Source organism: Novosphingobium endophyticum, assembly GCF_014640675.1.
Taxonomy (GTDB): Bacteria; Pseudomonadota; Alphaproteobacteria; order Sphingomonadales; family Sphingomonadaceae; genus Novosphingobium; species Novosphingobium endophyticum.
Genome location: NZ_BMHK01000015.1, coordinates 1 through 55052 on the forward strand (window position 1 = coordinate 1; position 55052 = coordinate 55052).

The following is a 55052-nucleotide window of genomic DNA, read 5'->3' on the forward strand; positions in this document are numbered from 1 at the left end:
GTGCTGAGGAGAAAGCCTAAACTATGCCGAGCCAATTACCGGTAATACATTGGCGCACCGAGGAATCCTAAACCCACTCGGCATAGTCCGCCGCTCGGCATAAGTTCCACGCTCGCACAACCTGAAATTCCTGCGTTCGCTGGCCGAGGACAAGGAACCGCGCCTCGTCGCCAGTTGGCCGCGCGCGACCAGGCTGGACCGGCGCCGCTTCGAGCTCGCCAAACGCGCGTACGTCGAGGCCAGGTACTCGGCCAGCTACGAGATCGGCAGCGACGATCTCGTAGCCATCACAAACGCAGTTCGATCGCTGCGCGACAAGGTCGAGGCAGTGTCGCGCGAGTGGCTCGATGGGCTGCGCCAGAAGGCCGAATTATAGCGCATCGAGGAAGGCGAGCAGCCGGTCCCCAGGCTTATAGCGCACACCCTTCTGTCCCTTGAACGTTGACCCGGGCCAGCGCCGCCTCCTTCAGCGCGAGGTGAGCGTGCAGACGAGCCTGGGTCATCGTGACGGATTCATGGCCGAGCCAACGCGAGCCCGACCCTGCGCTTGACCTCGTCGATCCGGATCAATCGGTCGCGCTCCTGCTCGGTCATGTCGCCCCCTCCTTCTCCAGCTCGGCACGCGCCCGGGCAAAACCGCGGTCGCTTTCCAGAAACGCCGACAGGATTGCCGGGATCAGTTCTGCGACGGGTTCTTCTCGCCCATAGGTCCGGGCATAGATCCGCGCGTAGTCCTGCAGCGCCGCATGAAGGTCGGGCATCATGGAAATCGAAACCTTCACAGGCGTGCGGTCGGGAATGCGGGCAAGCTTAAGGTCGGACATGATCGGGCTCCTTGTGCACCCTTGGAGGGAAGACGAGATCGCGCCGAACGATCAGGCGCACCGGCGTTCCGGGCCGGATCGTGACCGTCGGCGGGATATTCAGGTTGTGCTGGGCAAGCTGATCGCCTGCTCGCGCGATATTCGTCTGCGCCGCCTCGCGGATGGCCTCAACGAGGTCGCTTTCACCCGACACCGAGAGCTGGGCACCGACGCCAAGCAATGTGGAAATCGCGGCGCCTTTCAATAGCCGCCAGGTGTAAAAATCCACCTTGTCGGCGAGCCCCGCATAGCCCGACGGATCGGCCGCCGGCATGTTGTCGAGGCGCATCGACCTTCCGTCCGGCAGGATCAGCCTTTGCCACACCACCAGCGCGCGCCGCTGCCCGAATGCGACGGCGCTGTCGTACTTGCCGACAAGCCGCGCGCCCTGGGGAACGAGCAGGACCTGACCAGTCGCGGTGTCGTAAGCGTTCTGCGTGACCTGCGCGATGACCATCCCGGGAAGATCGGAATTGAGACCGGTCAGGAGGCTGGCGGCAATGACGCTGCCGGCCACGAGCGAATTCGGCGATGCAGGCCCGGAAAGACGATGCGGATTGATGTCCCCACCGTCATCGAGCGAGGCGACGAACTTTGCCTTGTGATCCTGCCCATGGGAACCGCTCCCGGCATCGGCAGGCGCAAGTTCCGGCACACGAGGCGCGGGCAGCGCCACCGCGTCACGCGCTGCCGGACCTGCCGCGGGCGGCCGCCCGGATTGAACAAGCAATGCCGATTCTCGCGCCGCCCGGAGTTCGGCCGCCTTGCGCTGGCGCTCGGGCATTGCAGCCTCGACTGCACTGCCGGGATAGCCTTCCTGCGCGGCCATCTCGCGCTGCCGGGCCCGCAGGATGGGACGCCCCAGATCGCCTGGAAGCGGCGGCCCGAGCCTGGGCACGCCCGCATAATTGTCGGGGAGGCCCTGGGCCACTTCGTTCGCAGGCCTGGCACCAGGCTGCGACAGCTCGCTTTGCTGCGCCGCCTGCCGCACGATCCGCGGCTCGAGCGCGATCCATGCCACGGCCACCAGCGCCGCCGCGCCTGCTGCTGCCCCTGCGATGATCACCTCACGGCGAAAGCGGATCGCGCGCGGCGGCCGTGCGCGAATGGCCAGCGTCTCCGGATCGACCTTCGGCGGCGGGGAAGGCGCCTTGGCCTCCTCGCTGGCGGCAGCTTGCTCTTCGCTCACGATTGCCCCCGCTTGCCTAGCCCGCGGGTAATGCGAACGACCTGCTGCTTCTTTCGTCCGAGACGCAGTTCGGCAACGTCGAAGATGCGGTCGATGACGTAGAAGCGCCCGCGCATGCGGTAGTTGACGAGCTCGGCCTTGCCTTCGGAGCCGATCAGGAAGAGCGGAGGCGCTTCGCTCGCCCCGATCGAGACCGGAAATTCGATGAAGGTCTGCCGCCCGTCGTCGAAGGCGCGCACCGGCCGCCATGTTGGCCTGTCGCCGGAAATGGAATATCCGAAGTAGAACTGCTCGATGCTGAGGCCAGAGGAGACGGGCCTTGCCGCTTCGGCCGCCGCCCGCGCCCGCTGGTAGGCCAGAAGTTCATCGCGGGGATAAGTCCAGGACAGGGCCGCCATGGCCCCTTTGACAGCGCTGGTAAGGTGCAGGTGATAGGCGCGCCGATCGGTCGTGATGACGAGATTGGTCGACAGGCCGGCGCTGAACGGCTTGACCAGAACATGCGTTCGCTTGCTTTCTCCATTGCCGCTCGTGGTATCGCCGATCACCCAGCGCGCCGTATCGCCGGCAGCGACCGCGATGAGCGCCTCGCCCGGCTGCAGGGCGATGTCGGTGACCATGCCGGGCGCGGTGTAGGCGTGATAGAGAGCGCCGTCGGACCAGAGATAGACCTGACGTGCATTGATGAAGGCTTGCCCTTCCGGCTCGATCGTCGCCTTGCGTATCGCCTCGGCAATGGTCTGGACCGGCGAGACCTGCGCAATCCTGGCGTATGCGGAGCCTGGATGGGCAGCACTGGCAATCGCCGATGCGAGGAGAAATGTCTTCATGGCTGGACCTCCATCAATGTGGTGAAAGCGGCAGGATCAGGAGCATGCGGTGAGCGGGCATCGATGGCGCGTCGGACTGGGCGCGCCGGGGCCGCCGTGTGCGTTTGCGGCTCAAGTTCGCGGCTCCAGTCGATGGCATCGACATAGATCCCGAGCGGGTTCTTCCTGAGCGTTTCCGCGTCCCTGGGCGGTTTCTCGGCCACGGTAAGGATCGCGGTCCACTTGCTGGTGCCGGCCGGACTGCCGCGTTCGAAGACGCTCTCGGCCCATTTGACCTGGAAGCTCTTGTCCGAGGCGCGCACGACGCTGGTAACCTCGACCGAAACGGTGCGCTCGCCGATCCGCGTGAGCGCGCCCGACGAGCGCGCATAGGCGCTCAGAAACCCGGCCCCGCGCGTGGTCGCAAAGTCATAGGCCTCGAGCCAGTGCCGGCGCATGACGACCGGATCGAGCGACACGCCGCGCACGTGCCTGATGAACCTGGAAAGGGCCCAGGCGATCTGCGGGTCGGTCGGCCTGTAGCCCGCTTCGGCTTCGCTGATCGCGCGCGGCTCGCCAAGCCGGTCGACCGCGACGACGTAAGGTACCACGCGGCTGTGCATCGATTGCCAGACGAGCGCTGTGGACATGAGGCACGAGAGCGCGAGCGCGCCAAATGCCATCAGCCGCCAGTTCCTCGCCTGTACTCGCGCACAGCCGATCCGCTCGTCCCAGAGCTGCCCTGCCCGCTGCCAGGGCGTCTCGGGCTGAGGAGTCCGCCCGTAGGTCTGGACGCTGCGCTTGAATCGCATGGCTCTATTCGCTCCTTTCCTTGATGTCCGGGGTCATCGCGCCGCCGCCGCGGTCGCCCTGCTGCAGGGCATGGACGGCAAGCTGCCGGTGGTGCCGGGCGGTCTGCCGGTTTTGCAGCGCCCTCGCCCAGGCGGGCGCCGTCTCTCCTCCCCCGGAAGCCGGAGGAGGAGAGTTCGCGTCATTGAGAGCATTCCACGCAGCCTTGCGCCCGCGCTGCGCCGCCTCACCGAGGCCAAACGCGTCCGATGCAGCGCCGCGCGCCGTCCTTCCGGCTGCCCGCACAGCGCCGCCGAGCCCGGCGGCCACGCTGGGCGTGGAGGCGGTTTCCCTGCCCAGCGCATAGGCGCTCGATGCAGCCGAACCCATGGCCGTACCGGCGCGAAGGGCGCCAAGGGCGCCGCCGCCGAGAAGCCGCGCGCCGCCGATCGCGCCGCCGCCTGCCAGCATGGCGGTCCCGCCGGCTCCAAGCATCGTACCGAGCGCAGCGCCCGCGCCGAGTTGCGGCGCACCCGAAGCGAGGCCGCTCGCGACCGAGGGGGCGAAAATGCCGAGTCCGAAGAGCGCAAGACTGGCGAGCACGAGGCTCATGGCCTGGCCGATGTCGGGCTCCTGGCCCTGCAGCGCCGAGGTGAACTGGGCGAAGAAGTTCGATCCGATGCCGACGATAACGGCGAGCACCATGACCTTGATGCCCGAGCTGACGACATGGCCCAGTACCCGCTCGGCCAGGAAGCTGGTGCGATTCCAGAGCGCGAAGGGAACGAGGATGAAGCCGGCAAGGCTCACCAGCTTGAACTCGATGATGGTCACGAACATCTGCACCGCGAGGATGAAAAAGGCGATGATGACGAGCGCCCAGGCAAACAGCAGCACCGCGATCGTCAGGAAATTGTCGAAGAAGCTGGTAAAACCGAGCATCTGCGAAGCCTGGTCGAGCAGCGGCCAGGCGGCGGAAAAGCCGGTGCCGGCAAGCCGGCCGGGTTTCAGAAGATCGCCCGCCGACAGCACGCCGCCACCTGCGGTAAGCCCGGCTTGCGCAAAGGAGCGGAAGATCACGTCCGCCAGTATGGAAAAGCTGTTCAGGATGAACGCGAAGGCGCCCACGTAAAGGATCTTGCGGATGAAGCGCCCAAGGACGTTGTCCTCGCCGCCCAGCGCCCAGAACAGCCCGGCGAGCGTTATGTCGATGCCGATGAGCGTGGCCGTGAGGAAGCGCACATCGCCGCCCAGCAGCCCGAACCCGCTGTCGATGTAGCGGATGAAGGCGATCATGAACGCATCGATGACATTGAGGTCGTTCATGTGCGTCAGGTCCTAATCAAAGAAAGGAGTGCTTTGATTTTATTGCTGTTTTTGATCTCGCAGGGTGCAAGACCCTGCGCGCCGTGTGACGCAACATGCGGTGACGAGCGGTGGGTGAGTCGAGCCGGGTGCTTCCGGTGAGGCATAAATCAGCAGAACCCATAAAAGTCGGACAGACGGGGACTTCCGATCCCGTGGCTGGTCCGGCGAGCGAGCTTGCCATGGCAAGGGAAACCGAACCGATGGTGGAAGCCCCGGTAGACTTGAACATCCGCCAACTCGGAAGTGGGCGGATCGATCTGTGGTGCGAACCGCAGATCGGCGGAGCGTTGGTCCGTGGTGTGGATGCACGGACTGGGGGTGCGCGGCGTGCCGCGCGCCAGCCTCGACACGAGCTTGCGGTGTGTCGTGGCCAGAATCCGCACGGGGTAAAGTCGGTGCCTAAAACAGGCGAGAGATCAATTACGGAACCTGAGAACCCTGCCATCGCTCCCGGCGTCTCCAAACGTCGGGCGGCTGAAGCGACCAGCGATCGCGGTGATGGGGGGCGGAGCCTTCGTAGTAGTCCGAGGACGGGAAAGCCGTTCACATGGCGAAGGGAGGCAGTGGGTACAGAGAGCAGGCAGGAGGTGGACTTATGTCCGATGAGGTGAATACCTCGTTCGTCCTCGACATGCAGCGCAAACTGTATCGGTGGAGTCACGAAGACCCTGACAAGGTCTTTGCTGATCTGTTCAATATCGTATGCGACCGCAGAATACTGACCGCAGCTTGGGAAAGGCTTGTCCGCAATAGCGGCAGCAAGACTCCGGGCACGGATGGTATGACGCGGCGCGTGGTCGAAGAGCGCCCCGGTGGTGCGGAAGGGCTGATCGAAGAAGTTCGCGAGGCCCTTCGCAACGGAACCTATCAACCGCAACCCGTCAGGCAACGGCTCATCCCGAAGCCCGGCAAGCCGGGGAAGTTCCGCCCGCTCGGCATTCCAACGCTCATCGACCGACTGGTACAAATGGCTTTGAAGCTGGTCTTGGAGCCCATCTTCGAGACGGATTTTTATCCGACCTCGTACGGGTTCCGCATAGGCCGGAGCACCCACGACGCACTCGAGAGGATCGTGAAGGTCCTTCACCCGACAAAGCGCGGACCCTCGGTCTATCGCTACGTCATCGAGGGCGACATCAAGGGATGCTTCGACGCCATCGATCATCACGTCATGATGGAGCGTGTGCGCAAACGCATCAGCGACCGCAAGGTGCTGAAGCTGATCCTCGCGTTCCTGAAAGCCGGCGTGATGGTTGAAGGGACCGTTCGTCACCCCGTAACGGGCTCGCCCCAAGGCGGGATCATATCGCCGATGCTGTCGAATATCTACCTGACAGCTCTCGACGAGCGATATGGACGATGGTCCCAGCGACCTCGCGAACCATATATAAATGCTGCTGCCCGCAGGGTCAGAGACCATAAGCGGCGCAGAACGGTGTTCTATATGGTCAGATACGCGGACGACTTCGTCGTTCTCGTGGACGGCACGAGGGAGCAGGCGGAAGCGGAAAAGCTCGCGCTGGCGGAGTTCCTGAAAACGGAGCTTCGTATGGAGCTGTCGGTTGAAAAGACCAAGATCACCGACGTCAGGGAAGGCTTCGGCTTCCTTGGCTACCGGGTGGCGCAGACAAAAGCCCGCAATACGGGTCGCCGTGTCGGCAACCTCTTCATCCCGAAGGGCAAGCTGAACGACCTGCGCTACAAGATCAAGGCCTTGGTGAAGCGAACTTCCACCGGAAGCATGCTCACCACTCTGATCAACAAGCTCAACCCGGTCCTGTTGGGTTGGAGGAATTACTACCGGTATGCCACAGGTGCTTATCGGGCGTTCCACCAGCTCGACTTCTGGATCTGGGAGCGCGTTGGGCGCTGGCTGAGAAAGAAGCACGGAGACGCGTCGTGGCCGGTGGTGCGACGTGGCTTCCATCACAGCGCACCGGGAAAACGGCGGCAGTGGACCGAAGGGACCACTCGGTTGCGGTTCCTCACTGAGGGACGGACCTGTCGCTACCCGACCCAGCTTATTACGAAACCGAATGGATGGGATGCGCCCCGAGAGGCCAGACACCGCGCCAGCGTGCGCGGCTTCTGGGATGCGTTCCACAGCCTCAGACATGTCTGAGGCCCACCCCTGCGCGGCCCCCCGTGCAGGCATGGAGAGCCGGATGCGAGGAAACCCGCACGTCCGGTTCGGAGGAGAGTATGGAGAAACTTGTCTCCGAGAGGGGATGTAGCGCTTCATACTTATCCTACGGGCGCTTGGACTTTCCTTCGATTGTGGCGGCTCGGTGCGGGACGCGGCCGGGGACTTGACCGCGCCCCGCGGAGTGCGGCGGCGGGAGAGGCATGCCGCCGCCGCTGACCGGATCAGGCCTCAGGCCCGGTGGGGGGCTAGTCGGACGAATAGGCCGATCCGGATCCCAGAAACTTCCGGGTAGCGGCGCGGGCGTCGATACGCGCCTGTTCGCGGTTGGCCTCGCGAACCGCATCGGCTCGGTACTGCGCGGCCATGAGCTGCTGGATCTGGAACTGCTGCTTGGCGGTAAGCGCGAGCAGCTGGTTGGTGGCCTGACCGACCTGAAGCGCGCCGCGGGCATTCTGGCTGCGCGCGGCGATCGCATCGAGGATCCGCGCATCGGCCGCGACGTTTTCGACGATCTGCGCCTGCACGCCCATCGTGCGGCGATAGGCTGCCATGGCCGTCTCGAGCCGCTCGCGCGCGGCAAGGACGTGGCCCTCGAGGCTGAGAGCCTTGTCGAAGCCTTCCGGATAGAGCCGGCGATACTGTTCATCGAGACTGGCGATCCGGAAGCGGATGCCCTGCGCCTGGCCCATCAGTACATCGACCTGCTGCAAGGTCTGGGTGATCGCCTCCAGTTCGGGAAAGCCGATCGTCTCAAGGTTCTTCGCCTGGTTGATCAGGCTCTGTGCCTCGTTCTGAAGCGAGCGGATCTGGTTGTTGATCTGTTGCAGCGTGCGCGCGGCGGTGAGCAGGTTCTGCCCGTAGTTCGATGGATCGAACACGACGAAGGCATGAGCAGGCCGGCTCGGCACCGACATCTCGATGGCAAGCACACCCGCCGCGGCCATGGCGAGCGCGGCAGCGCCAGTAATCGTGCGGGGACGAAACGTGATTCTCATAGGACTTCTCCTGCAGGCTGGGGATTTGAACGGGGATTTTTGCAAGGAAACGCGCGCACCAGGTCGGCCGCCCAGGCGGTGCCGGCCGCGGCGAGGAAGCGGGCGAGAAAGTCTTTGCTACCGTGCGCGGCAAGCTGGGCACCGATGCGGGCCTGCGCGTCCGGATCCGAAGCGCCGCAAAGCGCGAGCGCAACCGGACCAAGGCCAAGTTCGAACAGCCGATTGCCGCGTGCCGATTGCAGGTAGTAGTGGCGCTTGGGAGCCGCCCGGCTGATCAGTTCGATCTGGCGCGCATTGAGCCCGAAACGCTCGTAGACGTCCCGGCTTTGCGGTTCGATCGCGCGGTCGTTGGGCAGCAGTATCCGCTGCGGACAGCTTTCGAGGATGGCCGGGGCAATCGCCGAGCCGGCGATATCGGCCAGGCTTTGCGTCGCGAAGATGACCGCGACGTTCCTCTTGCGCAGCACTTTGAGCCATTCGCGGATCCGCGCAGCGAACAGGGGATGATCGAGGAATATCCAGGCTTCATCGAGGATGAGCAGCGTCGGGCGGCCGTCGAAGCGCTCCTCGAGACGGTGGAACAGATAAGTCAGCACCGGCGCCACTGCGCTCGCCTGCCCCATCAGCGTCTCAGTCTCGAAGCACTGCACATTCGTCAGACGAAGCGATTGCTCCGCAGCGTCGAGGAGCCGCCCGTAAGGCCCGTCGATCGTATAGGGAGACAGCGCCGTGCGCAGCGCATTGGATTGCAGCAGCAGTGCGAGCCCCGTGATTGTCCGTTCCTCCGCCGGCGCCGAGGCGAGGCTGCCCAGGGCCGACCAGAGCTGATCCTTGATCTCGGGGGTGACCGTGACGTTTTCCTGCGCAAGCAAGGCGGCAAGCCATTCGGCCGCCCATGCCCGCTCGGCGGGTTCGTCGATCCCGCGCAAGGGCTGGAAGGCCAAGGCGTCGGCACCATCGCCGCCGAGACCCAACGCATGGTGCGCCCCGCCCATCGCGAGCACCGCCGCGCGCGCCGAAAGGCCCTTGTCGAAGATGTAGATCTGGGCCTCCGCGTAGCGCCGGAACTGGAGGGCGATCAGGGCCAGCAGCACCGATTTGCCCGCCCCGGTCGGTCCCGCCACCAGCATGTGACCAACATCACCGATGTGGGTCGCCAGGCGAAACGGTGTCGATCCGGATGTCTGCGCGTAAAGCAGCGGAGGACCGCCGAAATGCGCATTGCGCGCCGGGCCTGCCCAGACCGCCGGGAGCGGCATGAGATGCGCAAGGTTCAGCGTGTGAACGAGCGGTTGGCGGACATTGGCGTAGACATGGCCGGGAAGCGAGGAGAGCCAGGCCTCGACCGCATTGACGCGCTCGCGGATCGTCGTGAAGCCGAGACCGCCCAGGATCCGTTCGATCTTGCGAACCTTGCGTTCTGCTGCCTCGCGCTCGGCATCCATGACGGTGATCGTGGTGGTGAGATAGCCGAAAGACACATGATCGCCGCCAAGCGCCTGGAGCGCGAGATCGGCATCGGCGACCTTGTTGTCTGCATCGCTGTCGAGAAGCTGCGCGGGGCTGTTGTACATCACCTCGCGCAGCAGCGCCGTCAGCGACTTGCGCTTGTTGAACCATTGCCGGCGCACCCTCGTGAGCGCCTTTGTCGCCTCGGCCTTGTCGAGCGCGATGAAGCGCGTGACCCAGCGGTAGCCGAAATCCTGGTGGTTGAGCGCATCGAGAAGCCCGGGCCGGCTGACATTGGGAAAACCCAGGACACTGAGCGTGCGGATATGCTTGTCGCCGAGCCGTGGTTCCAGGCCGCCCAGCAGCGGCGTATCGACGAGGAGGCCGTCGAGGTACATCGGCGTTTCGGGGACGGCGACGTCATGGGGGCGCTGAGAAATCGTGCCATGAAGGTACGTGAGCGTTTCGGCGCTGGAAAGCGCGCGCACTTCCGGCATGAAGCCCTCGAAGAGGTCGAGCACGCGGTTCGTCTCGGCAACGAAACCGGCAAGCGCGCCGCGCCAGTCCCTTCCCTTTGTTTCGTCCGAGCGCTCGACCAGCGAGCGACCCGCCGCGTCCTGGCTGTCGGCCGGCGGCAGCCAGGTGAGCGTCAGAAAGTAGCGGCTTTCAAAGTGCGCGGCCTCTGAGAGAAAGGCCGCGCGCCGTTCCTGATCGACGAGCCAGCTCGCTGCGTCGGGAAACACGCTATCCGGATAGGCGGCCGCCTCGCGCCGCTCGGCTTCGAAGAACAGCGCCCAGCCCGATCCGAAGCGCCGCAACGCGTTATTGGCGCGCGCCGCGATTGAGACGAGTTCGGCCTCGGTCGCCGATTCCATATCGGGGCCGCGGAATTCGAGAACCCGCAGGAAACTGCCGTCCTTGTTGAGGATCACGCCCGGCGCGACCAGCGCCGCCCAGGGAAGGCGATCGGCAAGGCGCGCGGCGCGGCTGCGGTATTCGGCAAGGTTCAGCATGCCAGATATCCCTTCTGGCGCAGATGGCGAAGCAGGACCGGCGCAAAGTCGGGATCGCGCCGGGCGGCAAGAACGGCAAGGCTGTGCCCGGCCGCCCAGATGATGAGGCCCGCCAGCCATTGCTGGAGACCGAGGCCGACGGCGGCAGCCAGCGTGCCATTGAAGATGGCGATACCGCGCGGCGCGCCCCCAAGGAGAATCGGCGCGCCCAGGCTCGCATGGACTGGCACTTCGAAGCCTTCGATATGCTGGTCGGCCCAGGTCATGCGATCAGCGCTCCGCCGCCGAAGCTGAAGAAGGAGAGAAAGAAGCTCGAAGCGGCAAACGCGATCGACAGGCCGAAGACGATCTGGATCAGCCGCCGAAAACCGCCGGCCGTTTCGCCGACGGCCAGGGTCAGGCCGGTCACAATGATGATGATCACGGCAACGATCTTGGCCACCGGCCCCTGCACCGACTCCAGCACCTGCTGGAGCGGCTCTTCCCAGGGCATGCCCGAACCGGCGGCATGGGCCTGGCCAGTCACCGCGAGCGAGAGGACCAGCACGCAGCCTGCGCCGAGCGCTCTGCGGCCTGCGGAAAAAGCGGCGTGACACGTCTCCATGGGATCAATCTCCTGTGCTTTGGGCGGAAGGAAGCAGATCGAGCAGCCGATAGTCGCTGCTGTCCGGATCGAGCCCGGCCACGCGCGCGATGGTCTCTATCCGGCGCTCCAGGCCGCGTCCGGAAATGAAGACGATCATGTCGATGGCATCGGCTATGAGCGGCCGGGGCACGCGCACCACCGCCTCCTGCACCAGGCTCTCGATCCGGTAGAGCGCGGATCTCGCGCTGTTGGCATGGACAGTGGCGATGCCGCCCGGATGCCCCGTGTTCCAGGCCTTGAGCATGTCGAGGGCCTCGGGCCCGCGCACTTCGCCCACGATGATGCGGTCGGGCCGAAGACGCAGCGTCGAGCGCACGAGATCGGCGATGGTGACGGCCCCGAACCGGGTGCGCAGCGCCACGGTGTCCGGTGCGGGGCTTTGCAGCTCGCGGGTATCCTCGATGAGGATCACCCGCTCGTCGAGCTCGGCCATTTCCGCCAGAAGCGCATTGGCAAGCGTCGTCTTGCCCGAACTCGTGCCGCCGGCCACCAGAATGTTCTTCCGGTCGCGCACGGCCCGCCCGAGCAGCCGCGCGGCTTCGGTCGGCACGATGCCGGCCGATGCATAGTCGGCCAGGGTATAGATGCGCGCGGCCGGCTTGCGGATCGCAAAGCACGGCGCCGGCGAGACCGGCGGCAACAGGCCTTCGAACCGCTCGCCCGCGCCGTGGCCATGAGCAGGCAGTTCTGCGGAAACAATCGGCCGCTCGGCGTGGACTTCGCCGCGCCCATGCGAGGCAACCAGGCGGATGATCCGCTCGACTTGCGCAGCGCCGAGCCGAAGGCCGGTGTCCACCCTGCCCTGCCCGAGGATGTCGAGACGCAGTGCGCCGTCGGGATTGACCATGATTTCGATGACGCCGGGATCGCCAAGCGCCGCCGCGATCGCCGGTCCCATCGCGGTGCGCAGCATGGCGCGCGAGCGGGCCGCAGAGAGAGCGGCGCTCATTGGTCGCGCCCCTGTTCGAGCGTGCGCTGACCGGCTGCGATCTTGCGCGCGACCTGCGAAAGGAAAGCCTCGAACCGCTTCGCGCCGGCTGCGCGTCCCGCTTGGTCGCCTGCTGCCAATGGGGGATTGATCGTCAGCTCATAGCGGATGAAGAGGGCAAGCGTTTCAAGTTCGATGTGGCTGTCCCGCACGAGCCGGTCGAGCAGGCCGGCAATGCGGTCGAGCCGCTGACCGAACCGGTCATCGAGAGCCGAGCGGCCCTTGCGGTCGAGCCAGGCCGTTACGGCCTCCGCCAGGATGGCAGATTTAGTCACGCCGGGCTTCTTGGCCAGGACTTCCAGCCTCTTGCTCACGTCGCCGGGCAGGAACAGCTGATGGCGGATCTTGCCTGCCATCGTCACAGCCCCAGCTCGACTTCGTCAGGATGACGTTCGGCCGCCGCGATTCCGTAGGCAGTCCGGACCACGGCGTGCTGGCGGCTCTGGTCCATGGCCTTCTGCTCGGCCGCAATGTCGTCGTCCTCGGCGCCCATGCCGAGCGGATCCGTGGTCACCTCGGCTTCGGCGGGCGGTGTTTCGATCTCATGGCCGGGCTCACGCGCCTGTTCGGGGCCGCCGGTTTCGGCGCTCTCGGGCTCGCCTTCCTGCGCCTGCAGCCGTTCGTCGGCATGAGCGACCTGCTTGGCCCAATCGTCGGGCCGTGCCGGCGGCAGGTCGCGGCAGCCTTCAGGATCGAGGCCGGGCGGCGGGAGCACGCGGCCGGAAAAGGCCTCATCCTCGAAGTAGCGCAGTTTCTTCGCGCGAATGGGAGCCATGCCCGAGACCAGCACCAGTTCCTCGCTGGCGGGAAGCTGCATGACTTCACCGGGCGTCAGGAGCGCGCGCGCCGTCTCCTGCCGGCTGACCATGACATGCGAGAGCCACGGCGCGAGGCGGTGCCCGGCATAGTTGCGCATCGCGCGCTGCTCGGTCGCTGTACCCAGGGCATCGGAAACGCGCCTGGCGGTGCGCTCGTCGTTCGTGGCGAAGGCGACGCGCACATGGCAGTTGTCGAGAATCGAATTGTGCTCGCCGTAAGCCTTTTCGATCTGGTTCAGGCTCTGCGCGATGAGGAACGCACGCACGCCATAACCTGCAAGGAAGGCAAGACTGGTTTCAAAGAAGTCCAGCCGGCCCAGCGCAGGGAACTCGTCGAGCATCAGCAGCAGCCTGTGACGCGAACTGGCCATCTCTTGCACACCGTGCTCTGCATGGAGCTGCTCGGTCAGGCGCCGGCCGATCTGGTTGAGGATGAGGCGCACCAGCGGCTTGGTGCGGCTGATGTCCGAGGGTGGCACCACCAGGTACAGCGATACCGGGTGCTTGCCTTCGATCAGGTCCGCTATGCGCCAGTCGGAGGCGGCCGTCACCGCCGCGATCATGGGGTCGCGGTAGAGGCCAAGGAACGACATGGCCGTCGACAGAACACCCGAGCGTTCGTTTTCCGACTTGTTCAGCACCTCACGCGCGGCCGAGGCAACGACCGGATGCACCCGAGGAGCCTTGTCGGTCCCGAGATGATTGGTGACCATCATCGCGCGCAGGGTGGCCGCGAACGGGCGCTGCGGATCGGAGAGGAAAGATGCAACGCGCCCCAGGGTCTTTTCTTCCTCGGCATAGAGCACATGGAGAATCGCGCCGACGAGCAGCGAGTGGCTGGTCTTTTCCCAATGGCCGCGCCTCTCGATCGCGCCTTCGGGATCGACGAGAATATCCGCGATGTTCTGGACGTCGCGCACCTCGCATGCGCCGCGCCGGACCTCGAGCAGCGGGTTGTAGCGCGCAGAGGCGGCGTCGGTCGGATTGAAGAGGAGGCAATGCGAAAAGCGCGCGCGCCAGCCGGCCGTCAGCTGCCAGTTTTCTCCCTTGATGTCGTGGACGACCGTGGATCCGGACCAGCCGAGAAGGGTCGGGATGACCAGGCCCACGCCCTTGCCCGAGCGCGTCGGCGCAAAGGCCATGACATGTTCCGGACCGTCGTGGCGCAGATAGGCCGCGCCCATTCGCCCGAGGAAAACACCGCGTTCGGCAAACAGGCGGGCTTTTCGGATTTCCTGGATTTGTGCCCAGCGTGCCGAACCGTACGTGGTGACATGCCGCCGCTGACGCGCCCGCCAGAGCGAGCCGAAAATGGCCGCTCCGCAGCCGGCCAACCCGCTGGCGGCTGCGATCGCGCCGGCCTTGTCAAAGACGCTCGGCGCATAGGCATCGTAGTGAAACCACCAGCCGAACAGGGCCCATGGGGCATAGACCGGGACATTGAAGAGCCTGAACCACGCTGCTCCAAGTTCGGGCTGATAGGCCAGCGATGCTGCGGCCCACTGCGTCGCGAACCACACGCCGGAAACAGTGATGGCCATCACCACCAGCATCTGGCCGATCAGGAGTTTGGTAGGCGTCATGCGGGGCCTCCGCCCGCATCGGGAATCGATTCCGCGGGCTCGGTGCCGAGATTCGCAAATTCAGGGCCGGAAGAGCAGATACCCGCTGGTGCCGCAGGCTCCCTCTTCAGGGAATCTCAGCTCGTCATGACGGCGCACCGGCATGCTGCCAGGAATTTCGCACGGTCGCGACAGTGGGCGAATCGAGACCCATCCGGGCCAACCAAGGCGGCGCACCTGGGCTGAACGCTATCGCCGTTCAGCAGATCGGGCGCAGCATCTGCGGATTTCAGGTGACCGCTTATGCGGCCGATATTTCATGTCGAGCCCGGCACGACCTTGACGGAAAGGTCGTGCCGGGAAGTTGGGTCTATTACTCGACAGTCAAACTCGATTTCAGTGCGATAGGGTTGGCGATGTTGTAGTAGTTGGGCGACGTTGCCATGACGGCTGCGTGGATTTCCTCGAACTGCTCGGGAGTTCCGTCACCCTTGATGCGAACCGTGTAGGCGAGGGTTTCGTATCCGCGCGCCACGGCATCGTCGAGGCCGAGGAAGCCGCGCAGGTCGATGTCGCCAGCCGTCTCGATCTCGAGGCTTTCGAGCGTGATACCCCGCAAGGCGCATTGCGCTACATAGCCCACCGTCATGCATGCATTGAGCGCGGCGATCAGGTGCTCCTGCGGATTGGGGTAGCGGTTCGAGCCGCCGAGTTCGCAAGGCTCGTCGATGTCGATCGTGAACGGACGCTCCACGTGCTCGCCTGCCATGTCGAAACCGTCCACCCGGCTGCGGCTGTGCGTCTGTCCCTGCCATTGGGTCGAAACGCGCCAGCGGGTCGCTCCATTGGCGGGATCGGCGGCAACGCCCGACACCAGTTGCTTGAGGTCGTCGACATTGATGCCGTTGACGATTTCGGGACGGGTCGTTTCGGTCATGGTATTCATGTTTCTTCTCCTTCTCCTGCAAATTGACACGGGCAGTTTCACTTCAGACCGGCGAGGGCCTGCCCGATGCGGTTCATCTGCTCTTCGGTGACCATTTCGCTCAGCACCTTGCCGAAGTGCGGGTGGTGAGCGCCGGAATGGATGTACTGCCAGCGGTAGGCCTTGAGGAACGCGGCCTCGATTGCTTGCCTTTCGGCGGCATTGACCGGACGGCCGCACGTCTCGGCGAAGTAGGCCGCATCGGCCGCCGCCTGCACCTGCAGAATGCCGTCGACCGCCGCGACGAGCGCGATGAAGTCGTCGACGCCCTGGTCCCGCTCCGCCTCGCTGACGCTGGCGTCGTGCCGCTTCAGCTCCAACTCGTCGAGGATCGCGTGCTGGCTCTCTTCCTTCCAGTGATAGAGGAAGACGTCCTTCCAGAGCGGCGAGAGATGCCTGTCGGAATCGATGCTCTGCCGGTAGTGAGCCTGGGTGAACAGTTCGATGTCGAGCGTGAGCATCAGGACGGCCCAGGTGCTCTTGCTGAGAACCGCGCCGGCAACGCCGTCCGGATCGATGTCGAAACGGTAGCCTGCGGGCATCACTGTGCCGATCATCCCGTCGATGCGGCGGAACAGGGCCTGGTGCTTGAGTTCCTCGTCACTGAAGCGCACCAGCGCTTCGAGAGCGACCTGGTCGCCGAACCAGTAATCCCGGCTCAGTTCGAGGATCTTGGCGTTGATGTAGCGTTCGACGAGCCCGAAGATGTTGGCGTAGGTCCAGCCTTGAATCTGGCTGACGAAACGCTTCTCTTCTTCGGACAGGCCCGGAAATTCATCGACGAGCGAGAGGCCGTCGGGAAGGAACTTCTCGCTTCGGTCGAAGCTGCGGCCGCGAATGACATCGTCTTCGATGTCCCAGCGGACTCTTTTCGAAGCGCTGATGCACCGTTCATAGCGGTTGGCTTCCTTGATTTCGCACATCGCGTTCATTGTCTTTCTCCTTTGGGGACTGGCGGCGCATCAATGCCGCCCTGGCCCCAATTCTAGGTTGCTCGTCCGGTCTGATCAGGGCCGTTTGCGACAGAACCGATCCATTCGTGCCAGAATTGATCTGGGGTCGGGGCACAGCTCACTGCACCGGGCTGATGCTTTGTTTTGGTCTCGCGGCGCGGTTCGATCTATGATCACCCTGCCGGCAGGTCTGACTGAAACACCTGATCGCGAGGGAGAGGCGGGCGATGGACGCGCTTTCGGACGTATTGCGCATCGCAAGACTGAAGGGAGGCGTATTCCTCCATGCCGAATTCACCGAGCCGTGGTGCATCGCGGCCCAGATGGTGCCGGAGCTGTGCGCACCCTTCATGGGACCGGTCGAGCACCTCATCCCCTATCACTACGTCGTCGAAGGCGAACTCCTGGTGCGGATCGCGGACGGTGACGTCGAACCCGTGCGGCTAGGGGCCGGCGAAGTCGTGCTCGTTCCGCACAACGACGTGCATCTCATGGGGAGCGCGATCCGCGGCACGCCTGTTCCTGCAGGGGACATCATCTGCCCTCCCCAGGGTTGCGGCCTGTTCTCGGTGCGACATGGCGGGGGCGGGAAGGCAGCCCGCGTCGTATGCGGTTTCCTCGGCTGCGACGGAGCCAGGAACAACCCTGTCCTCTCCACCCTGCCGCCGTTGCTCGTCCTCAATGTCGATGAAGGCGGCGGAGCGGAGTGGATCCGCTCAACCTTCCAGTTCGCGGCCGATGAGGTGGCAAGCGGGCGTCCGGGATCGGAGGCAGTGCTGTCGAAGCTGTCCGAACTGCTCTTCGTCGAGGCGATCCGGCGCTATTCGCTGGCGATGCCCGAAGGACAGACGGGCTGGCTCGCGGGCCTGCGCGATCCGTACGTGTCACGCGCAGTTGCGCTTTTTCATGGCGATCTCGCGCGTCCGTGGACGATCGATGATCTGGCACGTGAGGTGGGATTGTCCCGCTCGGCACTCGCGGAGCGTTTCGTCAGACTGCTGGGCGTGCCGCCAATCCAGTACCTTGCCAACTGGCGCATGCAGGTCGCCTCGCAGGAACTGCGCAATACGGCAGCTTCGCTGGCGCAGATCGCCAACGTCGTAGGCTACGATTCCGAGGCGGCCTTTTCGCGGGCGTTCAAGCGGGCGTTCGGCAGCGCACCGGCAAGCTGGCGCAAGAGCGCCGTGTCTGCGCAAGCAGCATGAGCGGGCCACCGCCACTCGAGGCCCTGATCCTTGCCCTGCCGGAAACCGCCGGCTCGGCGCTTTACGGCATGATCGACGTGCTCTCCGCCACGGGCACGCTGTGGGAACAACTCGTCGCAGAGGATACCGGCGCGCGGCGAATAGTGCCGCGAATTGTGGCGCACACATCGCATGCATTTGACTGCGGAAACCGCATTCCCGTCCAGCCCGACTTCAGCGTCGGCGACAATCCCCAGGCAGATGTCATCATTCTTCCGGAACTCTGGCTGGCGCCGGACGATGACATGCATGGGCGGCACCGAGAGGTCGTCGAGTGGATCCGGTCTCGATACCTCGGCGGCAGCATCATCTACACGGCATGTTCCGGCTCGGTTCTGCTGGCTGCCTCAGGCTTGCTCGATGGCCGCGAGGCAACCTCGCATTGGGCCTACCGGGATCTGTTCCGGACGCGTTTCCCGCAGGTATCGTTCCGGCCGGAACCGAACCTTGTGTTTGCCGATCGAACGGGACGGATTGTGACCGCCGGAGGAACCACGTCATGGCATGACCTCGCAATCCACATCATCTCCCGCCATTGCAGTCCGGGCGAGGCTCTGCGCATCGCCAAGATCTACCTGCTCAAGCTGCACGGTGAGGGACAGCTCCCCTACACAAGCCTCGTGCGTCGCCAACCGCATGCCGATTCCATCGTGCGCCGGGCCGAGGATCTGCTACGCGAACATTTCCGCGAACTCACGGCCCTGTCGCTGGTCATCGCCGAATGCGGTATTCCCGAGCGTAGCCTCAAGCGCCGCTTCAAGGCGGCAACGGGATTGACCCTGATCGCGTACATCCAGAACCTGCGCATCGAGGAGGCCAAGCGTCTGCTTGAATGTGAGGATATCTCCGTCGAAGAGGTTGCCGTGGCCGTCGGGTATGAGAACTGCGCCTTTTTCCGGCGCCTTTTCAAGCGATGCAGCGGGCTGACGCCAGGTGAGTACAGGAGGATGTTCGCCTCGATCGGCGTAACGCCTGCTATCGAGGGGTGAAGGTGAACAATTCGTGATGATGGCGCAGATGTCAAACGACGAGCGCGGTATGGACGCGAGGTCCTGGCTGGAGCGCCGCCACGCAGACCTCCGCACAGCGGGTTAGTGCCTGGCGGCGATTTCAGCCTCGAGTCTGGCGAAGGGCCCAATGGTCACAAGCAACCAGCCTTCACTCCCACCATTGCGCTCTTCGGCTTGCGGCTCGAGCGCAGATTGCACTGCTCGAGCGGCGGCGCAAGGTGCAACGAGGGCGCAATGGACCGTTCACGGGCCGTGGCTCGGTCATCCGATGGTCTCGAGTGCAGGCGGAAGCGCGAAACCAGGCCGGCCAAGTCGTCCGCTTCGCTTGCGAGGCTGCGAGATGCCGCAGTGCTTTCCTCGACCATGGCGGCGTTCTGCTGGGTCATCCGGTCCATTTCCCCCACGGCCACGTTCACCTGCTGCAGATTGACTGCCTGCGTCTCCGTTCCGGAGGCGATCTGCTCGATCGACCCGTTTATGGCACCGATATTGCCGACGATCTGTTCGAACAATTCGCCCGCCTCACCCACGAGGCGAACGCCCTGGGACACCTGACTGCTCGAGGTCGTGATCAGCGTCTCGATGTCTTTTGCAGCGTCAGCCGAACGCTGCGCCAGCGCCCGCACCTCGTTGGCAACCACCGCGAAGCCCTTTCCGGCCTCACCCGCACGCGCGGCTTCGACCCCTGCATTGAGCGCCAGGAGGTTGGTCTGGAAGGCAATGCCGTCAATCACCGCGACGATCTGGCCGATCTCCTGAGAACTCTTCTCGATGGCATCCATCGCCGTAATGGCGTTGCGCACGATCTGCCCGCCGTCAACGGCCTCTTGCTGAGTCGACCCAATTGTATTCTTGACATCGCCGACATTGTTCGCGGTGTTGCGGATGCGCGCAGTCGTCTCGCGCATGGCGGCCGAAGTTTCTTCAAGTGCAGCGGCCTGTTCCTCGGTGCGCTGTGCAAGATCCTCCGATGCCCTGCGGATTTCGGATGAACTGACGTGAACGCTTTCGGCCGTGTCCGCCACTTTGGATAGATTCCTCTCGAGACCTTCCACTGTGGCGTTGAAGGCTCTGCGGAGGCCTTCATACTGCTCGGCGAAGGGCTCGATGATCGAATAGGTAAGATCGCCAGCCACCAGCCGTTTGAGGCCCGCTTCGAGCCCGATGACGACTTCTTGCTGCTGTTGCTGGGACAGGGCGAGCGCATGGTCGGCTTCTCGCTTGGCGACGGCCGCTTCCTGGAAGTGAACCACCGATCGCGCCATTGCGCCAATCTCATCTCCGCGGCTTGCGCCGGGAACCGTATTGTCGAGCTTGTCCCGGACCAGATCGCCCATTGCGGCATTAAGCTTGCGGATTGTGGAAATGATGTCGTGCGTGATGGCCCAGCTCAGGATCAAGAGGAGCAGCATCAGGCCGCCGACGGTGACCGCCGACGTGTTGCGCTGGGAAACGGCGTCGGCGGCTTTGCGCGTGGCGCTGCCAAGCAAGTCTTCAGCCATCGCGTCTTCGGTATGCTTCAATGTCTGCATCTTTTCCGTCGCCGTCTTGAACCACAGGCCGGCATTTTGCCCGCCAGCTCCGGAAAACGCCTTCTGCCGCCACTGCTCCACCTGAGCGAAGATGGGCTGGGCCTGCGTCGTCTCGATCTTCGCACGGATGCCGGGACGGGCGACGGCTTTCACCGCTTCCAGATCCGCGTCTTCCCGCGCGACAATCTGTGCAAATTTGACAAGCGTCACGCTATTCCAACCCGCGCCGAAGCCCATAGCCCCTACGGCTCGCTCAAGTCCCGCCTGGTCTTTGGCAATCAGATAAAAGTAGTAGGCGGAAATATCCTGCAACGAATCCGGATCGCGCACTTGCGTGAGCACCGCGCGAATGGAGTGGAAAAATGCCACGTCGATCCCGGTGAAAAAAGTGGCGGCAACTGCCGGCTCGATCGAGCGTCCATCAACCTTGGCGCGCATCTCATCGACTTTGCCGGCAGCTAGCAGCGCATCTTGCAGGGCTCGGTTGAACTTCGGATCGATGCGATCGACGTCGTTCTCGTCGATCACTTTGCGCAGCCCAGCAAGCTGCTCGTCAGCCTTCCGCCGCTGGTTCAGCAAAACATCGCCAAATTGCGTTCCATCGCTGCTGATATATCCGACACTCGCGCCGCGCTCGACCTGCAATTCATGAACGAAAGCGCTAGCGGCAATGGCCACTTTCGTTATCGCGACAAGTTGATTCTGTTCGGTCGCCTGCTTGTCCAGGCGCTGGACTTCGAGCGAGGCTGTGAACAGAAGGGCTGCCAGCGGCAGCAACACGAGTCCCAGTATCTTGGTCCGAATGGTAATCCGTTGCAGCAGCGCCATAATCATCATCTGGCATCCTTTTTTTACGCATTCTTCGTGCGGTGACCCAGCCGCCCGTATGACCGAGAATGGTAAATATCCTGTGGCAAGGGCTCTATGGCTGCTGCATCGGCAAGCGCTGACCCCGTCGAAATTACTGCGGAAAGCCCCTACGACCACCGCCCCACGCCCTCGGTTCGGCCCGGCACACGTACTCCCGGTTGCGGCGCCCCGAAGTCTTGCTCAATACCGGCCTATCGTCGCTGCCAGGTGACGATGAATGATCGACAGCGATCATGGAACAGTTTCGAGCCCGGAAACGGCGGCTCTGTCTGCGGCCACGATCTTACTCAAGCGAAACGCCAGTCCACCCAATAGCGCGAGGGCGCACGATCACGACGCCATTCTTGTCGAGCCGGAACATACCCATAGGCACATTAGTTGATGAATGATTGTGGACTTTCGTTCACAGCCTGAAGAAGGAATGATGAAATGCGAGGTATCCTCGGCCTCATCGTAACCGTGGTGGTGATCGTGATCTTGCTGAGAATTCTGGGCGTAATGTAGCACTTTCACCGACCCTGCAATGCGCGTATTCGAATCTGCACGATGTGAATCGCCAATGCGTTTCGAAGCCGATAGGCGAGCGAAACCCACGGGAGTGGGTGGATGGGTGGGGTCAGGTCCCGCGCCGATGCACAAAGAATGAACCGATGGCGGCTTTCAGACTCCCGGCAATGAGCGTTAAACGTCCATGTCGGCGGGGCTATGACTGTCTTGACTCGAACCACTCGGCCACGTCCCGCTCGCTCAGTTTTCCAGCGGCAAGCTTGAGCACCATGTGAACAGCTTCCTCCGGCTCGAATGAGACACGGATATCGTTCAAGACCAGAAACAAACGGGCGAGCACCCAAGCAGTACGCTTGTTGCCGTCCACAAATGGATGGCTACGCGCGACTCCATATGCGTATGCGGCGGCCAACGTGCACAATTCTGTTTCGCCATAGACCCACTGGTTGCGAGGGCGAGCAAGCGCCGAGTCCAGTGCAGGAGCGTCCCTCAGGCCGATCGGCCCACCATGCTCGGCGAGTTGGCGATCGTGAATGGCAAGCGCCAACTCGGTCTCGATCCAGACCGGCTCGTGTGATTGCATCGTCTTACTTGGCTAGAACGCGCAGGATATCCCTGTCTTCACGCATGATCCGTTCTGCCAGGGCCATCTTGGCTTCGAATGAAGGGTCTGCGGCGGTAATCCGGATACCTTCCGGCGTTTCCGAAACGTACAGTGTGTCGCCCACGCTCGCGCGAAGCTTGGCGAGCAGTTCCTTGGGTAGCACGACCCCGGCAGAATTGCCGATTTTGGTTATCTTGAGACTCGCGTTCATACAATGGTTATAACATAGAAAGTGCCAATCTCAAGAGGCGCATCCTTCACAGTGGCCAGCCGGCCCTTGGAGCAGCACCATGGCTGATCAGCCTCGTGTTGGGTTACTCGCGCTTCCTGTTCACCCGCGATGTGGTGCATCAGGATCTGCAGACGCTGCTGCGTTGTCGCATGCAGGCCTTCGAGGCGCCCGGCGGCGTGCCGATCGAGATCCTCTACGACCGCGTCAAAGTCGGCGGTCGCAGTCAAACGGCACAGACGTCTGCCCTATCGGACCGCTAGCGGCAGTCTGCGAGCCCATAGAGCCGATTTTTCGGGGGCCTAGCGCCGCCAGGGCGCATCCGCCCGCAGAAGCCGGCCAAGATCGCGGCGCGCCCACATGTTCAAAAGCGAGATGGTGATTTTCAGCTGCACGCGCGCGGTTTCATTCGCCGTGAAGATCGGATCGTAGCGGTCGGCGGCGACTTTCGGATCTGGCACTTCGCGTAGGATGGCCGGCGGGGCGGTCGTCATGTGCAGGGCCGACATCATCACATGCAATTCCAGATGCTGGGCGAGCTCGCGTCGATCGAGAATTGGTGCCCCCGCGCGGGCATATTAGTCGACGAAGAGATCAAGCAATTCGTCAAGATGCCCGATCATGCGTTTCGGGCTCCGCCGCGCCTATGCAGCCCCAGATCGATGAGGCCACGGACATCTGCCCGACGCTGCCCCAATCGATCAGTCCGGACCGGAGCGCGCCGTCCGGTTCTCGCCAGGCGATCGTTGGTCATGCTCTCAATCTGATACACGGCTTCAAGGTCGGCGGCATCAGCGACCCTGTCGAAAATCGACACGGGCGGGAAGATCGAGGATTCCATCCGTTCTAAAATCGCAACCGCCGCGATACACGATCTGTGTCGGCTGAAGACTTTCCGGGCGACGCTATTTCGGATGCCGGGCGGCCAATGCAATGCCTGCCAGATTTTGTTCGCGCTTCGCTATCCACCCTCCCCATGGGATCTTTCAGGAATGGTACTTCGCACCTTCTGCGGAGGCGCGGACTCGCCCTACCAAGGTCCGCCAGCACGAAAGAACGGGAAGCGCTTCACGACGCCATCGATGATGTGGTTCTCGAATTCAAGGCGGATTTCCTCAGCACCTTCGCTGGTGGTGCAGACAAGATGCGTCCCTCCTGACTGCAGGGGTTCGATCGCGCTGATGCTTACGCCATGCTTCAGGCAAGTCGCGACGACTTGCTCTTCGGGAAGCGACAGGTTCAGCGCCCGGCTCATGGTGCGGATTCCAGAGATTGGGACGAAAGGCTGCGCATCGCCTGTTCAACCCTCGCATACCCATCTGGGCTGCCGATGGCGATATCGATCGGCCGCCCGCCCAAGCGTTCATCGAAACCATTGAGGAAGCTGAGAGCAGCCACGCGGCCACCCAGCAATACGAAAGCGAGGTGACTGATCTCACCTTGCCTCCTCGCGCATTCGCGGGACAGAGCCGGCCCCCTCCTGCGAAACGCGGTCCGCCCGGACTTGATCTGCGGGGCAGGAGCTTCACTCACAAGCCGCACTCCGCGGGCTGGTTGTCAAAGCCATCCAAAGCGGCCACGCCCGAACGCCGGCGCCAACTCGTTGCTGCCGCGGCTCCGGCGTCCCGTTGGAAAACTTCAATGCCGCGCGCGAAAGCGTCGGCGTGGGCCTGATGGACCGCGCGTGATTGGCGGTCGTCAGCCGAGGCTGCACGCATCAATGCTCTCTGGTGATCGAAATAGCTGCGGTTGAGATCCATGCGCGCTCTCCACTTGTAAGCGGGAGCACGGCCGGTCTCTCAGTCGCGGTCGCCTACATAGCTGCATTCCGCGATGGTTATAATATGGACACAATTCGAAAAATTGCAACTAAAATGCGATAATCAAAATATATTTTGATTCGCTCATAAGGTATATATCGTTCAGAGAAAAATTAACGATAGGGGTCGCTGAAAATATTTACGCCTATTAATGGGGCGTATCCAATTCTTTTCGCGAAGATTTTTCGTCAAATAGGCATTTAATCTTCTTTATTGTTTTGCAATATTTGTATGGAAAAGATTCATTATTATTCCCTCTTCCTCTGCAGGAGGAACACCGGGGATGACCCGCCTCGGGTCCCCGCCGGCGATCCTGTCAATCGTGCAGAGGCATCGACTCAAGATCGACCTTTCAGCCTTCGAGAAGTTCGAGAAGCCTGGCCGTCTTGATCGTGGCGAATGTCGAGAAAGCGTCGGAAATGGCATAGGGCAGGAGAATGCGCTCCCCCACTTTCATGGCGCCGCACGAATAGACGACATTGGGGACATACCCTTGTCGCTCGGCAATTTCCGGCTGGACGAGCGGTAGGCGCGAGCGGCCGATCACGCGCGAGGGATCATGCTTGTCCAGCAGAACGGCGCCAATCGAATAATGGCGCACGGGTCCGACGCCGTGAGTGAACAGAAGCCAGCCCTCGTCAAGCTCGATGGGTGAGCCGCAATTGCCGATCTGGACGAACTCCCACGGATACCTGGGCTTCACGATCACCTGGCCGAGCCCCCAATCGTGCAGAGTGTCGGAGGTGATGAGGTGGAGGCTTTCATTGTCGTGGCGCGCGATCATCGCGTAGCGCCCGCCGATCTTGCGCGGAAACAGTGCCATGCCCTTGTTGCGCGACGCGGCGCCTTTGAGCGGCGCGAGGCGGAACGAAAGGAAATCGCTGGTTTCCAGCAGTTCCGAACGAATGCCCCGGCCGCTGTAGGCGGTATAGGTCGCATAATAGGTGGTTCGTCCCTCGTCTCTGAATGCCACGAAGCGGGCGTCCTCGATCCCGTTCGCCTGCATGTCGGTCACGGGGAAAATCACCCGCTCGGCAATATCGCTGTCGGGATCGAAAGTGAGTTCGAGATGATCGCCGAGGCGAGCCGTCACTTCCGGCGTGCTGGCAAGCCGCTCGGGAGGGTCGATGAGGACCCGTCCGTCGGCAGCCAGGATTCCGGACCGGAAGGTCAGGGACGAGATGTGGCCTTCGCCGACCGCGCGCAGGCTGAGGATGAAGCGGCTGCAACCCTCGGCCAATCCCGACTGGTCCGGATGCGGGACGATGCTGGGGTTGAACAGGGCGGCGGCCTCGAAACTGTACTCGTGGAGGAAATAGGCGCCGACAAGCTGGCGCTGCGCTTTGGAGAAGGTCGCGTGGCTGGCAAAGGCATCTTCCATTTGCCCCGCGCGCCGTTCGAAGATCGCCGGCAGATTTCGGTGCCGGTCGTCGAAGTTCCGCAATGTTGCGGCAAGGAGTTCCAGCGTTTCATCCTCGCCAAGGGCGAGGACGCGATCAACGATGTGATTGGCCCGCGTCTTGTCGACGGGATTCAGGTCCCTGGGTTCGACCGCGGGCCGGAACGGGCGAACGACGACGCGCGACGGATCGGGCCGCAGGTGGAGCGCCTGCCGATTGAAGAAGGGCGCTGAAGGGGCGTCGTCAGCCATCGACGGCACGCATCGACAGTGGTTCCATCGCGCGCATGGCCCGCACGGCGTCCGGGCGGTCCGCGTCTTCGAGGCGCTTCATGTCGGCCAGCCCAAGCAGATAGGACAGGGTCGATTCCGCACCCCGGTTTTCGTTGGCGCGGTCGGGATGAAGCCCGTCGCGGCAACTCCCGGTTGCGATATCGACCAGATCGACAGCCAGATCGTTCGCGCCGAGGTACCAGTCGAAGGCGCGCTTCGCCTCCCTTCGCCACGGAAAATCGGGATCGACGCCTTGCGCCGCGGCACAGGCGGCAATCGTTGCACAGGCTTCCAGCGGCTGTTGATCGAAAGGCCGCGGCATGCTGCGAAGCTGCAGGAAACCGTGCGAACCGACTGGCCTGAAATGTCCCTGCGGCGCGGTTTGCATCGCAATGAGCCAACCCAGGCTGCGCAGCCCGGCATCCACGAGATTGGGTGCGCCGATTGCTGCACCCGTGACGATCAGCGATTGGGACAGCCGTGCGTTGTCATAGCTCAGGGAACCCTCGAACCATGTCCACTCCGGGGATTCGTTTGCCCGCAGCAGGCCCTCCAGACGGCCGGCGAGCTGAACTCGCATCCGGGCAGCCGCGTGATCTTCGGGGTAAGCCGCACAATAGGGAGCGAGCCCGAGCAGCGTGAACGCCCAAGCGCGCGGGGATGTGAAAGCTGTCACGCTTTCCAGCGCTTCGCGGAAGAGCCCCTTCGCCCAGCGCGCACGTCCCGGCGCACCGGCACGTGCGCTATAGCTGCCGAGTGCCCAAAGCGTGCGCCCGTGGCTGTCTTCCGATCCCGCGGGCTCCAGCCATTGCCGGTTAAAACCCATGAAGTTGCGAAAGCGCCGGTTGTCGGGATTCCAGCCATGCTGGATAAAGGCCGCAAATGTCGATGACAGCCGGTCGGCAAGGAGCGCATCTGGACCGCTGGCAAGGTTGCAGCACAGCAGCAGCGCCCGTGCATTATCGTCGATGCAATATCCGTGGTCGCGGTCCGGGATGGCATGGACAGCATGCTGGAAAATGCCGGTATCGTCGCACATGGCGGTAAAATGCTCGATGGCCATGGCCGGAAGCGCTGAGGGGAGCATTCCGCGCACGATGTCTGGGACGAGACCGGACGGCTCCGGCCTGTCGCTTGTCACAAGCCTGCCCTCCCGGCAGGCCGTGCGAAAGCTCGCGGCATAACGAAGCGCGGTATTGGCCCATGTCATCGGACGGCTGGCGGCATAGGCCTTGCGGCCCATCGCCAGACGCTTCGTCTCGTCGCCCAGGAGGGCCGCGATCGCCGGCCCGAAGCCGGCGGGATTGTCGAACGGGACCAGCACACCCGATCCGTCCGCCAGCAGTTCGGCGGCATGCCAATAGGGCGTGGAGACGACTGGACGGCCCACACCATGCGAATAGGCCAGGGTGCCCGACGTCATTTGCGATACCCCCAGATAGGGCGTGGCATAGACATCGCACATGGCGATGTGCTCCAGCAGTTCTGGGCGATCGACGAAACGGTTGATGAAAACGACATGGTCGTCGAGGCCAAGCTCACGAACCCGGTCCGTCAGGCTGTCGCGATAACGCTCCCCCTCTTCGGCGTGCAATACCGGATGGGTAGCGCCCATCACCACATAAGCCACGTCAGGGGATCGCTTGACGATTTCCGGCATTGCCTCGATTATCGTCTCGATGCCCTTGTTCGGGCTGATGAGCCCGAAGGTCAGGATGACCCTGCGCCCGGCAAAACCCAGCCGCTCCTTCGCGTCCCGTGACGAAGCGAGCGGAACATCGGGAATGCCGTGCCCGATGATATCGATCCGGTCCGGATCGGCGCCATAGGTTTCGATCAGTATCTCTCGGGCCTTGCGGGCCATGACGATCACGCGAGTGGAGGCTGCGATGATGGCGTCCATGACCCGGCGCTGCGTCGCATCCGGCCGGTCGAGCACCGTATGCAATGTGGTGACAAGCGGAGCGTCGAGCCGCGCGATCAGGTCAAGGATGAGCGTGCCCGCGTCACCGCCAAAGATGCCGTACTCATGCTGCAGGCAGACAAGGTCGAACCCTTCACGGTTGATGAAATCGGCGCCTTCCCGGTAATCGCCGGCTTCCTCCTGCCGGATCGTCTTTCCGACGATTGAGGGAAAAGCGTGGTTCCCGCCCGGCTCGCACATCGCGACAATCGTCGTTTCGGCGATCTCGTCGAGGGCTCCGACCGCGAGTTCCAGATCGGTGGTGAAGGTCGCTATGCCGCAGCGGCGCGGAAGGGCATTCCCGATAAAAGCAACCCGGAGCGAGGGCGTGTGCAAGCCATCTTAGTGCTTGCCTTTCGATTTGACGATCATCTTGACCGCGGACGTTTCCTGGACGGCAAGTGCCGAGGGCGGCTTCGGCTTTGCCGCTTTGGGCTTGCGAAGCTCGCGGTTGCTGCGTTTTTGCGATTTGGCCATTTCAGTGGGCTCCATCTTGGTTGTGCCGGATCGAGAGATCGGCGGAAGGCCGCAGTCGGGAAGAAGCAATCAGCCCCTCGTCGCATTCTGTGGGAAATAGGGACGGTGACGATAAGCGAATGACCTCAGGCATTGCCCAATACTCTCAATCCGACGTCCGTATTTATTGATCTCCGACGGATCGTTTTTTGCAGAATAACCCATCAGCGCAATCTGTTCGTCCTGAAGTAATTGATTGACGCACATGGTGTGTGCTCCTGCATCAAGCGAGGGCAAAACTTGTTCCTCTGTCACATGGAGCTTTTTTGGAATCAGGTGATGGAGGTTCTGTAGCACATGTTTGGAAAATTTTTGCACGAATTCGGGCGCAATATTCGGAATTCGGACCGGTGCCCCACCGGAGGTCAAGTCATGTGCGCTGTTGCATAACTCGGCCGCAAACAGGGTCCGCGATTGTCACTGCCTGCATCGTGGACACGTGCGGTTATCAGGTCGGCGGTTTCGGGCAATATTGGCAGGTTGCCTGACAGAGCGAACCGAACCAAGCAGTCAGCCGCAGGAAGACTGACCCCGAGCCCCTTGCTGGAACAGAGGATTGCGTCGGAACTGATTGCATAACGGCTGATACACCCTATATCAGGCGGGCTTACGTCGCATGCGACGGATATCGGGCCGCCCTCGCGCCCCCCTTGTCCCTTTCTAGCCTCACAAAGCCGGGATGTGTCGGTGTTGGCCCATGCCCGTCACTCTTGGGACAAAGGATACCCATATGACTATCGGAACCGTAAAATTCTTCAATCCTGACAAAGGCTTCGGCTTCATCGCACCGGAAGGTGGCGGGGACGACGCGTTTGTCCACATCTCGGCCGTTGAACGTGCCGGCATGCGTACACTCGATAAGGACCAGAAAGTGTCCTATGATCTCGAGCGGGATCAGCGCGGCAAGATGTCCGCGGTCAATCTGCAGCCCGCCTGAATAAACGGTGCGGTTGGCTACGGCTGGCCGCACCAATGCCTTTCGGCCTTTTGCATGGCCCGCGGGGCATTCCTCTTCCGCCTGCCCAGCCCCGTAGGAGGCCGAACATGGCCGAGGCCAAAACACGACCTTTCCTTATCGAAAAGGACAGGGACGGAAACTTCCGCCTCTCCTTGCGCAGCACGCGCTACAATTCCCGGGGCTATCCGCTCGTCGAGCTCGAACTCCATGAACAGATTTTCAAGACGGCGGCCTCCGCCAAGGCCTTTGCCCGCGACAATTTCGGGGCCCAGGCCGGCGAATACGCCATGAAATAGCTGGTCATCCGTGATAAACCGACAAGCCTCTGATTGCATCCGCCGCAGAGACAGCCGATCCCCTCTGCCAGATCGTCATCGCCTTGGCATCATCCGCTGGTCGAAAATTACACTCTTCGCGACGCGGCAAGCTTTCATTTTCGCGTGGCGATGTGAGGCGCGATTGCAGGTTCATGATTTGACGGTTGAGTTCCGACCCACCGTCCAGGAACCGGTCCGGCCAGAGATGGTGAAAAACGCCGTTGAGGAGCGACACGATCGAAAGGGCCCGGCTGCCATTCCCGCCCGCCAGAAAGCGAGTACTTAACTTGCTCGCAACGCCGGGATCACCTCCCGAGTGAACAGACTGGCTGCGTCACCCCACTCGGGCGGATAAAATCCAGGGCCGACGATGACGAACCGCTCCAGTCCCGCCTTACGCAGCTTGAGCAGGCGTTCCGTGCAATGATCGGGCGAACCCACGATAGCGAAGCGGCGAACGAAACCGGAGGTGAGCCTGCCGTGAGTGAGGCGGTTTCGTTCATAGGCGCTGCCGTGCTTGGTCATGTCGTAGCCACTGCGGATCGCATCGTAACTCGATGAATCGTCCGAGCCGCGTGGCCCAGCAGCCTCCCCTTGCATAACCTGAAAGCGGGCCAATGCCGGGGCCATGCTCATCGCGACCTCGAGGGCGGCGCCGTCATCGGGGTGACAGACCACGATCACCTGAGCACCGTACGAGACGGCCTCGGCGCTGGCGGCGCGAGCGATGCCGAGCGCCCAGTCGACGCGCTCGACATCGGCCCCGATGCTGAAGGTGACCCGTTCGGCGATCCGCGCAGCCATGGCGATGACCTTGGGGCCGGTCGCAGCAACATCGAGCGGAACCTTGGCAAACCCATCGGGAAGCCATTTGAGCTTGACCCCGGTCGGGCGCGCACCGAGTGGCAGCTCTTCAAGAGATGGCTCGTCAACGTGTTCGCCAAGGTGGTCGAAAGGGACCTCCTCGCCTCTCAGCAGAGTCTGGAGGTTCCGGAGATCCCGCTCGAATCTGCCGAGCCGCGCCGGTGCGAAGCCGAGATAAGCTAGCGCGGAATCGCCGCGGCCGATCCCAAGCACCGCGCGCCCCCCCGAAACAGCCTGAACCGTCACCGCGCCGTTGGCCGTCACCGCAAGGTTGCGAGTAGTCGGGTTGGTGACCCCCGGTGAGAGCTTGATCCGCGAAGTCGAAGCTGCCCAAACGCCCATCTGGACGTAGGGGTCGGCACTCAGCGACTGCGAGTCCATGAACATCTGCCCGTCCCAACCCTGGGCCTCGATCGCCTGCGCGAGCTCGGCAGAACCGCCAGTCGTTGTTCCGCCGGCGCGCCAGATTTCCAACATTGTCCCTCCATAGCAGCCTCGAAAAGGTCATATAGCGAAGTGCCGTGCTCAATCGCGAAGCTCGTCAAGCTGGGTTAGCACTTTTCCGATATCGGCGGGTGGTAATCAATCAAGGCGACTGCAGTCTCCGAGATGCGCAGAGATGCGAAGGCCTGGTGTTGGCCAAAGGTTCAGATCATGCGATCATCGAACACCGCGACGACGGGACCTCCAGCGGAGGCAACGACAATGAAGTTCTTTTCAGATCACGGCGGCGAAGGACTGACGGCGGCCGAAAATCGCGAACCGCGCACACCTCTTCCGGTGCGGATGGTGGCGAGCGATGAATACCTCCCGATCCCGCAGACGGCAAAGCAACACGAGGCCGAGCAGCGCCTGTATGCGTATGCCGACGGCATCGCCCCCAAGCTCGGGATGAGCCGCCGACGGTTCTTTCAGACTTCCGCCGGCATGGCTGCGGGCTTCCTGGCGCTGAACGATACCTTCGGTCTGCTGTTCTCGGTCAGTGCCGCCGAGGCGGCAGCTCCCGAGCAAGCCTCCGAGCGCGCCGGGGCGCTCGCCGATCAGTTCATCATGGATATGCATACGCATTTTCTGCGCGACGACACGCGGCTTACTCAGTTTGTGCGGCTGCGCAAGTGGGTGGCGGCGAAAGGGTGGAATTCGCAGCTCGCCGAAGGCGGGCAGACCATCGAGGACCTCAAGTTCGACAATTACTTCAAGGAGGTCTTTCTCGACAGCGATACGAAGGTCGCGCTAATCTCGTCTGCCCCTTCCGAGATTCCTGAGGACTGGTTCCTGACCAATCGGCAGATGGCCGATGCGCGCGAGCGGGTCAACGCGAGCGCGGGCTCAAAGCGCATGATGACCCACGCCATCATCACCCCGGAAAGGCCAGGTTGGCTCGACGATCTCGACGCCGCTCTCGAGCTCAAGCCGGATTCGCTAAAGGGCTATACGGTTGGCGACAACACCCATAAGGAACTCGCCCGTCATCCTTGGCGCATGGACAGCGAGGAGACCTATCGCGGGTACGAGAAGGCCGCGGCAGCGGGCATCCGCAACATCTGCGTCCATAAGGGACTCTGGGGTCGGACGATGGACGAGCGCTTCCCGATCCTCGCTCCCTATGCCCGCGTCGGCGATGTGGCGCAGGCGGCGAAGGATTGGCCACAGCTCAACTTCATCATCTATCATGCGGGCTACCGCCTCGACGACCCCGGCTGGGCGCTCGCCGAATTCGAACGCACCGGGCGCATCGAGTGGGTGACCGATCTGGCCCAAATTCCGGAGAAGCACGGCATCACCAATGTCTATGCCGACCTTGGCCAGATCTTTGCGCAAACGTTGATCGCGCAGCCGCGCATCTGCGCGGCTATTATGGGTCAGCTGATAAAGGGGCTCGGCGCGGATCACGTGTGTTGGGGCACCGATGCCGTCTGGACCGGATCTCCGCAGTGGCAGATCGAAGGGCTGCGTCGTCTCGAGATTCCCGAAGACATGCAGAAGGCGCACGGGTTCTCGCCGCTCGGGCCTGCAAACGGAGAGGTGAAGGCCGCGATCTTCGGCCGCAATAACGCGCAGCTCTACGGCTTAGACCTGGCCGAAGCCGAGATGCTGCAGCACGACCGTTTTGCCGTTCAGAAGCAGCAATATATCGCCGCTGGCGCGGCGCCGTCCAATCGGCGCTATGGTTATGTGCGAAAAGGGTAGGAGGTCGCGAAGCCTTCCCTCCTCGCATCTCCGACGCCCCCCGGGTTAATGCCGCGGCTCAATTGTTACAGCGGCTATCTCACAGGTCTCAACGACAGCGGTGTGAGTGACGGGTGGTCCGCAGGTATCACCGCTTTGCGCTCTTTCCATCGTTCACATCGTCCCTGGGTTCACCCTTCGTGGTCCGCTGCGCTGCAGCCCTCGCCCCGGCAAGTACCGGCCTGCAATCGGTCGCCTTGGCATCTCCTATATCGACGAAGGCGATAATCCCGGCAATCGGGCTGGCTGCGGCGGCAAGGCCAAAACCCGCGCCCGCTCGCGCCAACAGCTCACCGCTGATGACATCGAGTTTGGGCTCGACGAAATGGCCGCCGATGCCGATTGGCGACTGGCCGGAAAAGAGGCTGAACTTTTTCGAATCGGCGCGGAAGGCCAGATCCAGCCTTTCGTCGCGGAAGCTGAAACGGCCGGTTCCCAGCATCACGTTCTTGCGCGTGTCGATGAGGATGGGATCCGCCGTCGCGATTCCGTCCCTCACTGTAAAAGCTATCAATCCGCAATTGATCTGTACCGGCTCCTTCAGCTTCTTCTCAAACATCTTCTGCACAAAGGTGCCGATATCCAGTTCCGACAGCTCGGTATTGCGGGTCCACATTTTTCCCTTGGGCAGGATGACCGCGAGGCGGCCGGTAGAGCTTGCCAGTGACTTGCGGACCGTATTCCCATAGCCCGTCATCTGCGCGCGCGCCTTTAGCACGCCGGTGGTTCCCGACTGTTCGACGCCCCAGCTGGCGAGCAATCTTCCCATCGGTGTGGGCGACAAGCGCACGTCATACGTGGTCTTTACCGGCTCCTGACGCGCATTGATCTCGATATCGGACGAAAGCGAACCGCCCGACATGTCGAAGGTCAGCGGAGAAAGGGTCAGCAGGCTGCGGTCCAAGGTGAGGTCCATGGCAATGTTGGAAGCCGGAAAGCTCTCTGCCCGAACCCGGCGAACCGCGTATTTGACCTTCGCATCGAAATTGCGGAGCGCCTCTGTGCGAAGCGGGGCATCGGGTAGAACGCGCGGAACACCCCCTTCGCGTTCAACAGTCCCTGCCGCGCCCCTGGCTTCCAGCCGGTCCGGATCGTAGCCGATAAATGGCCCCACATCGAGTATATCCAGCACCTGACTCGAAAGATCGGCGTCGAGCAGAAGGCGGTCCTGAGGCAGGGAAATAGTAAGCCGTCCGGCAAGATCGCTGTCCCCGAAGCGCCCGCGCAGACCGGTGAAGCGCCATTCGTCGCTTTGCTTGGTCAGATGGGATGTGATGCGGTAACGCCGGGTCTCGGGAATGGCGATGCCCAGGAAATCGAAAAGCCTGCTGAGATTGGGACCGGTCGCAACAACCCGCAAATCTGCCCCCTCGATTTCGGTCGCGCCGGGGAGCGTACCCGTTACCTCCAGGCTGGTCTTCCCCGATCGGGCCTGCAGCGCCAACTGATTGCGGCCGCCCTGCACGGTTTCGTTGGGGGAAAGCAGGCCGCCCCGCAGCGTGAAGGCATCACCGCGCAGTGTGCCGCCGCCTGAAAAGCGGATGTCGTTTTCGAAGCGCGTATTGCTTGCCCGCACCGTGTCGATCCGCACCTCCGCGGCGAGTTGCACGGGCGGGCTGGTATAGCGAAGCACAGTGCCGGCGAGCAGCGCACGGCGGATTCGCGGCAGGTCGAGCGCCTTGCCCTTCCTGTTCGGATCACCCATTGTCCACGTGTTGCGCAGCCCGTCGTTCGACCATTCGAGAGCCGCCCGTCCATCGACTACCCTCAGCCAGTTGAACCGCCATTCATCTGAAAACAGAGTGAGCGTTGCAATCCGCGCGTCGATCAATGTCGCATTGAACAGCTGATCGTCCCGCGCCCAGGGCGGATTGGCGATGCTCATGTCCTCGGCCAGGAACCTGACATTGAAGGGGGCAAAATAGAGCTGGAAATCCCCGCCGACTTCGACCTTGCGCTGGAGCTGGGCCGTGGCGACCCGCTCGAATGGTTCCTTCAGGAAACTTCCGCGCGTGATGTAGAGAACGGCCCAGAGAAGAAGGACAACACCGATGATGCCGCCCAATATCTTGAGCGCCAGCATTGACCATCGCCGTCCATTATGGCCGCGCTTCGCATGCGCTGACGCGCTATCCTGTGGCGGCACGCCATCGCCTGCCGGATCGGCCGAGAACCGCGAGTCCTCAAGAGGATTGTTGCGATCCATGCGCGAGCACAACGATTGACCTGGATGTTTGATCCCGGTCGCGCCCAAGGTTCATGTGCAGGGGTTGTTGTGGCCCTACCGCGATGCAGCCACTCTCCTCCGGTGCTGAAAGGCCGAGCAGCGCATTTCGCCCTGGGAGGCTTCAGGCTGCCGGGCTGCGCTGAGGCTCATCAAGGCCCGATGTCGCCACCCGAAGTCCGCAGCCGGTAGGCTTGACGTGATGGAAAGCCGAGAGCAGTCGCGACGCGGTCGTTCCAACCGTACGGATCGGACCGTATCGCCGGCTCGCCGTCTTGGTCAAACAGCACCGTCTGATAGATGAGCCTGACAGGGATCTCGCGCGGCAGCGCGACGAAAGTTTCCTTGCCGGTCGCACGAGCGCGATGCCACTCTTCGAGCACACCCTCGTCCCGCGCGAGCATTTCGGCGAAGCCCAGGGCATCCTCCACTCGAACGCATCCATGACTGCGCTGCCGCTGCACTTCCTGGAACAGGTGTTTGGCGGGCGTGTCGTGGAGGGAGATCCGATGCTCGTTTTTCATGTCGAGCTTGCGAGGAGAAGGGTATCAAGCCCGAATGGCAGCCACTGCTGGGCGATCTCGACCGCCTTCAGCAGGCGACCATCGAAAAGGACGGCAAGGTCATCACCGTACGCACGCCAACATTCGGAATGGTCGGCTCCGTCTTCCAGGCTGCAGGCATCGCTCTACCCGCCAACATCCGCGAACACGCCGCCTGATCTCAACTCCGCAGATCGCCGCGCGTGGTGCTAAGAACCACGCCTGTCATCGTACCTCATTGATACAGAAGACATCTACAACGACAGGTGTTCAAGTCGGGCCTTGCGGCAGGGCATTCAGCTGACCAGTTGCATGCTCGTGGGTCGGATCGGATCGTGGACGATCGGCAGCTGTCAACGAGCGGGCGAACGGCCGGATTGTCGGCGGCTCTCTCACCTTATTGGATTCCTGGCGAGAACAGGATCTTCAGGTAGGATCGCATGAGCAATACCTGCTGGGATGTGATGGATGATTCTCCCAGCGCGCGGGACATGATCAGGCCACCTTCGATAACCGCACTAACCATGTCGGCAAGATGGTTCAGATCGACATCATCCTGCATCGGATAGACCTGGGCAATTGCTTCGAGCATGGATCGGAAACGTCGCCGCCAGCCCAGTACAGCGCGTGCGTTTGCATCACGCACCTTGCGGTCGAAAAGGCGATCCTGATACGCAGCGGTCGCCACGATACATCCGGGATGGCCGCCGGGCATATCGAGCAGTTCGGCCAGCAGCTTGAGCCCGATGAGCATCGTCTGCAAGGGATCGTCGCCCAGTTCGCGGGCTCGGTCGAACAAGGCATCGAAAAGCTTGTCCTCGATTTCGATGTGACGTTCGATCAGCGCATGGGCGAGCGCATTCTTGTCCCGAAAATGATAGAAAAAGCCACTCTTGGTGATCTCGGCGGCGGCCACAATCTCGTCTATGGACGTCGCATCGAAGCCTTTCGTCAGGATTGCGGCCTGTGCGACATCCAGGATCTTCGTGCGGGTCTCGCTTCCGCGCGCCACCGATACTCCCCTCAATACTGAACCGGAGGTACAGTACCGCAAGTGTGGTTTTTGCCAACGCCTTGTTCCCATAGTCCCAGCTGAAATATCCAAGTAACTGAAAACAAAAGAGCACAAATCCGTACGCAGCCGTACCACAAGACGGCTATCTCCCGGCTCGGCCACCTCTCCATAATCGGGTCAGCAAACAGCACCGCATGAGGAGACTTGTTGTGACCAAAGCAGAGAAGTTGCTCAACGCCGATCGCCCCTTCCTGACCGATGGCGGGCTGGAAACCTGGCTGTTCTTTCTGCAGGGTTTCGAAGCACCGGAATTCGCAGCGATCACGCTGATGGACGATAATCGCGCAAGACAGGCAATGCGCAGCTATTTCGACGGCTTTCTGGCGATCGCCGAGGAAGCGCGTACCGGTTTCGTGCTTGATACCAACACATGGCGTGGCTGCATTGAATGGGCCCCCAAGCTGCGGCTGACTCCGGACGAGCTTCTTCGCCTGAGCAGCGAGGCAGTCAGGTTTGCGCAGTCGGTGCGTTCGCGATGGCAAGCCCGTGTGCCGGACATCCTGCTGAACGGCGTGATCGGCCCGGCAGGCGACGCGTATGCTCCGGAAAGGCTGCCAAGCGCGGACCAATCCATGGCCATGCACCTGCCGCAGATTCGCACGCTGGCACATGCGGGGGTGGACATGATCTCGGCGATTACGATGACGAATGTTGCTGAGGCCATCGGAATCGCGCGGGCCGCCCGGTTGCAAGATCTTCCCGTCGTCGTCTCCTTTACGGTGGAAACGGATGGACGACTGCCGAGCGGGGATGCGCTCGGCGAAGCGATCCAAACCGTCGACGAAGCGACGGATTATGTGCCGGCCTACTACATGCTGAACTGTGCACATCCGGACCATTTCCGCGATGTCCTGGCAACGGGCGCAGGTTGGATGTCGCGCATCGGCGGACTGAGGGCCAATGCCTCTCGGTTGAGCCACGAGGCGCTCGACGCTTCAGAGACGCTCGATGAAGGCGATCCGGAGGAATTCGGCTTCCTGCACGGGCAGCTTGCCAGGCTGCTCCCGAACCTGCGCGTCGTCGGCGGGTGCTGCGGCACCGATCATCGTCATGTTGGCTGCGTTTCGCGGCACCTGCTTCTGGAACGTGCCCATTGACGACATGTCCACGTCGGCCGAAAATCCGTTCTGGAAAATCTACGGCAGTGCTACCGCCGGACCATTCCTCATTTTGGACCTCACTCCGGTATCTCGGCTACTAAGTCGGCTTCGCACGGATCCGTTCGGAGCGCTGATATGCGCATTTTACCAACTCCCCGGTCGTCTCCGGGAGTTGGTATGCCGTGTGAACGGTCAGCAGCTATCAGCGAGCGAGTTTGAGTCGGCGAATGACGCCGTCCTTGGCGTGCGCGCCACCAAGAGTGCCAGCTCTTGTATAGTTTTTAACCGGTCACGGTACATGGAACCGCTATGGTTGCCAGAAAATGTACACTCAAAGGACCGTGGCACGAATGCGTTGATGGCGCCCTCATCGGCGGCATCGGCTATACTGTGCTGGCGACAACGACCATCTTTCTGACGAGCGACGGCCGCAACCATGCAACCATGTGGCCTGCCGACGCTATCATTCTGGCGCTCCTCCTCAAGCATCCGAAGCAGCATTGGCCCTACATTTTGCTCGCCGGCTGGTGCGGCAATCTGGCTGCAAATACCCTGACGCGCGGCTGGATGCCTGGACTGATTTTCTACGGCGGGATCAATATGGCGCAGACTTGGCTCGCCGCCTGGCTAATATCAAGAATCGACAAATCCGAGAGCGTGCTTGCCAATGCCGGCAGCACATTCCGATTCATTCTCTGCGCGGGCCTTGTCGCTCCGGTTTTCGGAGCAACGCTGGGATCGCTGGCGACCGAAGGCAATTATGGCGAAGCTTTCATCTCCTCTTTCGTCCGGTGGTATCTGAGCAATGCGTTGGGCTTTCTTATCCTGGCGCCGTTTATGCAAGCCGTGCTTGACGGCAGCTACGGCCGCTCCTTCAAGTCAAAAACGCCCATCGAGAAGCTCGAGACGCTCGGCTTGCACGGTCTTCATGGCCTGCTCACCTTCTTCGTCTTCGTCCAAGACAAACTTCCCTTACTCTTCCTCCCGATTTCTTCCCTCCTGCTGCTCGCCTTCAAGCTCGGTCGATCGGGGGCTATGGTGGGCGCCATGACCGTAGCGCTCATCGGGGCGACGGCCATGTTCAGGGGCGATGGCCCTGTTGCTTTGGTACAGTATCCGCCCGATGTGCAGGAATTCTATTTCCAGTTCTACCTGGCCGTGTTGCTTGCAACGGCGTTGCCGGTCGCGGCGATCGTTTCCTCTCGCAAGGAGACCCAGCAGCTCCTGGCAGAAAAGGAAGAGGCGCTGCGGCTCGTCATGGCCCATTCGCCCGAAGGCATGGTGAGTTTCGATCTTGCCGGCATATGCAGATGGGCAGATGGACCGCTCCAAAAATATCTCGGCCTTGCCCCGGCGGAAATTCTGGGACGATCGGTGGATGTCGTATCGCCGCTCGCGCATGACATTGCTTGCAAAATGCGCATTGCTGCCAGGACCGGCCATGCGCATCGTGGAACTTTTGAATTCTCGCCGATGCTGCGACCGGACATCGTACTTGAAGGTTCGATAGGCCTCCTGAAACGCAATGGCAGCATTGCCGGCACGGTCGTCACGCTGCGGGACATTACCTCCCGTAAAACAAGCGAAGACAACAGGCTGTCGTCAAGGTCGTCCCCGATTATCTTACGGCCGGGTCTGCGAAAATCAGATTCTGAATGAACAGTGGTTTCAGGAACGCGCGCGCAGCGAGGGAATGACCGCATTCTTGGCGGCTTTCCCCGCCTCCCGCCCGTCCCGAACATGCGGGCAGCGATCGAAACCCTCGGCGCCGGCTCAATATGGATCAGCCTCAGATTTGCTGCCGGGAACTGCGCTACAGCGGCGGCGTTGCATGTTCTCTGAGGAGTGGTCTGATGGACAGCCTGCAAAACGTAAAACCGCCGCTACCCGGCTTTGTTGCGCAAATCGGCTCGGGGTTAGCATTCGGGCTTTGGAGGTCGGGGTTTACCCTACGCTCTGAGTTTCGGGCGTTCCGAGTGCAGTGAAGCGGTTGAGGATGGCGGCACGGATTTGCAGTTCAGCGACCTGGCGATCAAACTCTCGAGCCATGACGCGTGCGCCCAACAGCTTGAAGCAATGCATCTTGGTCTCGGCGCGGCTGCGCTGGCAATAGCCGCTCCAGCGCTTCCAGATTGTCCTGCCGAGACGGCCGCTAGCACGAACGGTTTCATTGCGGGCTTGAACGCCAGGCGTGCTTTCGGGCCATGGCCGGGCGTTCCGGCGGGCGGGGATGACTGCACAGGCCTCGCGTGCGGCAATTGCGTCGTGGCAGGCCTTTGTATCGTAAGCTCCATCGGCGCTGACCGTGGCAATAGGCTGATCTTTGGAAATCTGCCCCAGCAGTTCAGGCGACATGGGAGCATCTCCGACCCGGCTGCCGATAATCTCGATGGCGCGGATCTCGAGTGTCCGGGCATCGACACCAAGGTGGACCTTGCGCCACTGGCGGCGCTTGGAAGGGCCGTGTTTGCGCGCGCACCATTCTCCATCGCCCATCGCTTGATCCCCGTGCTGTCGACCAGCAGATGCAACGCTCCCGAACTGGGGCGGCATGGAATTTCGACAAGCAGGGTCTTCTGCCTCCGGCTCAGCGTGCTGAAATCCGGCACCGGCCAATCGAGGCCTGCCATCTCCAGAACACTCGCAATCATGCCCGTGGTCTGGCGCAAAGGCAGCTTGAACAGCGCTTTCAGCGTTAGGCAAACTTGGATCGCTGCATCCGAGAACACAGGCTGGCGCCCGCGCTTGCCGGTCGGCGGGGACAACCACTGCATCCCCGGATCAAACCAGATCCGAAGTGAGCCCCGCTTCGCCAACGCCGCATTGTAGGACTTCCAGTTCGTCGTGCGATAACGTGCAGGGGGCGGCTTGCTCATCCCCCGCCCACTAACAGACTGGATTCATGTCCGGAATCCCTCAGAGATTTGCGCGACAAAGCCCAACCGATCCAGAAGATGACCTTCGGGCGGATGCCCAAGCCATGGGCCAGTTTCAACCTCGCAACCGGAGAATTCGTTACTGCCGATCGCGTACATGTCGGAAAAGCCGGCGCCGGGTAAATTCGTTGCTCCGATGGAGGTCTGGGTAACGCCCAAAGGCTGAAGGCTTCAGGCAACACAATACTGATGAGAACGAGTGCTGTGCCGGCTGAAGAGTTTCCGGGCGATGCTATCTCGGATGCCGGGCGGCCAAAGCAATACCTGCCAGATTTTGCTCACGCTTGATCCAGCGAATACGTGCTGGCGGCACCTTGGCCGCCAAGGACAGAAACGTGGCGGCGTGACTTCGCGCGGCGCCACCGCTTGTAAGGGTACAATTGGCCTGCGTAATCACTTCGAGCGCATCGCCAATCAGTTCGATATCGGTCAGGCCCAGCGACTGCGACAGTTCCAGCGCGCGGATCAGTGCCAGCCATTCGGCATCGCTGCTTGTGCCAGGTCCCAGGTCATCGAACAGGTGCACGGCGCCGCGCACTACAACCGCTGCCTCCATGCGGCCGGGATTGGGGCGGCAGCCGCCATCGAAGAACACCTTCACCCTGCGCCGCGTCACGACTGTTTCCATCCGCCCTGATCGGTTTCACCATTGTGGCCCTTTGACACGAAAGCGGCGGCCCATTCCAGGAACTCGAGCCAGCGCCGCGCTGGCCGCCAAATTCACGAAATCTCCGGACCTTTCCGCCCCCGCCCGAAACGCCAGCTGATCCCGCTCTCGCGCAGGATGCCGCTGGCCTTCCGGCCGATCTGTTTCTCCATCACCGGCCGCCAGGGCACCAGCGTGAATTCCCGGGATTTCTCGATCAGCGCAAAACGCCCCGAGGCCATGTCGATCCGGCGTACCACCCTGCCCTCGATCCGCTCGCCGATCTTCGTCTCTACAAAGTCCTTGCCCGTATCACTGCACAGCCGGGCCGCTATGCGCAACAACTCACGGCGCTGAAGAATCGTCAACGCGTTCGTCCGCAGCCTGATCCCCTCCCGCTCCATTTCCGCCAGATCCTGGTCGACCAGCCATTGCCGGCGGGCATCGAGCGCCTCGCGCAGCTCGCGCCCGAAGCCGGCATCGCGCACATGCATCCCCGAAGGCGCCGACAGCTCCTTGTCGAGCCACGTCGCGCCCTCGATCCCGGCCAACCGATCAACAGGCTCGGGGGAAACCAGTTCAACGATGACAGGCCGTTCACGAAGCAAGCGCTGTTCAAAGCGCTCGGCCTGATCGAGATGGTCGGCGGCAATCTGCCAGGTGCCGTCAGGATCGCGGACCACGCCAAGGCGCGCGCGGCGCATGGCTTCGAGCCGGCGCACATGCGTTTCGGCGAACGCCTGCGTCGCCGAACGGTCGTGGCGCAAGTGAAGCGCAATCGAATAGCGTCCATCGCTGGCTGCGGCGACGTCGGCGATGGCATGGTCTATCGCGCGCACCCGCGCCGCTGCGGGCGCGATCCGCACTGTCGCTCCCTCGGGCAGCGACTCGAGCGATCCTGCCCTGCCGATGTCCACGTAGTGCGAATGGCCGTCGATGCCATCGACCAGCAGGTAATGGCGATCGCGGTGCTCGTCGGCCAGCCCGCGGGTAATCACTTTTCCAACCAGCAGCCCGGAGCCGGGGCCGTATATCCGATGATCGCTTCGCGCCAGTTTTGCCCGGGTCAGTTCGCGCTGCATGAGGCGGATGATGTCCCCGCGCTCGCCCATGGTGCGCAGCGTGTCCTCGATTCCTGCGGCAAGCCGCCAGTTCCCGCCGCCAAGGTCCTCGGCGAGATCCATGCGCTTCAGCACCTGCAGCCGGCCCCTCTCGAGGGCGTGAAACAGGGGATCATTCGCATGCTGCGCAACAGCCCGCCCGGCGTCCATTCGCGCGATGAGGCGCCGGTCGATCGCGGTCAGTCTTTCCTGCCCGACATCATGGCGCAATCGCTGCTCGATTTCGTGGGTTGTGCGAGGCCCCAGATCGAGCGTTACCAGCTCCGCCGCGCGTTCACGCAGCCCGTGGCTGATGTACTCGCGTGCGATCACCAGATTCTGCCCGCGATCATCGACGCCGCGCAGCACTACATGGCTGTGCGGATGACCGGTGTTGAAATGGTCGACCGCGATCCAGTCGAGCCGCGTTCCCAGGTCCTCTTCGACCTGGCTCATCAGCCGGCGGATGAAGGGTTTGAGATCCGGGTAGAGATCACCGTCCTCGGCCGAGACGATGAAGCGGAACTGGTGCCGGTCATCCCGGCTGCGTTCGAGGAACGCCTTTCCGTCGGCGTGATTGGTCTCGGCGCCATACAGCTCGCCGGGCGTGCCTTCGCGGGTAACGCCGTCACGCTGGAGATAACGGAGGTGCGCTTTCGCCGCTCCCATGCTCCGGCCGCCGAGGCGTACGAGCCGCGTCTTCACGACCGTGCGGCGCGTACGAGAGGCGGCCAGCCCGTCGCGGCTGGAGAGTAGCCGGCCCAGCCCCGCGCCGCGGCCGATCCGGCTGCCGTCGAAACGCCGTGATCTGGCTGCGCCCTTGCCAGCATTGAGGCGGGCTGCAACCGCAACCCGGCTTGCATAGCTCGCCGGCCGCCTGGTCCCCGCGCCGCGCTGCCTGCCAAGGCGCAGTTCGAACTGGTCGTCATCGCTCATGGATTGCACTCCTGAAATGGGAGTCTCGCGACCGTCTCGCGCGAAGGCCCGGAATCTCGCGAAAAAGCGATGTGTAGACAAAGGCCTGACAGTGTCCGCGAGACACTGCCTCTATCTTGTTGTTGTCCGCCCTCTCCTGCCCCTTCACCACCCCCGACGGACAAAAAGAGAGAGCAGCGCCTGGCTGGCGCCGCTCCTCACTGCCGCAAACCTCAGCGCGCGTGCGCATAGGCCCGCTCAGCTGCCTGGCGCCGAGCGAAATCGCGCCGCGCGATCACGCCGTGCGGACTGCCTTCACCATCAACGATCAGCGTTGCGGCGAACCAGCACCTGCCCAGCCGCCCGCAAATGGCTATGCGTTCGAGTTCGATTTCATCGTCATCGGCGCCCGGATAGCTGCCCAGCCAGCGCTCCGAGCACCGTGCATCCCAGAGAAAATCGCATTCCTCGGCCTCGAGAAAGCGCTGTGCGAGCGCCTCACCCGCACCGTGGCCGAACTCGGTTTCAAGGCCTTGGACCAGCGCTGAAAGGATTGTGTCCCGAACCTGCGTGATGCTGCTTTCAGTATGCATGAGATGCTCCTTCTTGATCGTTCCTGATGTCTGGAACGACCTGTCGGAGACGGGCGGCGGCACGGCTGTCAGGGCCGCGCCGGCAAAGCCGGCGCGCCGCGAAGCGGACGTGGGGGGAACCGATTTGCGCAGCAAATTGGGGGGTACCCGCGGGCCTTGATAGGCGCGCCGCCGCCCGTCATGCTGGGAATCGTCCGACGAGCCCTCCCTCCTCTCAGCCGTGCGGCGCGCTCTAATCGGCATCCGTCCTGACCGCGAAGAGGGGATCGACCGGCGGGGCCGCGTCCCCGTCGTTCGGACCGGGTGCGCGGTCGCGGCGCACGAGGAAAAGCGTTTGCGGCTCGGCTTCCCCAGCCCGGTCCGGGGCGACGCCCATGCCGGCAAGATAGGCTCTGGTTTCAGCGGGCAGAGGCCGCCCCGCCAGGTACTGCTCGTAGCGCGCGGGACCCGCGTTGTACGCGGCGAACAGACCGGGATAACCAAACCGGTCGTAAAGCTGGCGCAGGTAGAAGGTGCCGGCCATTATGTTGTCGCGCGGATCGTCGGGATCGCGGCCGAGGCCAAGCCGCGTACGCATGTCCGACCAGGTTCCGGGCATGAGCTGCATGAGACCGATGGCGCCCTTTGCGCTGCGGATCGGCCGGCCATCGAGGCGGGTGCGGCCACCGCTTTCCGCGCGCATGACGCGCTCGATCCAGTCTGCCGGCACGCCGAAGCGCTCTGAGGCTTCAGCAACGAGCGGGCGCCAGCGCCCGACTTCATCGGCGCGAAGGGGCGTCGCCGCAAGCAGCAGCGCGGCTGCGACAACGCTCCTCAGCGCCTCCACAGGAGCCTCACCGGACCAATGATATCCGACCCTGACGTGACCCCGAAATAGCGCCCGTCGAAGGAACCCGGGCGCTCGCGCATGAGCAGGAACCATTGCCCTGCCCTGAGCGTCCGGCAACCCTGCCAGCGCGGCATCGGCCGCCCTTGCGCGTCGATCCTGAGACGCTGCGCGGCGGGCGCGCCATTGATGAAAATGCTGTTTCCAAGTGCGCAGACTTCATCGCCGGGACCGGCCGCCACGCGCTTTATCAGCGGCACCTTCGCAGGGATGTAGCGCCGCCGGGCGGCGAGGCGCCGCCAGCTCATCGGCAGTCTCGCGAGCACCACCCCACCCGGTTCGATGCGCGCCTTCGGCCTCACGGCGTAGAGGCCGACAGGCGCACTTGCGCTGGCGTTCCACACGAGGCGCGGCGCGGGCGGGCAGACGATGGTGAGACCAAGCGCAGCGCTGCCGGCCGCGATGGCCACGGCCGCCTTGATGCGCCTGCGGCGGCGCTCACGCGCGGCGCGCAGGGCCTCGCCCCAGGCGAGAAGCGGCGCGTCGCCCGTCGAGGTCCGGCGCGCACTCACTGCCCTTTCCCCCTGCCGGCCTGCTCGCAGCTCCAGGCATCGAGATCATCGATATGGTAGAGAACGTAGCGGCTGTGGCGGCGGAAAACCGGGCCTTTCCCGCGCACGCGCAGGCGCTTCAGGAGCCGGTCGGAGATGTTGAGGTAATTTGCCGCCTGGGGCGTTGTTAGGAACGGTGAACCGTTCCTGGCACGCTGCGCGCGGCCGATATTGTCCGGGTCTTCCATGTCAGGAGGGCCTTTGCTCGCGGGCGGCCCCGTGCCGCCGCGTCAGGCACCCGGTCTGGCGGGGCCGGCCCTTGGGCGGCAGGGTCGAAAACGGCTAGAGGCAAATTCGACCCTCTCCCCGCCAAGGCAGCAAGCGCATCGAAGATCCGGTCGCCGCGCGCATCGCAGGAACGGAAAAAGGAAGGCCCCGCGCCTTACGGCGCGGGGCCCGGCCCGTTCAGTCGGCGGGGTTCCAGATGATGGCGAAAGTATCGTCATCGTCCTGGCCGGCGGCGCGGCCGAGGTTGGCGTAGAGCCGGCGCGGACCGAATTCGGGAGCCGCGAGGCTGAGCGAAACGTAGGCGTTCCCGGATGTCTCCGATCGGCGAAGCCAGCCTGCGCCGACCTCGACGCTGCCCGACGTCACCCGGTAATCGGGCTGGTTCTCGCCGGTCTTGCGCGAATTGGGCACGATCATGATGTCCGCCCTGATCGAGAGGGTCCTGAGCTCGCCCTTGAAGGCCTGTCCCTCGCGCGTCACGAAACCGATGGCTGCCATTGTTCATCTCCTTCTTGCTCCTCGCCTCGGCGAAAGTGCCGGGCGATGGGTCGAGCCGGCAGGAACGGGCATAGCGCAGCCGACGAACCCGAAGGGCCGCAGCGAAGCGCAGGGCCGCCAGCAACAAGGCTTATTTGCAGCGAAGCGTGCGCGAGGAGGCCGCCGCGGGCGGCCGGGGAAATAAGCCGCGGGCGGCGGTTTTGCCGGATGCGCGACCGTTCCAGGTCGATGGCCCATGCAGCCGGTCACTTTGCCAGAAAGCAGGCCGAGAGGGATGAACAGCGCTCGCGAATCGGACGGACGAGAGCCGGGAATGTCAGGATTTGGGCGCTTCAATACAAGACCGGACGGGCGCTGAACCCAATGCGAAGGTGCGCAGGCCGGCGAACCATTCAGGCCGGCAACGTGGGCTGCCCGATCAGTGATACGCGTTGACCAGCTTGGTTTCGCCGCACGGGCTGCAGGCGTCCTTGCGCGGCGCGAAGCCGTTCGATCCTGCCAGTTCGCGCGTGTTGTGATCGGCGCGCTGGAGCGCGCTAAGGTCCAGTGTCCTGCTGATGCAGTCATCGCAGACCGGCTCGGGAGAGAGCCGCGAGATGAGCTTGGTCACGTTATCGAGTGCGGTCACTTTCTTGTGCCCCTGTGCCCCATGTCCCGGGCCGCTCAGAAACGGGCAAGTCAAAATCGGGTCCGGCGGCGGCAGCCGCCCGGCCCATTTTTCACGCCGCGAGCGGCGTTTGTCTTGCTGCATCCACTCCGCCAGGCATGCGGGGTCCCGGCTCGGCGAGAGCGGCGGGGCTTGCCGATTCGGACTGCGGGGCATCGTTGGTGCGGTGGCGATCGGACGCCGGTCGTGGACGCTGATACGCGACAGGTCAGCGGTCGTGCTCGACACTGCGGACGGTCACCTCGTCGAGGAAGAGCGTGCTTACGACAATGCGCGAGGTGACGCCTCGATCATTTACCTGCACGTATGGCGGGTCGGCCCTTCGGCGCATGCCGCAATCGTTACGGTACGCGGTGCGGCCAACCGGGCGGCAGTGCGCGAACGCCTCCGCCCGGAGTCCGAGATCGAGCATCTGACCATCGAAATCACCTGGGCACGGCAATCAATCACGGCTGCCGGGCGTGCATCCAGTCGGCTGCCGCCTGCGCCTTGCTCGCAGCGGCGAAGATCGCCCGGGGCTGGTTTTTGAGAAGCTCAGACCACGAGGCGATGTAGGCCGCATGGTCTTCTCGCGGTTCGTGTGCGATGCCGAGATCAGCGAGCAGGAACGATGCCGTCAACTCGGCGGTCGCTTCCTCCATCGCGAGCGCGTGGCCGGTCCAGCGCTTGGTGAAATCCCGGTCGAGCCGATGGGCCGCGCCGCTGGCATGGGCTGCCTCGTGAATATGGGTGGCGTAGAAGCCGTGGACGTCGTGGAACGTGCTGAAATCCGGCATGTGGATGCGATCTTCGGCGATATGATAATAGGCGCTTGCAGATCCGTAGAGCTTATCGATGCCGAGTGCGGCGATGAAGGCATCCGCGGCGGCGAGGCGTTCGCTCTCGGGCAGGACCGGCGCCGCTTCGGGCGCATAGCCATCGACCTGATCGGCGTTGAACAGGCTGAAGGCCCTGGCAAAGAGCCGGCGGCGATCATCCGCGTCATCGCTCGCGTCATCGTCGCGGCCTTCGCCCCCCTTCGCGCGGACCTCCTTCCACAGAACGCCGAGACTGGCTTTCTCGCCCTTGCGGACCTGCGCGCCGAGCGCCTGCCACTGGCGATAGGTGCCCCAGACCCCGCTCGCATAGCCGCACACATAGGCAGCGGCCCAGAGCGAGACGGTATTTATGCCGCGATAGGGCTTACCACTGGCGACGTTGGTCGGGCGCGTGACGTCGGCGCCTGTATGATGCCACGGCATGCGCCAGGTGCCGGGGCCAGCTTCAATCGCGGCGACGATCGCGTCGGTGACGCGCGCGTAGACATCTATACGTGGTGAGCTTGACATGAGCTGTCTCCGTTCTCGCGCCGGGGACCATCCCCGGCGGCGGAGGCCCGTTCGCGCAGGGCACAGGGGCGCGCGCGCACCCGCCAGGGCCGCAGCGAAGCGAAGGACGGCAATGCCGTTGCGCGGGCGCGCCGACCGGCGCAGGCCTTCCGCCAGGAGCTGGGGTGGTCCGCGGCTCGGGAGGAACCGTCTCCGGGCCATCACCGCGGCTGGGCAGTCGAGCTCGTTCTGGAACGCGGGTTGCTGGAGGACCGGACATGCCCGTTCGCCTGACCGCATGCTGTTGCCACCGGTCGCCCCACCGCCACGCCGGCCTATGAGGGGCAGTGATGCAGGCGTTGGGGCGGTGGGGCGGCTCGCAAGATGCGGGTGAGCGGCTGCCCGGGATCGAGCCGCCCGAGCGCCCGAGGCGGAGCGCGATGGCCGAATCGAAGACGCCATCGGTGAGCCGGCCGACATGGAGGCCTCGCGCGATACCGGCGGGGGCATGACGCGGAGCCGGGACCGGCCGGCAATCATAGCGGGCAGCGGACCCGGCAGGTCCGCAGCATCACCGAGCGCGTGCATGGCGCGCCCGGTCCCAACCTTCCCGCGCCATGCGATCGTCTCTGCAGGCCGGGACGCGGCGAAGCGCGACCCGGCGAAGCTCGCCCGAGTATCGGCGAGGCTAGCGCAGTAGAGCGCGGTCGCGCCGCGGCCGCGAGGCGCCATGGATGAGGACCATGCCTGTCCGCCCGGGATCCGGCCCGGGCGCCGCGGGATCGAAGTCGTACAGGCGCGACCCGACCCCGCGAAGAGCGATGCACCGACGCGGCAAACGGCAGTTCGCGCAGAGGACCGCTTGCCGGCAGGCTGCAGAGCCCGTCTTAATCGGACTTGCCTGACCGCGCGCGGGCGGGGATACGGGCAAGCATGCGCAAGAAACCCAAGATCGCGCGGCGTCCCGGCAATGTGCGGCAGTTTCGCGGGCACACTCCGCGGCCAGGCCTGCCGCGCACGAGACGCCGGCGATCGCCGAGCGCCCTGCTCGCTCTGAGCGGCCTGGTCGCCGGAGGCCTGCTCGGCGCGGCCTTGGTCACATGGATGGAGGTGGGCCGGCCCGTCCCTGCAATCGCAAGCGCGGTGACGGGTGCTGAAACGGTGCCGGGCCTGTGCGTGGACAACGTCCACGACGGCGACACGATCCGCACCTGCGGAAGCGAGAGGATCCGCGTCGAGAACATCGACGCGCCCGAACTGCGCGGCAGCCCCAAATGCACCGACCGGCGCCGGCAGGGCTGGTGCGATTATGCGCTCGCCGAGCGCAGCCGCGCGGCGTTGGCGTCATTCCTGGCAAGCGGTCCCGTCACCATATCGCGTAGCGGCACAGACCGCTACGGCCGGACGCTGGCGCGGCTTTCGGTCAACGGCGAGGACGCAGGCGAGCATCTCGTCGCCCTGGGCCTCGCGCGGCCGTGGATGTGAGTATCCCGGCGGCATGCTGAAGCGTGGTGGCCGCGCCGCCCCCGACGGGCGATGCGGCCTTCCTGCAGGAGGATTGCGAAGCGCGCGGCCAGGATAGCGAAAGCGGCCGCCAGAAGGGCGGCCATGCAAAGTCAGCCGAACGCGAACTTCAAGACAATCAGCATGATCGCCGCCAGGCCAATGTCTTCGGCCCACATATCGATGCGAAGCCACTTCGTATCGCGGGCCTCACGGGCTTTTTCCTCATCGCTTGCCCATTCGCGCGGCATGTCTCGCCCCGATTCCATCTGAATGGGCGATGATGGCCCAAGGCGCAGGCAAACGCGAGTTAACTTGCAGACAATGCGGCCGACGCTGGCAACGCGGCGGCAGGCACGTAGTCACTCAGCGGCGCCCCGATAAACCGCCACCTCAGCGGCGCTCACGTCGCCGGGATAGCATTTGGAAGTTGCGGCCGCCGGGGCGGCTCCATGCGCTGCGCGCGCCGCATTTGCGAGCGCCGCGGTCGAGGAGGTTCTAGGGGCACGGACAGCTTCTCGGGTAGCCGGCGATGCTATCCTCGATCACCTGCTGCCCGACCTGCGCATCGCTCTCGCGCGCCGCGGTCGGCGCTATGGCGAGCGACAGGACGGCCACGGCGGCCATGGCCTGCTTCATCGGCAATTCCCCTCGATCAGGCGCGATAGCACGCGCCCGTCGCAGGAAAATTAACGCGCGCAGCCGTCAAAGCCGTCCCGCGTGATTATGCGCGGCCCGCCCAGGGCTCGTCGGTGCGATCGATCGTGACCGCTCTGGTCCACGGCTCACACAGCGCCAGCGCTTCGGCGCTTGAGCCGCGCATCCACTGGCCGTGCGCCTGCGGCGGGACAATGACCGGCATGCGCTCGTGGACTTGCGCCGTCGCCAGCGCGGCGTCAGTCATCACCATGGCATAGACAGGCCCCCACTCCTCGCTTTCGCGCCAGAGCCCGGCGCAGGCAAACAGGGGCTCGCCTGGCAGCGAGATCCAGGTTCGCGTCTTGCACCCCTTGGGACCTTGCGCTTCGGCGAATGCACTGAGCGGGATCAGGCACCGGCGATGTTCGAAGCTGCTTTTCCAGAAAGGGCTGGCGAGACGGTCGGAGCGTGCATTGTTGACGGGCCTGGGCCTGCCTCGCACGCCGCCGCGCCCTATCACGGCGAGCGGGAAACCCCAGGTCATGGCTCTGACGGCCCCTCCGGCGAGGACGAGGCCCTTGTAGCCGGGATAGATCTGGGAGGCGTGGTTGATGCCGCCCGCGACTTCCGCGCGAAACAGCGCGCCTACGGCCTCTGCCGGGCTGGTCAGGCGATAGAGATTGCAGATGCGGCCAGTGCTCCTCTTGTCCCGCAGGCCAGGATAGCATCCAGGCGCGGGTGCCCGCAATCGATCCGCGGCCCGCCGGCGACGGATCGTCACATGGGGCTTGCACGAATGTTCTTTATATGTTCCATTTGCGGACATGGACCGAATCGACGAAACAGACCTCACCGAAGCGCTGCTGAGCGCGCCGGAATGGGCACGTGCGGGCCTGACCTCGCCGAGCGCGTGGATGCGCGAGGATGCCGCCCGCCAGCTCGCGCGCACGGCCGCGCTCCGGATGAGGGAAGCCCGCCTGGTGCAAAACGAGCAGGATGAGCTGCCGCTGTGACATGCGCTGGTCGAGCGATGGCCTCATGGTGGCAACGCATATCCTGGAGGCCGCGACGCTGCACCGCTCCGTGATGCCGGTGTGCGGATGCGGCCACTGCGCAAGGTTTGAGGCGCATGGCCTGTGGTGGCACTTTGCCCGGCGCGGCTGGGACGACAGTCTCGCCTGCGCGCGGGCTCGCTTCTGGTGCCGGATATGCGCGTCAAGACAGCGGCGCAAGATCCGGCCCGACCGGCTGGATCTGGTACCATGGCAGGCAGGAGACCTCGAGCTGCCCTGGCCGGACGAGCAAGTCTGGAAACGGGCGGCGGCGAAACTGCGCTGAGACTTGCGACCAAGCCGCGATTGAGAAAAGGCGCAGTGCGTCGCCAGCGAGCGTATGATCTCAGGCCTCGCGGCTCGCCGCGCGAGAATCCTCTCCCCTGGGCTGGCGGTGTTTTCGCAGTATCAGGCGATAGTCGCCGCGTGCCATTCTTCGGGCATCGCGCATAAGGCGCCGCACCCGCGAGCGCAGCGAATCGGAGGTCCCATTCCATTCGCGCTCGACGCGCGCGGCCCCGAAGAGCACACAGCCGATCTCGCGTTGGCTGGCCCCGGCCACAAGCGCATCGTGGGCGCGCAGCACGGCGATCGCGCGCGCCATGCCGGGATCGGGCGGGAACAGGGAACGCGCGAAGCGGCCATAGCGGCACAGGGCGAGGAAGCGCCGCAGCGCAAGGACCTTCAACTCGGCCGAAACGAGGCCTTCGAGACGAAATCGCAGGAGCACGGCCTTTTCACCGGCAAAGCGCCCGTCCAGGACATCGAGCCGGATACGCTGCCAGCCATTGGACAGCGCAACATGCTCACGCCCTTCGCTGCCCGCTACGCAGGAAAGCCAAGGCGCGACCGTGTCGAGGCAGAGACTGTCGGGATGAGCGGGATCGGCAGGCAGGGCCTCGACCGGAATCGCGCACGGATCGAGATCGGCATGCCAGATGATCCGGGCCGAAGGCGCATCGCGGTCCGGATCTTCGGCGAAAGTGAAGCCCCCACCCGCGCGGCACGCTGCGCGCCCCGCCGGTTACGCGGCTGGCGCGGGCATGCCATTCGACGTAGCCGGGATCGCGCCTGAGCCATTCCCACATGAGACCGGCGCGGTCGATGCCCGAAAGCCGTTCGTAGACGCGATCATCGCGCCAGTCGGCAAGGCCCGGCGCCCGATTCGCGCCGCTCATGCCTGGCCGGACAGGCGCGGATGCGCGATGACAAGATTGTAATCACGCCATTTTCTTTCAGGCGCTATTCTGAACCCCGTCGCTCTTCGGACAAAAGACCGGCGAAGTTGCGACACTTGTGCGATTTCCATCGCCGAAAGGCAGCTTGAGACCCTGCCTTTCGGCCCGAACGATCGAGAAGGGACGATCGCCGGGAGACAGGTGGCAAGAGACGCCGCCGGCCATCGTAAGCGTGACCGATGCTCGAGGTGACGCAGCTGATGGAGCTTGTCGAAGCCGCGACAAGCATTGATGACCTTGCCGCCGCGATCAGGGCCGCGAGCGCGCAGCTCGGTTTCCAGCATTTTGCCCTGAGCCATCATGTCGATCTTGCCGAGGCGGGCGACAGCGCCATATGGATCCATAACTATCCGGCCGGATGGGCCGAGTATTACGAGAGCCATTCGCTCGGGCTGAGCGATCCGGTTCACCGCGCCAGCCACGTGACCATGATCGGGTTTCGCTGGTCGCGCCTGGAGCAGATGATCCCGCTGACAACGGCCGACCGCAGGATGCTGCTCATGAGCCGCGAACATGGCATCGGTGATGGTTTCACCGTGCCCGCGCATGTTCCTGGCGAAACGCGCGGCTCGGTCTCCTTTGCCACCGAGACCGGCCGTGCCCTGCCCGCCGGAATGCTCCCCGCGGCCCAGCTGGTGGGCTGTCTCGCGTTCGAGGCGGCGCGCCGGCTTTGCACCCCGCGCACGGTGCGGCCCGGTGCCCGCCTGCCCGTCCTGACCGATCGGCAGCGCGAATGCGCGTTGTGGGTGGCGCGCGGCAAGACGGACTGGGAAATCGCGTGCATCCTGGGGCTGAGCGAGGAAACGGTCGCCCGCCATGTCAGGCAAGCCTGCGAACGTTATGGTGTGAGCAAGCGGACATCGCTGGTGATCCGGGCCCTGTTCGATGGAACCTTGACTTTCACCGACGTTTTCAGCCGCCGATATACCCCTTTTCCGGGATAGCGATCCGGCGCCTCCCTCGGCGAGCCTTGGCCATCCGCTGCCAGGGAGCCTTCGCCATGCTGCACGTATTCACGCCCCATGCCGGCCCGGACCTTGCGAACGAGGTCCTTCGCGCGATGTTCGCCGCGCGCAAGTCGGTCTTCGTCGACCTGCTCAAATGGGACGTACCGGTTCTGGCCGGCCGCTACGAAATCGACCGGTTCGACAACGGCCACGCCGCCTATCTCGTGCTTGCCGACGCGCACGGCGCCCATCTCGCCTCCGTGCGGCTTCTGCCGACGACGCGCCCCCACATCCTCGACAGCTTCTATGCCGACCTGTGCGACCAGGCGCTGCCGCACGGCACCGACGTGTTCGAAATCACGCGCTTCTGCCTCGACCGCCGGCTGCGCGCGGCCCCGCGCCGGGAGGCGCGCGACACGCTCGTCATGGCACTGGCCCAGTACGCCCTGGAAAACGGCATCGCGGCCTACAGCGCGGTCGCGCCGACCGGCTGGGCCCGCCAGATCGTGGCGTTCGGCTGGCACGCCGCGATGCTGGGACGCCCGGCCGCGATCGGCGGCGAGGAGCTCGCAGCCCTGCGCATCGATATCGCGCCCGAGACCCCTCACCTGCTCGCGGCCGCGGGCATCCGGCCGGCCGGCGAGCACAGCCGCACCCGGTGCGCAGCGGCATGAGGGAGGAGAAGGTCATGACCGCAGCCATCGGTCTTGCCGAGGCCATCGAAGCACATGCCTCGCGCCTCCTGAAGGAAGGGTTCTGCATAATTCCCGGCGCGCTGCCGGCCGGAACCCTCCGAGCGCTCGACAACGACCTTGCAGAGCGATTCGCATCGACGCCGTTCGGGAGAGGCGGCTTTTACGGATCGCGCACGAAGCGCTTCGGCCGGCTGCTCGTGCGTTCGCCCCGCGCGGCCGAGCTCGTCCAGCACGCGCTGGTCCGCGGCATCGCCGAGAGGGTTCTGTCGCCCTGGTGCGACTGCATCCAGCTCAACACGGCCCAGGCGATCGCGGTGCATTCCGGCAGCCCGGAACAGCTTCCGCACCGCGACCAGGACATGTGGCAGGCGCCCAAGGGCGAGGCGGAATATCTCGTCAACGTGATGTGGCCGCTGAGCGAGTTCTGCGGCGAGAACGGCGCGACGCTGGTCTGGCCTCACAGCCACGGTGCGCGGGCGCTGGCGAGTCAGCCGTGCGAAGCGCCGATCGTCGCGCGCATGGCGCCAGGCAGCGCCCTCGTCTTCCTGGGCTCGACGCTGCACGCCGCCGGCGCCAATCGCAGCCGCCAGGTCCGACGCGGCGTGATCGTGGGCTACTCATTGGGGTGGCTCAAGCCTTACGAAAACCAGTGGCTTGCCTATCCGCCCGAGGTCGCCCGCACTTTCCCCGCCGATCTCGCGGCGCTCGTCGGCTACCGGCAGCACCGGCCGAACCTGGGCAACTATGAGGGGCAATGCCCCTCGGTCGTGCTTCAGGGCGACGGCGAGAGGCCGCTGGGCGC

At 63.8% G+C, this 55052-nt stretch carries 56 protein-coding genes and 3 pseudogenes (1 of these 59 running past the window's edge); 16 read left to right on the forward strand and 43 right to left on the reverse strand.

What is annotated here, in order from left to right; genetic code table 11:
• Nucleotides 1-590: 590 nt before the first annotated feature.
• Genes IEX32_RS12000 through trbL form a run of 5 tightly spaced genes read right to left on the reverse strand, consistent with a single transcriptional unit; the run spans nt 591 to nt 4976 of the window.
• Nucleotides 591-824 carry a DUF2274 domain-containing protein gene (locus IEX32_RS12000; protein WP_188771778.1) on the reverse strand — a complete coding sequence of 78 codons (234 nt, stop codon included), beginning with the start codon at nt 822-824 and terminating at the stop codon, nt 591-593.
• A complete protein-coding gene (locus IEX32_RS12005; protein ID WP_188771779.1) occupies nt 811-2052 on the reverse strand; it encodes a TraB/TrbI/VirB10 family type IV secretion system protein in 1242 nt (413 codons plus the stop codon). Before IEX32_RS12005 ends, IEX32_RS12000 begins: the two co-directional genes overlap by 14 nt.
• On the reverse strand, nt 2049-2882 hold the full coding sequence (gene trbG / locus IEX32_RS12010) for a P-type conjugative transfer protein TrbG (RefSeq protein ID WP_188771780.1): 834 nt from the start codon (nt 2880-2882) through the stop codon (nt 2049-2051). Before trbG ends, IEX32_RS12005 begins: the two co-directional genes overlap by 4 nt.
• Nucleotides 2879-3673 carry a conjugal transfer protein TrbF gene (trbF, locus tag IEX32_RS12015; RefSeq protein ID WP_188771781.1) on the reverse strand — a complete coding sequence of 265 codons (795 nt, stop codon included), beginning with the start codon at nt 3671-3673 and terminating at the stop codon, nt 2879-2881. The genes trbG and trbF overlap by 4 nt, the downstream gene beginning before the upstream one ends.
• Before the next feature lie 4 nt (nt 3674-3677).
• Nucleotides 3678-4976, reverse strand: coding sequence for a P-type conjugative transfer protein TrbL (trbL, locus tag IEX32_RS12020; protein WP_188771782.1), 1299 nt, complete (start codon nt 4974-4976; stop codon nt 3678-3680).
• Between the two features lie 637 nt (nt 4977-5613).
• Here trbL and ltrA point away from each other — a divergent pair.
• On the forward strand, nt 5614-7140 hold the full coding sequence (gene ltrA, locus IEX32_RS12025; RefSeq protein WP_229736345.1) for a group II intron reverse transcriptase/maturase: 1527 nt from the start codon (nt 5614-5616) through the stop codon (nt 7138-7140).
• A 269-nt stretch (nt 7141-7409) separates the two neighbouring features.
• On the opposite strand, the gene trbJ is transcribed toward ltrA, so the two are convergent.
• The 9 genes from trbJ to IEX32_RS12070 form a co-directional block, all read right to left on the reverse strand.
• On the reverse strand, nt 7410-8159 hold the full coding sequence (trbJ, locus tag IEX32_RS12030; protein WP_188771784.1) for a P-type conjugative transfer protein TrbJ: 750 nt from the start codon (nt 8157-8159) through the stop codon (nt 7410-7412).
• On the reverse strand, nt 8156-10621 hold the full coding sequence (gene trbE / locus IEX32_RS12035) for a conjugal transfer protein TrbE (protein WP_188771785.1): 2466 nt from the start codon (nt 10619-10621) through the stop codon (nt 8156-8158). The genes trbJ and trbE overlap by 4 nt, the downstream gene beginning before the upstream one ends.
• Nucleotides 10615-10887: a VirB3 family type IV secretion system protein gene (locus IEX32_RS12040; RefSeq protein ID WP_188771786.1), complete on the reverse strand. Its 273-nt coding sequence runs from the start codon at nt 10885-10887 to the stop codon at nt 10615-10617. The genes trbE and IEX32_RS12040 overlap by 7 nt, the downstream gene beginning before the upstream one ends.
• Complete coding sequence (locus IEX32_RS12045; protein ID WP_188771787.1) at nt 10884-11225, reverse strand: TrbC/VirB2 family type IV secretion system protein; 342 nt, start codon at nt 11223-11225, stop codon at nt 10884-10886. The genes IEX32_RS12040 and IEX32_RS12045 overlap by 4 nt, the downstream gene beginning before the upstream one ends.
• A 4-nt stretch (nt 11226-11229) precedes the next feature.
• Complete coding sequence (trbB, locus tag IEX32_RS12050; RefSeq protein WP_188771788.1) at nt 11230-12216, reverse strand: P-type conjugative transfer ATPase TrbB; 987 nt, start codon at nt 12214-12216, stop codon at nt 11230-11232.
• Nucleotides 12213-12611, reverse strand: a complete 399-nt coding sequence (locus tag IEX32_RS12055) for a YlcI/YnfO family protein (RefSeq protein WP_188771789.1) — start codon at nt 12609-12611, stop codon at nt 12213-12215. Before IEX32_RS12055 ends, trbB begins: the two co-directional genes overlap by 4 nt.
• 2 nt (nt 12612-12613) lie before the next feature.
• Nucleotides 12614-14656 carry a conjugal transfer protein TraG gene (locus tag IEX32_RS12060; protein ID WP_188771790.1) on the reverse strand — a complete coding sequence of 681 codons (2043 nt, stop codon included), beginning with the start codon at nt 14654-14656 and terminating at the stop codon, nt 12614-12616.
• A gap of 352 nt (nt 14657-15008) precedes the next feature.
• Complete coding sequence (locus IEX32_RS12065) at nt 15009-15581, reverse strand: OsmC family protein (protein WP_188771791.1); 573 nt, start codon at nt 15579-15581, stop codon at nt 15009-15011.
• Nucleotides 15582-15619: 38 nt separating this feature from the next.
• Nucleotides 15620-16552, reverse strand: a complete 933-nt coding sequence (locus IEX32_RS12070) for a hypothetical protein (protein WP_188771792.1) — start codon at nt 16550-16552, stop codon at nt 15620-15622.
• 248 nt (nt 16553-16800) lie between these two features.
• On the opposite strand from IEX32_RS12070, the gene IEX32_RS12075 reads away from it, so the two are divergent.
• Complete coding sequence (locus tag IEX32_RS12075; RefSeq protein ID WP_188771793.1) at nt 16801-17778, forward strand: AraC family transcriptional regulator; 978 nt, start codon at nt 16801-16803, stop codon at nt 17776-17778.
• Entirely contained in the window at nt 17775-18806 is a 1032-nt protein-coding gene (locus IEX32_RS12080) for a GlxA family transcriptional regulator (protein ID WP_188771794.1), read from the forward strand. Before IEX32_RS12075 ends, IEX32_RS12080 begins: the two co-directional genes overlap by 4 nt.
• Before the next feature lie 152 nt (nt 18807-18958).
• Here IEX32_RS12080 and IEX32_RS12085 read toward each other — a convergent pair whose 3' ends face one another.
• The 3 genes from IEX32_RS12085 to IEX32_RS12095 all read right to left on the reverse strand — a co-directional run bounded on the left by IEX32_RS12085 (nt 18959) and on the right by IEX32_RS12095 (nt 22551).
• Nucleotides 18959-21193 (reverse strand): methyl-accepting chemotaxis protein, encoded by a 2235-nt coding sequence (locus IEX32_RS12085; protein ID WP_188771795.1) that lies wholly within the window; start codon nt 21191-21193, stop codon nt 18959-18961.
• 739 nt (nt 21194-21932) lie between these two features.
• Complete coding sequence (locus IEX32_RS12090) at nt 21933-22319, reverse strand: type II toxin-antitoxin system death-on-curing family toxin (RefSeq protein ID WP_188771796.1); 387 nt, start codon at nt 22317-22319, stop codon at nt 21933-21935.
• A 4-nt stretch (nt 22320-22323) separates the two neighbouring features.
• Nucleotides 22324-22551 (reverse strand): AbrB/MazE/SpoVT family DNA-binding domain-containing protein, encoded by a 228-nt coding sequence (locus tag IEX32_RS12095; protein WP_188771797.1) that lies wholly within the window; start codon nt 22549-22551, stop codon nt 22324-22326.
• 80 nt (nt 22552-22631) lie between these two features.
• Here IEX32_RS12095 and IEX32_RS12100 point away from each other — a divergent pair.
• Nucleotides 22632-22829 (forward strand): annotated as a pseudogene (locus IEX32_RS12100) (IS21 family transposase); the annotation flags it as partial.
• A 42-nt stretch (nt 22830-22871) separates the two neighbouring features.
• Here IEX32_RS12100 and IEX32_RS12105 read toward each other — a convergent pair.
• From IEX32_RS12105 to IEX32_RS20935, 6 genes are all read right to left on the reverse strand, one after another.
• Nucleotides 22872-23081: a hypothetical protein gene (locus tag IEX32_RS12105; RefSeq protein ID WP_188771798.1), complete on the reverse strand. Its 210-nt coding sequence runs from the start codon at nt 23079-23081 to the stop codon at nt 22872-22874.
• Nucleotides 23082-23599: 518 nt separating this feature from the next.
• Nucleotides 23600-23824 (reverse strand): hypothetical protein, encoded by a 225-nt coding sequence (locus tag IEX32_RS12110; protein WP_188771799.1) that lies wholly within the window; start codon nt 23822-23824, stop codon nt 23600-23602.
• 274 nt (nt 23825-24098) lie between these two features.
• Nucleotides 24099-24329, reverse strand: a complete 231-nt coding sequence (locus tag IEX32_RS12115; RefSeq protein WP_188771800.1) for a hypothetical protein — start codon at nt 24327-24329, stop codon at nt 24099-24101.
• Between the two features lie 412 nt (nt 24330-24741).
• Nucleotides 24742-26040 carry a glycoside hydrolase family 130 protein gene (locus IEX32_RS12120; RefSeq protein WP_188771801.1) on the reverse strand — a complete coding sequence of 433 codons (1299 nt, stop codon included), beginning with the start codon at nt 26038-26040 and terminating at the stop codon, nt 24742-24744.
• On the reverse strand, nt 26033-28360 hold the full coding sequence (locus IEX32_RS12125) for a glycosyltransferase family 4 protein (RefSeq protein WP_188771802.1): 2328 nt from the start codon (nt 28358-28360) through the stop codon (nt 26033-26035). Before IEX32_RS12125 ends, IEX32_RS12120 begins: the two co-directional genes overlap by 8 nt.
• 6 nt (nt 28361-28366) lie before the next feature.
• Nucleotides 28367-28501, reverse strand: a complete 135-nt coding sequence (locus tag IEX32_RS20935; RefSeq protein ID WP_268236741.1) for a hypothetical protein — start codon at nt 28499-28501, stop codon at nt 28367-28369.
• A 769-nt stretch (nt 28502-29270) separates the two neighbouring features.
• On the opposite strand from IEX32_RS20935, the gene IEX32_RS12130 reads away from it, so the two are divergent.
• Nucleotides 29271-29477, forward strand: coding sequence for a cold-shock protein (locus tag IEX32_RS12130; RefSeq protein ID WP_188771803.1), 207 nt, complete (start codon nt 29271-29273; stop codon nt 29475-29477).
• Nucleotides 29478-29584: 107 nt separating this feature from the next.
• Complete coding sequence (locus tag IEX32_RS12135; protein WP_188771804.1) at nt 29585-29794, forward strand: hypothetical protein; 210 nt, start codon at nt 29585-29587, stop codon at nt 29792-29794.
• Nucleotides 29795-30097: 303 nt separating this feature from the next.
• Here the strand turns inward: IEX32_RS12135 and IEX32_RS12140 are convergent, their stop codons facing one another.
• A complete protein-coding gene (locus IEX32_RS12140; RefSeq protein WP_188771805.1) occupies nt 30098-31156 on the reverse strand; it encodes an LLM class flavin-dependent oxidoreductase in 1059 nt (352 codons plus the stop codon).
• A gap of 309 nt (nt 31157-31465) precedes the next feature.
• Here IEX32_RS12140 and IEX32_RS12145 point away from each other — a divergent pair, with 309 nt between their 5' ends.
• Nucleotides 31466-32869, forward strand: coding sequence for an amidohydrolase family protein (locus IEX32_RS12145; protein WP_229736346.1), 1404 nt, complete (start codon nt 31466-31468; stop codon nt 32867-32869).
• Nucleotides 32870-32996: 127 nt separating this feature from the next.
• On the opposite strand, the gene IEX32_RS12150 is transcribed toward IEX32_RS12145, so the two are convergent.
• Together IEX32_RS12150 and IEX32_RS12155 are read right to left on the reverse strand one after the other, a co-directional pair.
• On the reverse strand, nt 32997-35114 hold the full coding sequence (locus IEX32_RS12150; RefSeq protein WP_188771807.1) for an AsmA family protein: 2118 nt from the start codon (nt 35112-35114) through the stop codon (nt 32997-32999).
• 170 nt (nt 35115-35284) lie between these two features.
• Nucleotides 35285-35656 (reverse strand): L,D-transpeptidase family protein, encoded by a 372-nt coding sequence (locus IEX32_RS12155; RefSeq protein ID WP_505802197.1) that lies wholly within the window; start codon nt 35654-35656, stop codon nt 35285-35287.
• Nucleotides 35657-35658: 2 nt separating this feature from the next.
• Here IEX32_RS12155 and IEX32_RS21175 point away from each other — a divergent pair.
• A pseudogene (locus tag IEX32_RS21175) lies at nt 35659-35853 on the forward strand (IS1634 family transposase); the annotation flags it as partial.
• A 218-nt stretch (nt 35854-36071) separates the two neighbouring features.
• Here IEX32_RS21175 and IEX32_RS12160 read toward each other — a convergent pair.
• A complete protein-coding gene (locus IEX32_RS12160; RefSeq protein ID WP_188771808.1) occupies nt 36072-36686 on the reverse strand; it encodes a TetR/AcrR family transcriptional regulator in 615 nt (204 codons plus the stop codon).
• 212 nt (nt 36687-36898) lie between these two features.
• On the opposite strand from IEX32_RS12160, the gene IEX32_RS12165 reads away from it, so the two are divergent.
• Nucleotides 36899-37846, forward strand: coding sequence for a homocysteine S-methyltransferase family protein (locus IEX32_RS12165; protein WP_229736347.1), 948 nt, complete (start codon nt 36899-36901; stop codon nt 37844-37846).
• 312 nt (nt 37847-38158) lie between these two features.
• Complete coding sequence (locus tag IEX32_RS12170; RefSeq protein ID WP_188771810.1) at nt 38159-39508, forward strand: MASE1 domain-containing protein; 1350 nt, start codon at nt 38159-38161, stop codon at nt 39506-39508.
• Nucleotides 39509-39793: 285 nt separating this feature from the next.
• On the opposite strand, the pseudogene IEX32_RS12175 reads toward IEX32_RS12170, so the two are convergent.
• The 11 genes and pseudogenes from IEX32_RS12175 to IEX32_RS12220 all read right to left on the reverse strand — a co-directional run bounded on the left by IEX32_RS12175 (nt 39794) and on the right by IEX32_RS12220 (nt 48197).
• Nucleotides 39794-40725: pseudogene (locus IEX32_RS12175) on the reverse strand (IS5 family transposase).
• 292 nt (nt 40726-41017) lie between these two features.
• Nucleotides 41018-41413 carry a ribonuclease HI gene (locus IEX32_RS12180; RefSeq protein ID WP_188771811.1) on the reverse strand — a complete coding sequence of 132 codons (396 nt, stop codon included), beginning with the start codon at nt 41411-41413 and terminating at the stop codon, nt 41018-41020.
• Between the two features lie 92 nt (nt 41414-41505).
• On the reverse strand, nt 41506-43467 hold the full coding sequence (rlxS, locus tag IEX32_RS12185) for a relaxase/mobilization nuclease RlxS (RefSeq protein WP_188771812.1): 1962 nt from the start codon (nt 43465-43467) through the stop codon (nt 41506-41508).
• Between the two features lie 212 nt (nt 43468-43679).
• Nucleotides 43680-44039: a hypothetical protein gene (locus IEX32_RS12190; protein ID WP_188771813.1), complete on the reverse strand. Its 360-nt coding sequence runs from the start codon at nt 44037-44039 to the stop codon at nt 43680-43682.
• 232 nt (nt 44040-44271) lie between these two features.
• Nucleotides 44272-44865: a lytic transglycosylase domain-containing protein gene (locus IEX32_RS12195; protein ID WP_229736348.1), complete on the reverse strand. Its 594-nt coding sequence runs from the start codon at nt 44863-44865 to the stop codon at nt 44272-44274.
• Nucleotides 44853-45437, reverse strand: coding sequence for a S26 family signal peptidase (locus IEX32_RS12200; protein ID WP_188771815.1), 585 nt, complete (start codon nt 45435-45437; stop codon nt 44853-44855). Before IEX32_RS12200 ends, IEX32_RS12195 begins: the two co-directional genes overlap by 13 nt.
• Complete coding sequence (locus IEX32_RS12205) at nt 45434-45664, reverse strand: helix-turn-helix domain-containing protein (protein WP_188771816.1); 231 nt, start codon at nt 45662-45664, stop codon at nt 45434-45436. Before IEX32_RS12205 ends, IEX32_RS12200 begins: the two co-directional genes overlap by 4 nt.
• A gap of 217 nt (nt 45665-45881) precedes the next feature.
• Nucleotides 45882-46202 carry a DUF736 domain-containing protein gene (locus tag IEX32_RS12210; RefSeq protein ID WP_188771817.1) on the reverse strand — a complete coding sequence of 107 codons (321 nt, stop codon included), beginning with the start codon at nt 46200-46202 and terminating at the stop codon, nt 45882-45884.
• Between the two features lie 418 nt (nt 46203-46620).
• The gene (locus IEX32_RS12215) at nt 46621-46830 is read right to left on the reverse strand and encodes a hypothetical protein (protein ID WP_188771818.1); all 210 of its coding nucleotides are present in this window, start codon (nt 46828-46830) and stop codon (nt 46621-46623) included.
• A 247-nt stretch (nt 46831-47077) separates the two neighbouring features.
• Nucleotides 47078-47200 carry a hypothetical protein gene (locus IEX32_RS20940; protein WP_268236742.1) on the reverse strand — a complete coding sequence of 41 codons (123 nt, stop codon included), beginning with the start codon at nt 47198-47200 and terminating at the stop codon, nt 47078-47080.
• Between the two features lie 115 nt (nt 47201-47315).
• Nucleotides 47316-48197 carry an ArdC family protein gene (locus tag IEX32_RS12220; protein WP_188771819.1) on the reverse strand — a complete coding sequence of 294 codons (882 nt, stop codon included), beginning with the start codon at nt 48195-48197 and terminating at the stop codon, nt 47316-47318.
• A 912-nt stretch (nt 48198-49109) separates the two neighbouring features.
• On the opposite strand from IEX32_RS12220, the gene IEX32_RS21020 reads away from it, so the two are divergent.
• Nucleotides 49110-49661, forward strand: a complete 552-nt coding sequence (locus IEX32_RS21020) for a thermonuclease family protein (RefSeq protein WP_308421046.1) — start codon at nt 49110-49112, stop codon at nt 49659-49661.
• 131 nt (nt 49662-49792) lie between these two features.
• On the opposite strand, the gene IEX32_RS12230 is transcribed toward IEX32_RS21020, so the two are convergent.
• The 3 genes from IEX32_RS12230 to IEX32_RS12240 all read right to left on the reverse strand — a co-directional run bounded on the left by IEX32_RS12230 (nt 49793) and on the right by IEX32_RS12240 (nt 51066).
• Nucleotides 49793-49930: a hypothetical protein gene (locus IEX32_RS12230; protein ID WP_188771820.1), complete on the reverse strand. Its 138-nt coding sequence runs from the start codon at nt 49928-49930 to the stop codon at nt 49793-49795.
• 247 nt (nt 49931-50177) lie between these two features.
• Nucleotides 50178-50318, reverse strand: coding sequence for a hypothetical protein (locus IEX32_RS12235; protein ID WP_188771821.1), 141 nt, complete (start codon nt 50316-50318; stop codon nt 50178-50180).
• An 85-nt stretch (nt 50319-50403) separates the two neighbouring features.
• On the reverse strand, nt 50404-51066 hold the full coding sequence (locus IEX32_RS12240; RefSeq protein ID WP_229736349.1) for an SOS response-associated peptidase: 663 nt from the start codon (nt 51064-51066) through the stop codon (nt 50404-50406).
• A gap of 76 nt (nt 51067-51142) precedes the next feature.
• Between IEX32_RS12240 and IEX32_RS12245 the strand changes: the two genes are divergently transcribed.
• Together IEX32_RS12245 and IEX32_RS12250 are read left to right on the forward strand one after the other, a co-directional pair.
• On the forward strand, nt 51143-51331 hold the full coding sequence (locus tag IEX32_RS12245; RefSeq protein ID WP_188771822.1) for a DUF6771 family protein: 189 nt from the start codon (nt 51143-51145) through the stop codon (nt 51329-51331).
• Nucleotides 51315-51656, forward strand: coding sequence for a hypothetical protein (locus IEX32_RS12250; protein ID WP_229736350.1), 342 nt, complete (start codon nt 51315-51317; stop codon nt 51654-51656). Before IEX32_RS12245 ends, IEX32_RS12250 begins: the two co-directional genes overlap by 17 nt.
• 60 nt (nt 51657-51716) lie before the next feature.
• Here IEX32_RS12250 and IEX32_RS12255 read toward each other — a convergent pair whose 3' ends face one another.
• Both IEX32_RS12255 and IEX32_RS21090 read right to left on the reverse strand, forming a co-directional pair.
• Nucleotides 51717-52100, reverse strand: coding sequence for a DUF2285 domain-containing protein (locus IEX32_RS12255; RefSeq protein WP_188771823.1), 384 nt, complete (start codon nt 52098-52100; stop codon nt 51717-51719).
• 76 nt (nt 52101-52176) lie between these two features.
• Nucleotides 52177-52548, reverse strand: coding sequence for a transcriptional regulator domain-containing protein (locus IEX32_RS21090; RefSeq protein WP_373285444.1), 372 nt, complete (start codon nt 52546-52548; stop codon nt 52177-52179).
• Nucleotides 52549-52787: 239 nt separating this feature from the next.
• On the opposite strand from IEX32_RS21090, the gene IEX32_RS12260 reads away from it, so the two are divergent.
• The 3 genes in view from IEX32_RS12260 to IEX32_RS12270 are tightly spaced (at most 56 nt apart) and all read left to right on the forward strand, a layout consistent with a single transcriptional unit that may run on beyond the window.
• Nucleotides 52788-53552, forward strand: a complete 765-nt coding sequence (locus tag IEX32_RS12260) for a LuxR family transcriptional regulator (RefSeq protein WP_188771824.1) — start codon at nt 52788-52790, stop codon at nt 53550-53552.
• A 56-nt stretch (nt 53553-53608) separates the two neighbouring features.
• Nucleotides 53609-54229, forward strand: a complete 621-nt coding sequence (locus IEX32_RS12265) for an acyl-homoserine-lactone synthase (protein WP_188771825.1) — start codon at nt 53609-53611, stop codon at nt 54227-54229.
• Nucleotides 54230-54243: 14 nt separating this feature from the next.
• Nucleotides 54244-55052 carry the 5' portion of a phytanoyl-CoA dioxygenase family protein gene (locus IEX32_RS12270; RefSeq protein ID WP_188771826.1) on the forward strand. 73 nt of this gene lie beyond the right edge of the window, so 809 of the gene's 882 nt are visible here — the first part of the coding sequence; the start codon lies at nt 54244-54246; its stop codon lies off the right edge, out of view.

Excerpts from the sequence above, each read along its gene's own strand:
- rlxS (WP_188771812.1), bottom strand. The coding sequence starts at position 43,467 with ATGAGCGATGACGACCAGTTCGAACTGCGCCTTGGCAGGCAGCGCGGC.
- IEX32_RS12070 (WP_188771792.1), bottom strand. The coding sequence starts at position 16,552 with ATGAACGCGATGTGCGAAATCAAGGAAGCCAACCGCTATGAACGGTGC.
- IEX32_RS12205 (WP_188771816.1), bottom strand. The coding sequence starts at position 45,664 with ATGGAAGACCCGGACAATATCGGCCGCGCGCAGCGTGCCAGGAACGGT.
- IEX32_RS12060 (WP_188771790.1), bottom strand. The coding sequence starts at position 14,656 with ATGACGCCTACCAAACTCCTGATCGGCCAGATGCTGGTGGTGATGGCC.
- IEX32_RS12180 (WP_188771811.1), bottom strand. The coding sequence starts at position 41,413 with ATGGAAACAGTCGTGACGCGGCGCAGGGTGAAGGTGTTCTTCGATGGC.
- IEX32_RS12080 (WP_188771794.1), top strand. The coding sequence starts at position 17,775 with ATGAGCGGGCCACCGCCACTCGAGGCCCTGATCCTTGCCCTGCCGGAA.
- IEX32_RS12245 (WP_188771822.1), top strand. The coding sequence starts at position 51,143 with ATGGACCGAATCGACGAAACAGACCTCACCGAAGCGCTGCTGAGCGCG.
- IEX32_RS12170 (WP_188771810.1), top strand. The coding sequence starts at position 38,159 with ATGGTTGCCAGAAAATGTACACTCAAAGGACCGTGGCACGAATGCGTT.
- IEX32_RS12140 (WP_188771805.1), bottom strand. The coding sequence starts at position 31,156 with ATGTTGGAAATCTGGCGCGCCGGCGGAACAACGACTGGCGGTTCTGCC.
- IEX32_RS20940 (WP_268236742.1), bottom strand. The coding sequence starts at position 47,200 with ATGCGCCGAAGGGCCGACCCGCCATACGTGCAGGTAAATGATCGAGGC.
- IEX32_RS12235 (WP_188771821.1), bottom strand. The coding sequence starts at position 50,318 with ATGAAGCAGGCCATGGCCGCCGTGGCCGTCCTGTCGCTCGCCATAGCG.
- IEX32_RS12150 (WP_188771807.1), bottom strand. The coding sequence starts at position 35,114 with ATGGATCGCAACAATCCTCTTGAGGACTCGCGGTTCTCGGCCGATCCG.
- trbF (WP_188771781.1), bottom strand. The coding sequence starts at position 3,673 with ATGCGATTCAAGCGCAGCGTCCAGACCTACGGGCGGACTCCTCAGCCC.
- IEX32_RS12065 (WP_188771791.1), bottom strand. The coding sequence starts at position 15,581 with ATGAATACCATGACCGAAACGACCCGTCCCGAAATCGTCAACGGCATC.
- IEX32_RS12250 (WP_229736350.1), top strand. The coding sequence starts at position 51,315 with ATGAGCTGCCGCTGTGACATGCGCTGGTCGAGCGATGGCCTCATGGTG.
- IEX32_RS12075 (WP_188771793.1), top strand. The coding sequence starts at position 16,801 with ATGGACGCGCTTTCGGACGTATTGCGCATCGCAAGACTGAAGGGAGGC.
- IEX32_RS12260 (WP_188771824.1), top strand. The coding sequence starts at position 52,788 with ATGCTCGAGGTGACGCAGCTGATGGAGCTTGTCGAAGCCGCGACAAGC.
- IEX32_RS12045 (WP_188771787.1), bottom strand. The coding sequence starts at position 11,225 with ATGGAGACGTGTCACGCCGCTTTTTCCGCAGGCCGCAGAGCGCTCGGC.
- IEX32_RS12085 (WP_188771795.1), bottom strand. The coding sequence starts at position 21,193 with ATGATTATGGCGCTGCTGCAACGGATTACCATTCGGACCAAGATACTG.
- IEX32_RS12130 (WP_188771803.1), top strand. The coding sequence starts at position 29,271 with ATGACTATCGGAACCGTAAAATTCTTCAATCCTGACAAAGGCTTCGGC.
- trbB (WP_188771788.1), bottom strand. The coding sequence starts at position 12,216 with ATGAGCGCCGCTCTCTCTGCGGCCCGCTCGCGCGCCATGCTGCGCACC.
- IEX32_RS21090 (WP_373285444.1), bottom strand. The coding sequence starts at position 52,548 with ATGAGCGGCGCGAATCGGGCGCCGGGCCTTGCCGACTGGCGCGATGAT.
- ltrA (WP_229736345.1), top strand. The coding sequence starts at position 5,614 with ATGTCCGATGAGGTGAATACCTCGTTCGTCCTCGACATGCAGCGCAAA.
- IEX32_RS21020 (WP_308421046.1), top strand. The coding sequence starts at position 49,110 with ATGCGCAAGAAACCCAAGATCGCGCGGCGTCCCGGCAATGTGCGGCAG.
- IEX32_RS12040 (WP_188771786.1), bottom strand. The coding sequence starts at position 10,887 with ATGACCTGGGCCGACCAGCATATCGAAGGCTTCGAAGTGCCAGTCCAT.
- IEX32_RS20935 (WP_268236741.1), bottom strand. The coding sequence starts at position 28,501 with ATGGCCAAATCGCAAAAACGCAGCAACCGCGAGCTTCGCAAGCCCAAA.
- IEX32_RS12110 (WP_188771799.1), bottom strand. The coding sequence starts at position 23,824 with ATGAGCCGGGCGCTGAACCTGTCGCTTCCCGAAGAGCAAGTCGTCGCG.
- trbL (WP_188771782.1), bottom strand. The coding sequence starts at position 4,976 with ATGAACGACCTCAATGTCATCGATGCGTTCATGATCGCCTTCATCCGC.
- IEX32_RS12190 (WP_188771813.1), bottom strand. The coding sequence starts at position 44,039 with ATGCATACTGAAAGCAGCATCACGCAGGTTCGGGACACAATCCTTTCA.
- trbJ (WP_188771784.1), bottom strand. The coding sequence starts at position 8,159 with ATGAGAATCACGTTTCGTCCCCGCACGATTACTGGCGCTGCCGCGCTC.
- IEX32_RS12090 (WP_188771796.1), bottom strand. The coding sequence starts at position 22,319 with ATGCAATCACACGAGCCGGTCTGGATCGAGACCGAGTTGGCGCTTGCC.
- trbE (WP_188771785.1), bottom strand. The coding sequence starts at position 10,621 with ATGCTGAACCTTGCCGAATACCGCAGCCGCGCCGCGCGCCTTGCCGAT.
- IEX32_RS12135 (WP_188771804.1), top strand. The coding sequence starts at position 29,585 with ATGGCCGAGGCCAAAACACGACCTTTCCTTATCGAAAAGGACAGGGAC.
- IEX32_RS12145 (WP_229736346.1), top strand. The coding sequence starts at position 31,466 with ATGGTGGCGAGCGATGAATACCTCCCGATCCCGCAGACGGCAAAGCAA.
- IEX32_RS12000 (WP_188771778.1), bottom strand. The coding sequence starts at position 824 with ATGTCCGACCTTAAGCTTGCCCGCATTCCCGACCGCACGCCTGTGAAG.
- IEX32_RS12230 (WP_188771820.1), bottom strand. The coding sequence starts at position 49,930 with ATGCCGCGCGAATGGGCAAGCGATGAGGAAAAAGCCCGTGAGGCCCGC.
- IEX32_RS12265 (WP_188771825.1), top strand. The coding sequence starts at position 53,609 with ATGCTGCACGTATTCACGCCCCATGCCGGCCCGGACCTTGCGAACGAG.
- trbG (WP_188771780.1), bottom strand. The coding sequence starts at position 2,882 with ATGAAGACATTTCTCCTCGCATCGGCGATTGCCAGTGCTGCCCATCCA.
- IEX32_RS12055 (WP_188771789.1), bottom strand. The coding sequence starts at position 12,611 with ATGGCAGGCAAGATCCGCCATCAGCTGTTCCTGCCCGGCGACGTGAGC.
- IEX32_RS12120 (WP_188771801.1), bottom strand. The coding sequence starts at position 26,040 with ATGGCTGACGACGCCCCTTCAGCGCCCTTCTTCAATCGGCAGGCGCTC.
- IEX32_RS12210 (WP_188771817.1), bottom strand. The coding sequence starts at position 46,202 with ATGGCAGCCATCGGTTTCGTGACGCGCGAGGGACAGGCCTTCAAGGGC.
- IEX32_RS12115 (WP_188771800.1), bottom strand. The coding sequence starts at position 24,329 with ATGGATCTCAACCGCAGCTATTTCGATCACCAGAGAGCATTGATGCGT.
- IEX32_RS12155 (WP_505802197.1), bottom strand. The coding sequence starts at position 35,656 with ATGAAAAACGAGCATCGGATCTCCCTCCACGACACGCCCGCCAAACAC.
- IEX32_RS12105 (WP_188771798.1), bottom strand. The coding sequence starts at position 23,081 with ATGATGTCGGCCCTGCACATGACGACCGCCCCGCCGGCCATCCTACGC.
- IEX32_RS12095 (WP_188771797.1), bottom strand. The coding sequence starts at position 22,551 with ATGAACGCGAGTCTCAAGATAACCAAAATCGGCAATTCTGCCGGGGTC.
- IEX32_RS12220 (WP_188771819.1), bottom strand. The coding sequence starts at position 48,197 with ATGTCAAGCTCACCACGTATAGATGTCTACGCGCGCGTCACCGACGCG.